This is a genomic window from Gordonia iterans, from assembly GCF_002993285.1.
GTDB classification, from domain to species: domain Bacteria; phylum Actinomycetota; class Actinomycetes; order Mycobacteriales; family Mycobacteriaceae; genus Gordonia; species Gordonia iterans.
The window spans coordinates 2,816,124-2,872,339 of sequence record NZ_CP027433.1 but is presented as its reverse complement, the minus strand read 5'-3'; the positions used below and the strand labels follow the sequence as shown (position 1 = coordinate 2,872,339).

Here is a 56,216-nt window from a genome sequence, read left to right as displayed (position 1 = left end):
CCTGCTCGCCGCCGTGGCGGCGACACCCGAACCCGACCGCGGGCAGAACCTGCTCTACCGCGCCGGGCTCACCGGGCCGGAGGCCGTAGCCGCGCTCCGGACGGCGTACCGCAATCTGGTGATGCGGCTCGCCGCACAGGACCTGGCGCCGACCGTCGAGGACGAGCCGGTCCTGTTCCTGCCCGAGGTGGGCGGTCATCTGTCCGATCTCGCCGACGCCGCGCTGACCGCGGCGCTGGCCGTCGCTGTCGCCGAGGTCCTCGGCGAGAAGCCGCTCGAGTGCCGCCTCGCGGTGATCGCGATGGGCAAATGCGGTGCGCGCGAACTGAACTACGTCTCCGACGTGGACGTGGTCTTCGTCGCCGAACCCGCCGACACCACCTCGGCCCGGATCGCGGGAGAGTTGATCCGCATCGGTTCGATGGCCTTCTTCGAGGTCGACGCCGCGTTGCGCCCCGAGGGCAAGCGGGGTGCGCTGACCCGCACTCTGGACTCGCACCTGGCCTACTACGAGCGCTGGGCCAAGACGTGGGAGTTCCAGGCGCTGCTCAAAGCGCGGCCGATGACCGGAGACATGGCGCTGGGCGCGGACTACGTCGCGGCCACGGGGCCGCTGGTCTGGACGGCGTGCGAGCGCGAGGACTTCGTGACCGACGTGCAGGCCATGCGCCGCCGGGTCGAGTCACTGGTCCCCGACGACCACAAGGACCGGAACGTCAAGCTCGGCCAGGGCGGCCTGCGTGACGTCGAGTTCGCCGTTCAGCTGATGCAGATGGTGCACGGCCGCATCGACGAGAGCCTGCGCGTGCCGTCGACGCTGGCGGCGATCGACGCGCTCACCAGGGGTGGTTACGTCGGCCGGACCGACGGCGCGAACTTTCAGGCGTCCTACGAGTTCCTGCGGGGCTTGGAGCACCGCCTCCAACTGCAGCGGCTCTCACGCACTCATCTGCTGCCGGATCCGGACGACGCGGCCGCCATGCGCTGGCTGGCTCGTGCGGCGCACGTGCGTCCCGAGCGCGGGAACGACGCCGCGACGGTGCTCCGCCGCGAACTGCGACGCCAGCGGTCTCGCGTCCGGCAGCTGCACGAGAAGCTCTTCTACCGACCGCTGCTGGAGGCGGTGACCCGTTTCGACGCCGATTCGCTGTACCTGCAGAACAAGTCGGCCGAACGGCAGCTCGCCGCGTTGGGTTACGCCAAGCCCGAGCGTGCGCTGGCGCACATCAAGGCGCTCGGCTCCACGCCGGGCCGCCGCGGACAGGTCCAAATGCTGATCCTGCCCAGTCTGTTGCAGCACATCAGCAACACCCCCGACCCCGATGCGGGGCTGCTCAACTACCGCAAACTGTGCGACGAGCTGACCGGAGCCGAGTGGTTCCTCCGGCTGCTGCGCGACGACGGCGTGGTGGCCGAGCATCTGATGCACGTGCTCGGCACCTCCGAGTACATCGCCGACCTGCTGATGCGTTCGCCCGACGTGATCCAGCTGTACTCGACCGGTGCGGCCGGGCCCAAACTGTGCGAGGTGAGTTCGAACGACGTGGTCAAGGGCCTGATCGCGTCCATGCGCCGGCATGCCGATCCGCGCAAGGCGATCGCCGTCGCCCGATCGCACCGTCGTGCGGAGCTGGCGCGGATCGCTTCGGCCGACCTGCTCGGGCTGATGGACGTCCAGGAGGTGTGCCGCGCGCTCTCCACAGTGTGGGCGGCGGTACTGGGCGCGGCGCTGGAGAAGGTGATGTCGTCGGTGCCGTACGAGGGCGACGGCCCCGCTCCCGCCCGCATGGCCGTGATCGGCATGGGCCGGCTCGGCGGCGGCGAGCTGGGTTACGGCTCGGACGCCGACGTGTTGTTCGTGTGCGATCCGGTGGAGGGCGTCGACGAGACCGTCGCCGTCCGGTGGGCGCAGGCCGTCGCCGACAACGTCCGCTCCCTGCTGGGCACGCCGAGCGCCGACCCGCCGCTCGAAGTGGACGTGGGTCTGCGGCCGGAGGGCAAGAACGGCCCCATCGTGCGGACCCTGGCGTCGTACCGGGCGTACTACCACCAGTGGGCCGAAGCCTGGGAGGTGCAGGCTCTGCTGCGTGCGCACGCCGTCGCCGGCGATCCGGGACTCGGTCTGGACTTTCTGCACATGATCGACGAGATCCGTTACCCGGCCGGTGGCGTCTCACCGGACGCGGTCCGGGAGATCCGGCGGATCAAGGCGCGGGTGGACGCCGAGCGCCTCCCGCGCGGCGCCGACCCGATGACCCACACCAAACTGGGTCGCGGCGGTCTGGCCGACGTCGAGTGGACGGTCCAGCTGATGCAGCTGCGCCACGCGCACGAGTATCCGGAACTGCATCGGACCTCGACCGTCGAGACGCTCGACGCGATCGGGGAGGCCGGCCTGTTACCCGAGGACGAGGTCGCCATGCTGAAGGACGCCTGGCTCACCGCGACGCGGGCGCGCAACGCGCTGGTGCTGGTGCGTGGGAAGCCCGTCGACCAGCTTCCCGGACCCGGCCGGGAGCTTCGCGCCATCGCCTATGCCGCCGGCTGGCCGCAGGACGAGGCCGCGGAGTTCCTGGAGCACTATCTGCGCGTCACCCGCCGGGCCAAGAGCGTGGTGACCGAGGTGTTTGGATGAGTGTGAACCGAGAATCGCTCGTGTCGCGACAACGCTCTCGCCCCCGGAGGCGGTCTGGCGAGCCGAGTCGATGACCATGTTCCGCGGGGCCCTCGCAGGACAGGGCGAAGCGACGGTTCTCGTCTTCGCCGGAGGCGCCCTCGGCGCACCGGCGCGCTACTTCGCGGAGGCGAATCTGCCCGGCGCCGAGGACGGATTCCCGGTGTCGACGTTCGTCGTCAACGTCGCCGGAGCGTTCGCGCTCGGACTCCTGCTCGAGTCTCTCGTCCTCGCCGGCCCCGACGCCGGCCTGCGCAAGCGCGCCCGGCTGTGCATCGGCACCGGCTTCCTCGGCGCCTTCACCACCTACAGCAGTTTCGCCGTCGAGATCGATCTGCTGAACCGGACCGACCGGCTCGGCATCGCGGCGGCGTACGCGGTGTCCAGCCTGGTGATGGGCCTGCTGGCGGTCGCGCTGGGGATCTGGCTGGCACACGCGGCACGCCGCGCGGCGAGGGACCCCCGATGACCGTGTGGGTGGTCGCCGGTGTCGGCCTGTTCGGCGGACTCGGGGCGCTGACTCGATTCGTGCAGGACACCCTGGTCAAAGCCCACGTCTCCTCGGGGTTCCCCTGGGGGACCGTCAGCATCAACGTCGTCGGCAGCTTTCTGCTCGGGCTGATCACCGGACTGGCGATGTTCGCCGGTGAGGCCGAGCAGTGGAAGATCGTGGTCGGATCCGGATTCTGCGCCGGCTACACGACGTTCAGCACCGCGATGTTCGAGGCCGTGTCCCTTGCCCGGGCGGGGCGATGGCGCGCAGCCCTGCTGGACGTCATCGGCACATTAGTCCTCGCGGTTCTCGCCGTCGGCCTCGGAATTTGGCTGGTCTCCGTGTGACGGTGCCTAGCCGCGTCCGTGTTCAGACGAGGGTGAAGGTCGAGCTGCACCGGGCGCGGACCAGCCGGTGGTCGTGCGAGACCAGCGCTGCTCCCACGCCCTCGTCGACCAGGCCATCGATCAGGCCGATGATCGCGCGGGTGGCGATCGGGTCGAGCATCGCCGTCGGTTCGTCGCACAGCAGGTAGCGAGGTTCCTGAACCAGCACCCGGGCCACGCACGCGCGCTGTAGTTGTCCTTCGCTCAACTGCGTGGGATACCGATCGAGCAGATCGGCCGACAGGCCCACGCGGTCGGCGAGGTGGGCGGGGTCGGGAGCTTCCCGGCGGGCGGCCCGGGCGGGCTCGGTGATGATCTCGCGCACCGTCCAGCGGGGATTGCAGGACTGACGCGGGGACTGCGCGAGCACGGCGATCGCCGCGGCGGGCGGAGTCGGGGCGCCGTCGTAGGTCACCGACCCCGAGGTGGCCGGATGGAGCCCGGCGAGCACCCGCAACAGGGTGGTCTTTCCGGTGCCGGAGGGGCCGACCAGTCCGGTCATCGCCCCGGGCAGCACCGTGACGTCGACGTCGCGCAGGACAGTTCGGCCGTCGAACGCGACGGTGACACCGGATGCGTGGATGCCCTCGGCCGTCATATGCCGTCCTCGCCGAAGAGGGCGTGGAGGTAGGCGGCGTCGTCGAGGTGCGCGGTGCCGGTGGCCGGGTGAATCGGCTCGGAGCGGTCCGGCCCGGCCGGCGCGCGCAGCGGATCCGCGCCGGGTGGCAGATCGAGCAGCCGGCCGCCGCGCATCACGGCGATCCGGGTGTCGATCCCGGCTCGGCGCAGCGACGCGAGGTCGTGGGTGATCGCCAGCACCGCGGCGCCGGCCCGGGCCGAATCGGCCAGGAGCTCCCAGATTCGGTGGGCGAGTTCGGGATCCAGTGCGGACGTCGGTTCGTCGGCGAGTAGCACCCGCGGCTCGCCGGCCACGGCGGCCGCGATCGCGGCGCGTTGTGCCATGCCACCGGACAGCTCGTGCGGATAGCAGGCGAGGGCGGCGCGGGAGAGCCCGACCAGGTCGCACAGTTCGCTCGGCGAACGCGGACCGCCGAGCACCGACACCACCTCGCCGAGTTGTGAGCCGAGGGTGCGGACCGGGGTGAACGACGTGGACGGCGACTGCGGCACCAGACCGACCACGTGTCCGCGGAGCCGGCCCCAGGCGGAGTCCTGATCGCCGACCGTCGCGCCGTCCACGGACACTCCGCCGGTCGCGACCGCCCCCGGCGGCAGCAGTCCGCAGAGTGCGGCGGCGACCATTGACTTGCCGCACCCGCTTTCCCCGACCAGCACGGTCACCTCGCCCGGAAACAGGTCGAGGGAGACCTCGTCGAGCACGCGGACCTGCGGGGAGCCGCGCTGAGCCGAGGTGGCGACGGTGACGGTGAGGTGATCGAGGCGGGCGGACGGAGCCGCCACAGTCACGGCCGGCCCGGTCACCAGACACGTCCCGCCGGCGGAGCGGTGACTCGGCGCAGCGCCGACACCGCGCGGGTGACCGCGAGGGCCGTGACGACCAGCGCGAGCCCGGGGACGACGAGCGTCCACCACGCACCGGTCAGCACGTCGCCGCGGGCGTCGCTGAGCAGGGTACCGAGACTGGCGCGGTCGGGCGAGAGTCCGACACCGAGGAACGAGAGCGTGGTCTCGTGCCAGATGGCGTGGGGAAGCAGGATGATCATCGCGACGAGCGCCTGGCCGGCCACCGCGGGAACCAGGTGGTGCCGGGCGATGAAGTAGCGTCCGGCGCCGGCGAGCCGGGCCGCTTCGACCCAGCCGGCCGAACGGGTGCCGAGGAGTTCGGCCCGGACGACGCGCGCGACGGCCGGCCAGTGGGTGAGTGCGATGGACGCGATGATCGCCAGAGGCGCACCCCGCCACATCGCGGCGATCACGATCCCGAGTACCAGGTGAGGGAGCGCGTTGACGCCGTCGACGACGCGCATGGTGACGGCGTCGAACCAGCCGCCGGCCGTCACCGCGGCGACGCCCACCGCGACGCCGATCAGGGTGGAGAGCAGGGCGCACACGACGGCGATGACCAGCGAGATGCGCAGTGCCTGTGCGGTGCGGACGGCCAGGTCGTACCCGGAGTGGTCCGTGCCCAGCAGGCCGCCGGAACCCGGGGGCAGGAGGGCGCGTGAGAAGTCTGGGACCTGCTCGGCGGCCACGATCGGCACGACGACGGCGAGCAGCGCGACGGCCAGGACGACCAGCAGACTCGGTGAGGTCGCAAGCGCGCGGAGACGGCGGCGACGCGAACCGCCGGTCGTGGTGCGGGGCGACGTGGTCGTCATGCGACCATCTCGATGCGCGGGTCCAGCCACACCGCGATCGCGTCCGAGAGGACCGAACCGATCAGCACGAGGGCGGCCGATCCCACTGCGAGGGCGGCCAGCAGGGGGAAGTCGAGCGCGACGGCGGAGTCGACGAGCGCTTGCGCCAGGCCGGGCCAGCCGAAGACGGCCTCGACGACCGCGGCGCCGGCGAGCAGTTCCGGCAGCCGGGTACCGATCAGGGCGAGCGTGGGCAGTGCCGACATCGGCGCGATGTGCCCGCGAAGCAGGGTCGGTCCGTCGACGCCGCGGGCGCGGGCGGCGAGCACCGCGTCGGACGAGGCGGCCTCGACCACTGCTGCACGCATGGTGAGCAGCAGCCAGGGAATCATCGCGAGGGTCAGGGCGGCGGTCGGCAGGATGCCGTGGACCAGGAGGCCGGCAGCGGTGTAGTCATGGCCGGGGGCCCGGGCCCCGGATGTCGGGAGCCAGCCCAGGCCGACGGCGAACACGATCACGAGCACGAGGGAGACGACGAACGGCGGGGTGGCGGCGAGGAAGGCGGCGAGCGTGGAGCAGGTCCGGTCGAGCCGCCCGCCGCGCCGCATGCCGATCACCGCCCCCAGCCCGATGGAGATGAGCGCCGCGAGGACCAGCGAGATCAGAGCCACTCCGAAGGTGAAGGGCATGCGCTCGATCAGGACCGTGCCGACCGGCTGCGATTGCGTCGACGACCAGCCCAGATCGCCGTGCACCAGGTCGACGCACCATTGCCACCATGCCTTCACCCAAGGCTGATCGGTCTGATAGGCGGCGGCCATCGCCTCCCGCTGGGCCGCCGTGGCGTTCTGGTAGCGACTTCCGAGATAGCCGGTCAGCGGATCGAACGGCGAGGCGGCGGCGACCGCGAAGATCGCGAACGACACCGCGATGATCGTCGGGATGCCGATCACCGCGCGGCGCACCAGCAGGCGGACGACCCGCCGGCTTCGGCGCGGCCTGCGTCGGCCGGCGGGCGGGTCGCCGGTCGGGCTGCCCGCTGACGCCGGACCGACGTTCCCCGGCGCGGTGCCGGTCGGATCGGCGGCCGACGGATCCGGGGACGACGGATCGGCGGACGGCAGCAGGGCCGCGGGACCGGTCGGCGGGATGACCGGCGGGGTGACCGGCGCGTTCATGATGGTGGCCGCCAGGACGGCAGATTCCACCACGGGCCCCACAGGACTCCGTGGGAATGGGGCTCCAGGATCGGCGCGTCGTGCGTCCAGCCGGCGGTTCGGGACGCGTAAGTGTGCTGCAGAAATGTCAGGAAGACCCCCGAGGGGTAGCGCGCATAGAGGGTCTGGATCTGTCGGTAGCGGGCATCGTTCTCCGCTCCCGGTGCGCTCTGCCGCGCGGCATCGAGGAGCGCGTCCATTCCGGGAGCGGTGAAGTCGCCGGGATTGGAGTACGGCGACCCGCCGGGGACCTGGGTGTGCAGGGTGTCGTAGACCTGGGAGTCGATGCTGTACGGGGTCTCGCCGCCGCCGAGCAGGACCGCGTCCTCGTCCAGGCGGGTGTCGATGTGGTCCCAGCTCGCGCCGCGCGGATCCACGTGGATGCCGACCCGCTTCATCGCGGCGGCGAAGGCCACGGCGAGATCACGGCGCACGGTGTCTTCGGCCGGATACAGCAGAGCGAAACGGGCTTGCCGGCCGTCCTTGACGCGGATGCCGTCGCCTCCCGGTCGCCAGCCGGCCTGGTCGAGGATCTGCGCGGCCTGTCTGGGATCGAACCGGAACTGGGCGGTGGGCTCGAACGCGGCGCCGTAGGCGTCGGAAATCGGGGTGCTCGCCGGGGAGCCGAAGCCGGCCAGGACCCCGGAGACCAGCGCGTCACGGTCCACTGCGACGTTCATCGCACGGCGGGCGGCCACGTCGGCGGTGAAGGGGTTGTTCTTGGGCAGACTGACTCCGCGCCAGTCGGCGGTGTGTACCGCGACGACGTCGACGCCCGGTGTGGCGCGCAGGCTCTCGGCGAGCCGGGGTGGAAGCGTGGCGCCGTCGACCTCGCCCGCCGACACCCGCTGGGCACGATTGTTGTCGTCCGGGGCGGCGGTGTACACCAGACGCCGGAGGGCGAGAGGGCCGCGCCAGTAATCGTCCCGGGCGACGAAGACCGCCTGATCCGGGCGCAGCGAGTCGAGGCGATACGGCCCCGTGCCGACCGGTGCGGCGTTGAGCGCCCAGTCGCCGGCGGGCGCGGCCTCCACCTTCTCCGACGGCACGATCCCGACCAGCAGGTACGGCGACGGATCGGCATCCGTGCTCAGCGTGACGATCACGGCGGACGGGCCGTCGGCGGCGACGTCGGTGATCGGGCCGATCTGCGTCGAGATGTCGGCAGCCACCGCGGGGTCGACCATTGCTCGGTAGGTCGCGACCACATCGGCGGCGTCGAACGCGGTGCCGTCGGAGAAGCGGATGCCCTCGCGCAGTGTCACCCGCCAGCGGCGCGGCGCGGTCCGGACCGGTCGCTCGGCCGCCAGTGCCGGGACCAGGCCCGGCAGCGTCGTGTCGTCGGGAGCCGACGGTTGCAGGAGACCCTCGTAGACGGGGGAGACGCCCAGCGCCCCGTACCCGAGCATCGGGTTGTACTGGCCGAAATCGCCGACGTCGGCGAGGACCAGCTGATCTCCGGCGTTCTCGGCCGAGCCGGCGCACGCGGCGAGGGCCAGAGGCACGGCGAGAGCGAGGGCGGCGGCGCGGCGGTGGACCGGCCGGGACTTCGACGTCGGCAACATGAGAAATAGGTTTGCGTAAACACATGTCAGTCACATGTCAGTCGCATGTCAACAGCGTGTCAGCGTGGGCAGATGTTGCGGATCGGTTCTTGACCGGCGAGAATCGCCACACGAAAGAGGAGGTCGCCATGGCCCACGACGGGCGGCCCGTGGCCGATGACGGCGCAACCGGGAGCGCCCAGCTCACGCAGGCCGAGGTCGCTCACTGGGCTTCGCGGTTCGCCCTGCTCGGTGACCCGACCCGGTTCGCGTTGCTGGTCGAGATGCACGCGGTCCCGGACTCCGCGGTGTCGGAGCTGGCCGCGCGCGTCGGCATCACCGAGAACGCCGCCTCGCAGGCGCTGCGCGTGCTGCGTGACGAGGGGTGGGCCGTGGCCGACAGATCCGGCCGCACTGTCCACTACCGGATCGTGCACGACGCCGTGGTGCACCGCATCCTGCACGACATCGTCGGCGTCGGGCACCTGCTGACGGGTCAGGGGCACTGACGCCCGCGACGGCATCGAGGGGCCCGCAGACCACTGCCGAGTACCCGAGGGTCCCAGGCGCAGGCCGGCCGTCCGCGTCCCGAACGACCGGCCCGGTCAGCCGTCAGGCAGGGATCACTCGCCGACCTTCGCGATCTTCAGCTCGAAGATCAGGGTGTCGTCGGCGAGGATCGCGGGCGGGTTGCCGCCCATCGGGCCGTAGCCGTCGGCGGGTGTCATCACGACTGCGACCGAGGAGCCGCCCTTCTGCCCGATCAACGCCTTCTGGAAGCCGGGAACGACACCGCTGACGGGGAAGTCGGTGGCCTGCCCGCGCTGGTAGGCGGAGTCGAAGACCTCGCCGCTGCGGCCGTTCACACCCTCGTAGCAGACGTACACGGTGTCGGTGGCGGCGACCTCGGGTCCGTCGCCCTCGACGAGGGTCTTCACTTCCGTGTCGGTGACGGTGAAGGGCTTGTCGACCTTGATGAACGGGCCGTGCTCCTTGGTCGCCGGGGCGATCTGGGCCTCTCCGGTAGCTCCCTTGACCGTCCACTCGGGCTTGGTGTCCGCCGGGGCCGGCGTCGTCGCGCAGGACAGGTCGCTCGGGTCGTAGACCGAGTAGGAGTCGCCGTCCGAGGAACAAGCGGTCAGAGCGAGGGCGGCGGCCGCCGGGAGCAGAAGCAGGGCTGTGCGTTTCATGGGACAGAACGTTACCGTCCGGCCGCGACGGGGCAGGAGCCGCCGGGCAGGAGCGAGCGCTCGCGTCCGAGCCAGCGGCCGACCGCGTTCAGGGCGCCGACGCCCTGTTCGAAGCTCATCTTCGGTGCGGCCACACCCATCGACACGGCGACGCGGGTGCGGTCGTCGAGGGTCAGGATCCCGATCTGGCGGACCAGCCAGCCGGCGCCCGGTTCGGCACCCCAGCCGCCCTTCACCGCGGCGTCGCCGGATGTCTTGCGCAGACCCCAGTTCTGCGCCGTCGCGACGTGCGACATCAGATCCAGCACGTGGGCGCTGCCGCTCAGACAGGGCAGGTGTGCGGTCCAGGCCGCCGAATCGGCGAGGGTCCACACGGTCTCTCCCAGGTGCGGCCACTGGGCGTCGTCTCCGGCCGGGCGTACGACGGTGTGGGGGTCGCCGCCCTCGCGCAGTACTCGGGTGACCGCTCTGACGGCCTCGTCCGGGGTGCCGAGCGACCGGGTCAGCAGCCGCGCGGACCGGTTGTCCGAGTCGATGATCGCCTTGGTCTCCGAACGGTTGGCCCCGTGTCGCCGTTCTGCCTCCAGGGCCAGGGGGATCTTGATCGTCGACCATGCATCCAGCACGCTCTGATCACCGAGCAGAACGGTCGCCCCGCCGCCCACCGGGGTGATCGCCACGCCGACCGGAAGCGCGAGGCCCAACTCGTCGAACGAGGTGTGCAGCTGCTCCTGCGGGCTGAGCGGGGTCCCGGCCACGACCGGCGGACCGACCTTTTCGTAGTGCCCGGCGTACACGGCCGCCGCGGCGATCACCGCGATCGCAGCCAACGCGATGCCCAGGCGGGCGCCGGGCCGGACGGCGCGCTGCGTCGGTCAGGCGGGGGCTGCGGGTCCGGCGCCCGGTGTCGTCCGGTCATCCCCCACCGTAGGCGCCGGCGCCGTGATCGAATGCACGACGCCCCCGGTGCGGAACCGGGGGCGTCGTATACGTCGACGAGCGATCAGCAGTCGTAGTAGAGCTGGAACTCGTAGGGGTGCGGGCGGATCTGGACCGGCTCGATCTCGTTCTCGCGCTTGTAGGAGATCCAGGTGTCGATCAGGTCCTCGGTGAAGACGCCGCCTGCAGTGAGGTAGTCGTGGTCCTCTTCCAGGCGGTCGATCACCGCGGCGAGCGAGGTCGGCGCCTGCGGAATGCCCTTGGCCTCCTCCGGCGGGAGCTCGTAGAGGTCCTTGTCCACCGGCTCGTGCGGCTCGATCTTGTTCTTGATGCCGTCCAGGCCGGCCATCATCATGGCCGCGAAAGCCAGGTACGGGTTGCCCGAGCTGTCCGGGCAACGGAACTCCAGGCGCTTGGCCTTCGGGTTGTTACCGGTGATCGGGATCCGCACGCAGGCCGAACGGTTGCGCTGGCTGTAGACCAGATTGATCGGGGCCTCATAGCCCGGCACCAGGCGCTTGTACGAGTTGATGGTCGGGTTGGTGAAGGCCAGCAGGCTCGGGGCGTGGTGCAGGATGCCGCCGATGTAGTAGCGGGCCAGGTCCGAGAGGCCGGCATAGCCCGACTCGTCGTGGAACAGCGGCTTGCCGTCCTTCCACAGCGACTGGTGCGCGTGCATTCCCGAGCCGTTGTCGCCGAAGAGCGGCTTCGGCATGAAGGTGACCGACTTGCCGTTCTGCCACGCGGTGTTCTTGATGATGTACTTGAACAGCAGCACGTCGTCGGCGGCGTGGAGCAGAGTGTTGAACTTGTAGTTGATCTCGGCCTGACCGCCGGTGCCCACCTCGTGGTGGCCGCGCTCGAGGGTGAAGCCGGCGTTGGTCAGGTTGGTCGACATCTCGTCGCGCAGGTCGACGTAGTGGTCGTACGGGGCGACGGGGAAGTAGCCGCCCTTGGGGCGGACCTTGTAGCCGAGGTTCGGGGTTCCGTCCGGGTTGGTGGCGGCCGAGGTGTTCCAGGCGCCGGAGACCGACTCGACCTCGTAGAAGGTGCCGTTCATCTCCGAGCCGTAGGCGACCGAGTCGAAGATGTAGAACTCGGCCTCGGCGCCGAAGAAGCAGGTGTCGGCGATGCCGGTGGAGGTCAGGTAGTCCTGCGCCTTGCGGGCGACGTTGCGCGGATCGCGGCTGTAGGCCTCGCGGGTGAACGGGTCGTGGACGAAGAAGTTGAGGTTCATCGTCTTGGCCTTGCGGAACGGGTCGATCCGTGCGGTGGCCGGGTCGGGGAGCAGCATCATGTCGGACTCGTCGATCGACTGGAAGCCGCGGACCGACGAACCGTCGAAGGCCAGCCCCTCGGTGAAGACGTCCTCGGTGAAGGCCGAAGCCGGGATCGAGAAATGCTGCATCGTGCCGGGGAGATCGCAGAACCGGATGTCGACGTACTCGACACCTTCGGTCTTGATGCCCTCGAGCAGTTCTTCGTTCGTGTTGTACACGGTCGCCGTTCTCCTAACTCGGGTGGGCCAGAACCTCTCTGGCCGCAACTCACACCCTGATTCTTATCGGAGTGAGGTGTGAATCGTTGCGTTTGACGGTAGGGAGGCGAGGTTGCCCGCCGGTCAACCAAGTGTTTCCCCCGTGTTACACAGCGGCCGCTGTGTGTGGATCTCGTGAATTCCCGGGCCCTCCGGCGTGCGGATTCGGCGGATTCGGGCCCGGGAGGCGGCGACACTAGTGTCCCGTGTCGGAAGTTTCTCGATGGTTGCCGGGAGTCCGATGGGCGGCCGGCAAGGCGGACGAGGGAGGGATACCGGCAGGTATCCTGTCCCGCCCCGGGTTTGATGGAGACATCGAAACCTGGAGGAACAGAGGAAGATGGCAGCACAGCGTAAGTACCCGTTGGAGTTGAGGGAGCGGGCCACTCGGTTGGCGGTGGAGGCTCGGCGGGATCCGGCATCGAAGGTCGGTGCGATTAAGCGGATTGCGGACCAGCTCGGGGTGCATCCCGAGGCGTTGCGGACGTGGGTGAAGCAGGCCGAGATCGACGGCGGTGTCGTGCCGGGTGTCACCTCGGCCGAGGCGGGCCGGATCGCGGAGTTGGAGCGGGAGAACCGTGAGTTGCGGCGGGCGAACACGATCTTGAAGCAGGCATCGGCTTTCTTCGCCGCGGAGCTGGACCGTCCGGCGAGGTAGCTGTTCCCACGGCGTTGAGGGTCGAGTTCGTGGACTCCGTTGCGGAGGAACACGGCGGCGTCCAGCCGGTCTTGGCTGCCTTGGAGGGCACGAGTGCCGAGATCGCGTCGTCGACCTACTACGCCTACAAGGCTCGGCCCGCTTCGCCGCGGTCGATCCGTGATGAGGAGTTGACCAAGATGATCAGGAAGGTGCACGAGGAGAACATGGAGGTCTACGGCGCGAGGAAGGTGTGGCACGAGATCAACCGGCAGATGCCGAGCCAGCCCGGCCAGTCGGCGGGGCCGGGCCGGGAGTCGGTGGCGCGGTGCACGGTCGAGCGGCTGATGCGGACCGCCGGGCTGCGGGGTGTGCTCCGCGACAAGCATCCCCGCACCACCAGGCCCGCGGCGGAGACCGGCCGGCCCGCTGACCTGGTCGACCGTGACTTCACCGCGTCGCGGCCCGACCGGTTGTGGGTAGCGGATCTGACATATGTGAGGACGATGTCGGGGTGGGTGTACGCGGCGTTCGTACTGGACGTCTACTCGCGGATGATCGTGGGCTGGCAGGTCTCGACGGGCCTCTACACCGACCTCGCCCTGGACGCGCTGCAGATGGGGATCTGGCGTCGCCAGCGCGACGGGCGGGACCTGACCGGACTGGTCCACCACTCCGACAGGGGCGCCCAGTACCGAGCGATCCGCTACACCCAGCGGCTCGCTGAGGCCGACGTGGTCGCCTCGGTGGGGTCCAAGGGCGACAGTTACGACTGCGAGGATCATGTATGCGTCACCACCTGGTGTCTGACCCCTGCTACGACCGGCCCTGCGGGTGTCTTCGCGTTGACCTGTCGACCCCGGATGGTGGCGTTCACCCAGGCTGCTGGCCGGGTGGGCAGTGACCTGATAGGAGCCTGACTCGACCAGGGTCTCATCGCAGTCCTGTCCGCCCACTCCGGCCAGCTGAGCCATGGACCCAGAATGCGAGAGAGGAATCCACAGTCCAATGTCCAGCATGCAGCTCCGCCGTGACGATGTCATCATCGGTGTCGATACCCACAAGGACAACCACGTAGCAGTCGCGATCGACGGTCTCGGCGGACGACTCGGTGATGTGGTCACTCCGGCCACGGTCGCCGGATTCGACGAGCTCGTCACCTTCTGCCTGGCGTTGGTCGGCCCGGCCGGAAGTCTGATCGGGTTCGGCGTTGAAGGCACCGGCTCCTACGGCGTCGGCCTGGCCCGCTACCTGCGCAACCACGGCCACCAGGTCCATGAGATCGCCCGTCCCGCGCGGGCCGCCGAACGTCGTCTCGCGGGGAAGAACGACACCCTCGACGCCGAGCACGCCGCTCGGCAGCTGCTGGCCGGCCACGGCTTATCGGCACCGAAGACCGCCGATGGTGCAGTGGAGACGATCAGGCTGGTCAAGATCGCCTACGACGGTGCCGTCCAAGCCCGAACCACCACCATGATCACACTCAAAGCGACCCTCGCGACGGGAAGCGAAGCGCTGCGCGCAAAGTTGGAGAAGCTCACTGACCACAAGCTGATCACCGCGTGCGCGGCACTGGAAGGCCCGACCCCATTGCCACCCGTTCGCCGTGGAGCACCAGCCGTAGTTGTCCCGAACGATCCAGAGGCCGCGATGCGACATGTGTTGTCCTCGATGGCGCAGCGTTGGCTTGCGCTGCATGAAGAGGCCAAGGCTCACGCCGCGTCGTTGAAGATACTCACCGTGGCCGCTGCACCCCGGCTCGTCGAGGCTGTCGGCGTCGGTTACGACACTGCGGCCCAGATGCTGATCACCGCCGGCGACAACGCCAACCGGATCAAGTCCGAGGCGGCGTTCGCCAAAATGTGCGGCGCCTGTCCGATCCCGGCCGGATCAGGCAAGACCAACAACCGCCACCGGCTGTATCGCGGTGGGAACCGCCAGGCCAACGCCGCGCTGTACCGGGTCGTCATCGTGCGGATGCGCTGGCATCAGCCCACCATCGACTACGTCGCACGTCGCACCGCCGAGGGCCTATCGAAACGGGAAATCATCCGCTGCCTCAAGCGCTACCTCGCACGTGAACTCTTCCGACTCCTGCCCACACCGGATACCACCGCCGAACCCCGTTCGTTGACGAACTCGAAATCGCGGCCTGATCGACTTGACAATCTATAGGAGCTTCAACGCGATGGCCGAGGCGCTGAACTCGCTGTACAAGGCCGAGCTGGTCCGCGGCCCCAGGCAGCGACGCAAGGGGATGTGGCACGGCATCGATGACCTCGAGATCGCCACCGCCGAGTGGGTCGACTGGTACAACCAGCGACGGCTCCACGGCGAGCTCGGACACGTCCCGCCCGCCGAGTACGAGGCCGCCTACTGGGCCAGCCTCGATCAAGCAGCCGACGACAAGAACGCCGCCTGACACGGCCACTGCAGGCCGATCACACGTCCAGGCCAACTCGGCTCTGGCAACCAAGGAAACCAACTAAATCAGTCTCCAAGAAACCCGGGGCTTGACATCCTGACCGAGGACAACGCCGCCAGACGTTCATCGGGCCCCGGCATACCGCGAAAGAACTTTCGACACGGGACACTAGGATGGACGGCATGGCTTCGAAGGACAGTTCCCGCCGTGCGAAGAAGACCGCGCCGTCGTCGTCGAGTTCGACGATGCGCGATGCCGCGGGTTCCTGGCTGACCGGCCCGTACATCGCCGCCGAAGACGTCGAGTACCGCGGCGCCGATCTCGGACTGCCGAAGGACGGTCCGGGCTCGATCGCCGGAGGCTGGGTGCGGGTCGTCGCGCTGCTGGTCGACTGGCTGATCGCGGCGGGCGTCGCGTTCGCGATCGTCGGGCCGCGGCAGGAGATCGTCAACGACGACGGCCACGTCTTCAGCGCTTTCGAAGTGACGGTGCAGGCGATGGCGTGGTGGCAGTTCGGCATCTGGTTCGTTCTGGGCATCTTCACGGTGGCGTTCTTCGGCTTCACCCCGGGCCAGTACCTCGCAGGCACGCGCGTGGCCCGCGCCGACCTGGGCGCCGAGCGCGGTGCGGCCGAGGCCGCCGGGACCCAGCCGCGGGCGGCCGTCGGGATCGTGCGCGCCTTCTTCCGCCAGCTGCTCATCCCGTTCGTGGTGCCCGCGCTGATCAACGACTACAACGGCCGCGCCATGCACGACCGGGTCACCGGCACCGCCGTGGTCCGCGCACGCTGACACGCCGGTTCAGCGCAGGGCCGCCAGCAGGCCGAAGAGGCCTTTGAGTCCGGCGATCCCGGGTTCCAGGGACACGTCGGGGTCGAAGGCGCGGCTGATGCCCAGCCCGATTCCGGTGCTCAGCAGCAGATCGGCCAGATCGCCGACGCCGGGCAGTCCGGGCGCCAGTTCGGCGGGATCGCCGAGGACGTCGGTGAGCAGAGCGGCGATGGCGGCGCTGAATTCGCGCCGGGCGTCCGCCGTCAGCGCGTGCACCGTGGGGTCGGTCCGCGCCAGCGCACTGAACTCCAGCTCCAGGGCGGTCCATTCGGCGTCGCCGACGGTCGCGCGGATCCAGTCGCCGAGCTTGTCCGCGATCTGATCGACGTCGTCGCTCGACGAGGTGATCGCGGCGATCTCGGCGAACTTCTCGCGCCGGATGTCGGTGAGGACAGCCTGGCACAGGGCCCGTTTGTCGGCGAAGTTCGAGTACACGGCGCCCTTGGAGTAGCCGGCGAGCTCGGCGACGGTGTCGAGCCTGGTCGCCGCGTATCCCTGCCGCAGGAACTCCGCGCGCGCGATTCGCCGCAGCTCGGATTGCGTCCGTTCGCGCTGTTGGGCGCGACTGAGGCGGATCGTCATGCCGACGATCCTACATTCTGAATACCGCAAGTATTGACATACCCGGGGTATCTGAACCAGACTCCGAGTGAGACCGGCGCCACATGCCCGGGCAGACTGCACCGCCGCAGGCGGCCGACGAAAGAGGACCTGAGACGTGGACTTCCTGGGAGCGTTGTCGCGCGGCATCACGTCGCGCATCGGATACCTGCGCGGCGTGCCGGCGATCGACCTCGACGGCGCTGTGGTGATCGTCACCGGGGGCGGCCGCGGCATCGGCGCCCGGACCGCGGAGGCCTTCGCGGCGGCGGGCGCGACGGTGTGGATCGGCGACCTCGACGCGGACGTCACGGCCGAGACCGCGGCGTCGATTCGCGGGGCGACGGCGCGCCGGCTCGACGTCACCGACCGGGCCTCCTGGACCGCGCTGATCGACGAGGTGATCGGCGCGCACGGTCGCGTGGACGTGCTGGTGAACAACAACGGAGTGATGCCGGTGGGGCCGTTCGCCGACGAGAGTGCGGCCACCACCGACCTGATGCTGGACGTGAACGTGCGCGGGGTGCTCAACGGCATGCACGCCGTGCTGCCGTCGATGGCGGCGGCCGGACGCGGGCACGTCGTCAACGTCTCGTCGATGGCCGGGATGATCCCGTTGCCGGGGATGGTCACCTACAACGCCAGCAAGTACGCGGCGCTCGGCGCTTCGCTCGCCGCGCGTCGCGAGTACGACGGAACCGGTGTCACGGTGTCGGCGATCATGCCGGCCGCCGTGCGGACCGAGCTCTCCTCCGGCGCCGATCTCTCCGTGCTGCCGACCGTCGACCCCGAGGACGTCGCCGAGCAGATCGTGCGCACCGTGACGACACGCGCTGCGAAGACCTCGTCGCCGTCGTGGGTCTTGCCGGCGTGGACGCTGGTGGAGGCCTTTGTGCCGGAGACGGTCGAACGAGCGGTTCGCGCGCTGATCGGTCACGACCAGGCGATGGCGCTCGATCCCGTCGGCCGCCGGAAGTACCTCGAGAGAATCGACCGGCAGGCGGGGGCGAGCGCGGTGTCGGGCACCGTGCCGACGGCCGGCGCCGCGCGCACCCCGGCCGAGAAGGCGGCACGATGACCAGGACCGCACTCGTCATCGGCTGCGGAGGCACACTCGGCGGCGCCTGGTCGGTCGCTGCGCTCCACGCGCTGGCCGAGCATCTCGACTGGGATCCGCGCGAGGCGGACATCCTGCAGGGCACCTCGGCCGGTGCCGAGCTGGCGACGATGCTCGGCGCGGGGTTCTCGGTGACGGAGCTGGTGGACATGCAACTCGGGCGGCCCGTCGACGAACGGCTGGCCGCGCACCTGGCCGCGACACCGGGGCCCCTTCCGCCGTTGCCACGGCTCGCACCGCCGCGGATGTCGGCACTGACCCGGCGCGGCGGCCACCGGGCACTGACCGGCATCGCCCCGCGCGGTCGAGGGGATGCCTCGTGGCTGGGGCAGCTGGCGGATGCGGTGGCCGACCCGACGACCGGCTGGCTGCCGCGATCCGGAGTCCGTCTGGTGGCCTATCGCCCGGAGGACGATCGGCGCATCGCCTTCACCGGGTCGGGCGAGGACGCGCCGTCGAATCCGGCCCTCGACTCGACGGCGTCGCTGAATCAGGCACTCCGGGCGTCGTGGGGCATCCCCGGATGGATGCCTCCGGTGACCGTCGGCGGACTCGACCACGTCGACGGGGGCGCCGCGTCGACCGCGTCGGTCGACCTGATCGGTCCCGGCGAGGCGGAGGTGGTTTACGTGATCGCGTCGATGGCCGGTCTCGACTTCACCCGCGGCCCGGGCCCCGGCGGACTCGCCGAGGCGGTGCTTCTGCGCCGGCCGATGTCGGCGCAGCTGCGCAGAGAGGTCGACCGGGTGCGAGCCCGCGGGACGCGCGTCGTCGTCGTGTCGCCGACCGCCGCCGAACTCGGCGCGCTCGGCCCCAACTTCATGAACCGCCGGAAGCGCGCCGCGGCCTTCGAGGGCTCACTCCGCAGTGCTCGCGCGACGGTGGCCGCAGCGCTGACCCTGGAGGAGGCGCGATGAGCGATCGCGAACCGCGCGTGGTGATCATCGGCGCAGGCGTGGCAGGCATCACCGCCGCGCATGTTCTGACCGAGGCGGGTTTCGCCGACGTCACGGTGCTGGAGAAGGGCGCCGACGTGGGCGGTGTCTGGTTCTGGAACCGCTACCCCGGCCTGACCTGCGACGTCCCGTCGCAGATCTACCAGTTCGGGTTCGCGCCGAAGCCCGACTGGTCCAGGGTGTGGGCCACCGGCGAGGAGATCCAGCGCTACCACCGGGACGTCGTCGAGCAACTCGGGCTGTCCGCACTGATCCGCTGCGGCGTCGAAGTGATCTCCGCCGAGTACGACGATGCGACGGGGGAGTGGACGCTGACCACCGCCGGCGATGAGCGGCTGACCGCCGACTTCGTCCTCTGCGCGACCGGGGTCCTGGAGAACCCCGCCTACCCCGACATCGACGGGCTCGACGAGTTCGCCGGTCGCGTCGTGCACACCGCACGCTGGGACCCCGAGCTGAAGATCGACGGCAAGCGCGTCGCCGTGGTCGGCACCGGATCGACCGGTGTTCAGGTGGTGTCTGCCCTGCAGCCGGTCGCGGCCTCGCTGATCCACTTCGTCCGGTCTCCACAGTGGGTGCTGTGGGCGCCGATGTCGCTGCCGCAGCTTCCGGGCACGGCGTCGGTTCTCGGGGCTCTGCCGAGGCTGCACAAGGACCTCTACCGCGGTCTGCTGTGGGGGTCGGGGATCTTCGCCGACGTCGTGCTGCGGCCGTCCTGGCGACGTTCGCTGGTTCAGCGGTACGCGCGGTTGTCGCTGCGGGCCCAGGTCCGCGATCCCGGGCTCCGAGCGCAGCTGACCCCGGACTACCAGCCGCTGTGCAAGCGTCAGGTGATCTCCGGGACCTACTACCGGGCACTGCAGCGGTCCAACGCGCAGTTGGTCACCGACGGCATCGACCGGGTCACCCCGACCGGGATCGTCACTGCTGACGGCACCGAACACGATGTCGACGTGATCGTGCTGGCGACCGGCTTCCGTGCGCACGACTACATGCGGCCGATGGCGATCAGCGGACGGGACGGGATCACCCTGGAGCAGGCGTGGTCCGACGGTCCGCGTGCCTACCGGATGACCGCGATCCCCGGGTTCCCCAACCTCTTCACGGTGCTCGGCCCGAACTCGCCCACCGGCTCCATCTCGCTGCAGTACTCCGCGGAGCTCACGAGCCGGTACATCGCACGGTGGCTGGGGAGGTGGTCGCGCGGCGAGATCGAGCGCATCGAGGTGACCGAGGAGGCCACGTCGTCGTTCTACGACGACGTCGCCGCCGCGTTGGGGCCGACCGTCTGGAACACCGGCTGCCATTCGTGGTACCTCACCGAGAGCGGACGCATCGACTTGTGGCCGTTCGACCGCGCGAGGATGGAACGCCTGCTCGCCGAGCCCGAGGTCGAGCACTTCCGGGTCGAGGCGCCGGAGCGATCCGTGGTCGTTCCGTGAGCGCCGGACCCGGCGTACCGTCGAAGACATGTGCCGAAACATCCGGGTCCTCCACAACTACGATCCGCCGGCCACCGACGACGAGGTGCGCGCCGCCGCGCTCCAGTACGTCCGGAAGGTCGCCGGGACCAGCAAGCCCTCGCAAGCCAACCGGGAGGTGTTCGACGCAGCGGTCGAGGAGATCGCCGCCGCGACACGGCAGCTGCTCGACCACCTGGTGACCAGCGCGCCGCCGAAAGACCGGGACGTGGAGGCGGCCAAGGCGAAGGCGCGGTCGGCGGCCCGGTTCCCCGCGACCGCGCGCTAGGCAGACCGCCCCGGCGGGGCAATAATGTCCCCATGACCAATCCCCCTGGACCACAGACCCCGCCGATCGACTGGCCCGACTACGACATCGGGTTCATCGACGCGATCAAGCGTGGTTTCACCAAGTACGCCACCTTCAGCGGGCGGGCGAGTCGCGCCGAGTTCTGGTGGTGGTTCCTCGGCATCTATCTGATCAACATCGTCCTGGGCATCATCGTGATGATCGCAGTGATCGGCTCGATCGCGGCTACCACCAACACGACCACCGACTCGTCCGGCAACACCACGGTGACCACCACGGGCGCCGGTGTGCCCTACTTCGCGATCGTGCTCATCATCGTGTTCGTGGTCTGGGCCCTGGCGACCATCGTCCCGAACATCGCCGTCGCCGTGCGCCGGCTGCACGATGCCGGCTACACCGGCTGGCTGTACCTGCTCACCCTGATTCCGTTCGGCGGCATCGTGGTCCTGGTTCTGTGCGCTTCCCAGACTTCGCCCAACGCCGAGCAGTACGGTCCGCCCTACACCCAGGGGGCGCCGATGCCCGGATACGGTGCGCCGCAGGGCTACAGCCAGACTCCTCCGCCGGGCTACGGCCAGCAGCCGCCGCAGGGTTACGGCCAGCGGCCACCGCAGGGTTACGGTCAGCAGCCGCCGCAGGGTTACGGCCAGCGGCCACCGCAGGGTTACGGTCAGCAGCCGCCGCAGGGTTACGGTCAGCAGCCGCCGCAGGGTTACGGCCAGTAGGCCGGCAAGAGAAACTCATCGACGATGCACTGAGCGCCCCGGTCACCGGACCGGGGCGCTCAGCGCATCCTCAGGCGCTCGTGACCGTGCAGGGACGACGGTGACGAGCACTGATTCTCAGGAAGCGCCTCCGCGGCGGCGCGCAGTGCGCGCCACGTTGCGCATCTTGGCGCCTTGCGGCATCGGGCCTTTGGGCATCGCGGGCCCGGCCGCGCCCTTGTTCTTCAGCGCGGCGAGGCGGCCGTCGAGGGCCTCCATGCGCTTGCGGTCGATGTTGCCGGGGAGCTTCTTGATGTGCTTCTCGAGCTTGGCCAGCGGGACCTCGCCGTCGTCGTTGCCGACGACGATCTGGTAGATCGGGGTGTCGCCGACCACGCGGGCCGCCTTCTTCTTCTCCTGCGCCATGAGCGGTCGCACGCGACCGGCCGAACCCTCGCCGACCAGGATGATCCCGGGCTTGCCGATCACCCGGTGCACGGCGTCGAGGTGACTGGTGCCGGTCACGGCCTGCTGTACGCGCCACTGTCCACGCATGTTGCCCAGCGCCCACCCGGCGGCCCCGGGCTGTCCCTCGGCCTTCTTGTAGACGCTCTTGGACACGCGGCGTCCGAAGAAGATGAACGCCAGCAGAATGCCCAGGATGACGCCGAGCACCAGCATGAACCAGCGTCCGCCGAACGCGAACTGGCCGATCAGGAAGAACACCACGCCGGTGCCGATCACGATCGCCAGCATCAGGGGGATCAGCGCCTTGTCTTCCTTGCGCTGCATGTTGAACGCCTGCCAGATCTGCTGGCGCTGCTGCTTGGAAGCGGCCTTCCGGGCGGCTTTCGCGGCCTTCTTGGCCTCTTTGCTCGCGGGGTCTGTGGGCTTTGCCATGGTTTCCAGTCTATCGGGGGATGCGCGGGCGTTTCGACACGGTCTCGGCTAGCGCCTCGCCCGGCTCAACGAGCGAGCGGCGACAGGCTCGACGAGCGAGCGGCGGGCGAGCGGCTGGCGAGCGGTGGGCGAGCGGCGAGCGAGCGGTGGGAGAGCGGTGGGCGAACGGCGGGCGAACGGCGACAGGCTCGACGAGCGAGCGGCGGGTGAGCGGCGACGGGTTCGGCGGGTGAGCGGCGACGGCCTGGAGTGCTCGGTCAGCGGGCGGCGGCGGCCATCCGGGCGATCACCGAGGACGCCTCCTGGGCGGTGCTGCCCTCGTTCGCCAGGTGTGCCATCGCCGGATCGAGTTCGCGGCCGTGCTTGGCCATCGCCTGGGCATACAGGCGGCCTGCGCGGTACGAGGAGCGGACCAGCGGGCCGCCGAGCACCCCGGCGAATCCGAGTTCGGTGGCGTACTCGGAATGCTCGACGAACTCTTCCGGCTTGACCCACCGCTCCACCGGATGGTGCCGCGGGGTCGGGCGCAGGTATTGGGTGATGGTGACGATGTCGCAGCCGGCGTCGTGCAGATCGCGCAGTGCCGATCGCACCTCCTCCGGGGTCTCGCCCATGCCCAGGATCAGGTTCGACTTGGTCACCAGTCCGAAGTCGCGGGCCTGGGTGAGCACGTCGAGCGACCGCTCGTACCGGAACGCCGGGCGGATGCGCTTGAAGATGCGGGGGACGGTCTCCAGGTTGTGTGCGAGCACCTCGGGCCGGGCGTCGAACACCTCGGCCAGCAGCTCCGGATTCGCATGGAAGTCCGGGATCAGGTTCTCCACGCCGGTGCCCGGGTTGTACTCGTGGATCTTGCGGACGGTCTCGGCGTACAGCCACGCGCCCTCGTCGGGCAGGTCGTCCCGCGCCACGCCGGTGATCGTCGAGTAGCGCAGACCCATCGCCCGGACCGATTCGGCGACGCGCCGCGGCTCGTCGGTGTCGAGCGCGGCGGGCTTGCCGGTATCGATCTGGCAGAAGTCACAGCGGCGGGTGCATTGCTCGCCGCCGATCAGGAAGGTGGCCTCACGGTCTTCCCAGCACTCGTAGATGTTGGGGCACCCGGCTTCCTCGCACACGGTGTGCAGGCCCTCGCTGCGAACCAGGCCTTTGAGTTCGGAGTACTCCGGGCCCATCGTCGCCTTGGTCTTGATCCACTTCGGCTTGCGCTCGATCGGGGTCTGCGCGTTGCGCACCTCCAGACGGAGGAGCTTGCGGCCTTCGGGATGCTGGGATGTCACTGTGTCGATCCTACGCTCGGGGGTGCGGATGCTTCCGGATGCATCAACGCTCGATCGGCGTCCAGACATTCCTGAACGTGCGCGGCGACCGGAGCGAGGGTGTCGGCGACGGACAGCGGTCTGCCGAGCTCGGCCGCCAGCGAGGTGACCCCTGCGTCGGCGATCCCGCACGGGACGATCGCGGAGAACACCGCCATGTCCGGGTCGACGTTCAGCGCGAAGCCGTGCAGCGTGACCCCGCGGGACACCCGGATGCCGATCTGACCGAGTTTGCGCTGCCCCGCGTCGTCGTCGACCCAGACACCGGACCGGCCCTCGACCCGGGTGGTCGCGAGCCCTTGATCGGCGCAGAAGGCGATGAGCGCCTCCTCGATGCGGCGGACGTAGTCGACCACGTCGAGCGGCTCGGCGAGCTTGACGATCGGGTAGCCGACGAGCTGACCCGGCCCGTGCCAGGTGATACGACCGCCGCGGTCGACGTCGATCACCCGCGCCCCGTTCACCGGACGGTCCGAGTCCTCAGTGCGCTTGCCGGCGGTGTAGATCGAGGGGTGCTCGAGCAGCAGCAGGACGTCGTGATCGAGTTCGCCGCTCGCACGCTCGGCGGCGAGGCGGTGCTGGAGGTCGTAGGCTTCCTCATAGTCGACGACGCCGAGGGGCCGGACCTCGACGGGACCGGTGGCGGCGCGGGCGGAACCGTTACGCACGGGCGTACTCCAGAGCTGCGGGGAGCGTCGGGTGGGCGAAGGTGAAGCCGCGCGACAGGAGCAGCTTCGGCTCGACGCGCGAGGACGCGAGGATCAGTTCTTCCACGAGCTCACCGCCGACGGCCTTGGCGACGCGGGCGGGAACCTTCACCAGGGATCGGCGATGCAGTGCCCGGGCCAGCTGATCGCTGAACTCGCTGTATCGAACCTGTTGCGGCGCAGAGAGGTTCACCGGGCCGGAGAGGGAATCGTCGTCCAGCACGTGGCGGATGGCCGCGATCTCGTCGGCCAGTGTGATCCACGAGAAGAACTGCCGGCCGTCGCCGATCGGCCCGCCGGCGCCGAGCTTGTACAGCGGACGCAGCCGACCGAGCAGGCCGCCTCGGCGAGACAGCACGGGCGCGGTGCGCAGATGCACCACGCGCGCGCCCACCGCGGGCAGCGCGGCCGCTTCCCAGTCGACGGTCAAATCCGCCAGGAACCCGTCGCCGGGTCCGGTCTCCTCGGTCGCGGCGTCGTCGCCGGTGTCGCCGTAGAAGCCGGTCGCGCTGGCACTGAGGAAGACCGGCACACCGGCCTCGTGGACCGCCTCGGCCAGTACCGCGGTCGGCACGATCCGCGAATCACGCAACTGCTGCTTGACCCAGCCGCTCCACCGGCGGTTGCCCAGACCCAGTCCGCCGAGTCCCACCACCGCGTCGACGCCGTCGAACGTGCCCGGCGGAATCCCGTAGCCCTCGGGATCCCACCGGACCTGATCGGGACCGGTGACGGTGCTGCGCACCAGGCGTACGACGTCGTGCCCGGAACGGGCGAGCGACTCGGCCAGGGCGGAACCGATCAGGCCGTGGCTGCCGGCGACGGCGATACGCATGGGGACGCTGCTACCCGCTCTCTGTGTCGTCGTCGATCAGAGGCCGAGGTCGGCCGCGAACTCGCCGGCCTCCAGGCGCTGACGCACCGTGGTCAGGAAGCGTCCGGCATCGGCGCCGTCGATCAGGCGGTGATCGTAGGTGAGCGGCAGGAAGGCCATCGACCGGGCGGCGATCGATTCGGTGCCGTCGGCCGCGGTCAGCACCACGGGGCGCTTGACGATGGCTCCGGTACCGAGCATGGCGGCCTGCGGCGGCACCAGGATCGGGGTGTCGAACAGGGCGCCCTCGCTGCCGATGTTGGTGATGGTGAACGTGCCGCCGGCCAGCTCGTCGGGCTTGAGGTCGCCGGAGCGGGCGCGGGCGGCGATGTCGGCGATCGCCCGGGCCAGTCCGGCCAGCGACAGATCCTCGGCGTTCTTGATCACCGGGGAGAGCAGGCCCTGCGGGGTGTCCACCGCGATGCCCAGGTGCACGTGCGGGTGATAGGTGATCTCCTTCTTCGCCTCGTCGATCGACGCGTTGACGTTCGGGTGCACCTTGAGCGCCTCGACCACGGCCTTGGCGAAGAACGGCAGGAAAGTCAGGTTGACGCCCTCGGTCGCCCGGAACGAGGCCTTCGCCTGCTGGCGGAGTTGCGCGACCCTGGTCAGGTCGGCCTCGTGCACCTGCGTGAGCTGGGCGCTGGAGGCCAGCGACTCGCGGGTCTTGGCTGCGGTGAGCTGGCGGATCCGGTTGATCTTCTGGGTGGTGCCGATCAGCGCGGTGAGTTCCGGGCTGGCGGCCGGGGCGGCCCGCTTCGCGGGCGCCGCGGACGCGGGAGCGGGGGAGGCCTGCGCAGGCGCAGCGGGCGCCTTCTTGGCCTCGGCCGCGGCCAGGACGTCCTGCTTGCGGATGCGTCCGCCCACCCCGGTGCCGGTGACGGTGGCCAGGTCGATGTCGTGCTCGGCGGCCAGCTTGCGGACCAGCGGAGTCACGTACGGGGTCGACTCCAGGTCAGTCGGCTCCTTGGCGGCCGGAGCAGCGGCGCGCGCGGGGGCCGCTTCCTTCTCCGGCTGGGGTGCCTCGCTCTTCGGTGCTTCGGTCTTCGGTGCTTCGGTCTTCGGAGCTTCGGTCTTCGGGGTCTCGGTCTTCGGGGTCTCGGCGGGCTCGGGCCGCGACGGCGCGGGAGCCGACGGGGCCGCAGCGCCGGGCTCGCCGATCACGGCGAGCTTGCCGCCGACGGCGACGACGTCGTCGGTGTCGGCGACGATCTCCAGCAGCACGCCCGCATACGGGGACGGGATCTCGGTGTCGACCTTGTCGGTGGAGACCTCCACCAGCGGCTCGTCGACGGCGACGGTGTCGCCGACGGCCTTGAGCCAGTTGGTGACGGTGCCCTCGGTGACCGACTCGCCCAGCTCGGGCATGGTCACGGCCTGCCCCTCGGCGGGCGCAGACGAAGAAGCGGCCGGGGCAGACGAGCCGGTTTCGGGAGCGGGCTCGGCCTCGGTTTCGGGTTCCGGCTCGGAAGCGGGTTCGGCCGCGGGTTCGGAAGCGGCGGCCGAGTCGTCGCCGGCGGCCTCACCGGCTTCGCCGATCAGCGCCAGCTGACCGCCGACCTCCACCACGTCGTCCTCCTGCGCGACGATCTTGATCAGCACGCCGCTCGCCGGCGCCGGGATCTCGGTGTCGACCTTGTCGGTGGAGACCTCCAGCAGGGGCTCGTCGGCGGTGACCGTGTCGCCCTCGCTCTTGAGCCACTGAGTGACCGTGCCCTCGGTGACGCTTTCACCCAGTGCGGGCATCTCGACGGAGAAGGCCATGCGTTTTGCTCCCTTGAATCAAGTCGTGAAATCGATCCGCGCCGAGGCCGCGCCTCGACTCGCCTGCGTCAAACCCTACCCCGTTGCGCGATGCTCTTCAGGGCGGTCCGTCGTACCCGCGGGTAGGCTTCAGCCGGCGTCGGCGACGTCCTCCAGCACGGCGATCAGCGTCCGGACCGGAACACCCGTGCCGCCCTTGGCGGTGTACCCCCACGGGCCGCCCGAGTTGAACGCCGGACCGGCGACGTCGATATGCGCCCAGCCGATCCCGTCGGCGACGAACTCACGCAGAAACATTGCGGCCGAGAGCATTCCGCCCCACCGGTGATTGGTGACGTTGGCCAGGTCGGCCACCCGCGAGTTGAGATCTGCCCGCAGTTCGGCGGGCATCGGCATGGCCCACCCGTTCTCGCCGGTCTCCTGCGAGAGGCGGGCGACGCGGTCGCGGAAATCGTCGGTGCCCAGGACACCCGGGGTGCGGGTGCCCAGGGCGACCATCTGCGCACCGGTCAGGGTGGCCGTGTCGATCAGGTAGTCCGGTTCGTCCTCGCAGGCGCGCACGATGGCATCGGCCAGGATCAACCGGCCCTCGGCGTCGGTGTTGAGCACCTCGACGGTGGTGCCGCCGTACTGGGTGAGCACGTCGCCCGGACGTTGCGCGGTGCCCGAGGGCATGTTCTCGGCCATCGGCACCGTCGCGGTGACGCCGACGCCGAGGCCGAGCTTCGCCGCGGCGACGACGGCCGCGATCACCGCGGCCGCGCCGCCCATGTCGGAGGTCATCTGCTCCATGCCGGACGCCGGTTTGATCGAGATCCCGCCGGTGTCGAAGGTGATGCCCTTGCCGACCAGGGCCACCGACTTCTCGGCGTTCGACGGCGAGTAGGCGATCCGAACCAGTCGCGGTGGACGGGAACTGCCTTGTCCGACACCGACGATGCCGCCATAGCCTGCGTCGGCCAGTGCCTGCTCGTCGAGAATCTCGACGGTCAGCCCGGCGGCGGCGGCGACTCGGCGGGCCCGGTCGGCGAACTCGCCGGGGAACAGGTGACTCGGCGGGGTGTTGACGAAGTCGCGGGCCAGCGCCACCGCATCGGCGACGACCAGGGCGTGGTCTAGTTCGGCCTTGGCCTGCTTGGACTTCTGCGGCACCAGCAGTCCGACCTGGGACGGCGGCTGCTTCTCCGGCCGCGATACATCCGAGCGGAACTCGTCGAAGCGGTACGCCCCGAGGTAGAAGCCCTCGGCGGCGGCGCCCAGACCGGCGGCCGACAGCGTCGAGACCACGGTGCCCGCACCGTCGAGGGAGCGGATCGCGTTGCCGGCTGCCTGCCGCACGGTTTCCGGCGACTCCGACTCCTCGGCAGTTCCCAGCCCGACGGCCGCCACCAGGCGGACCGGCAGGCCGTCGGGTGCGGGCACGGTAGCGACCTGTCCCTGCTTGCCGGTGGCCTGCACGGCGCGCAGCGCGGACGTCAGGGCCTCGGCGGCGGCGTCGTCGAGCAGATCCTCGGTCACCAGCAGGGTGGGCTCGTCGGTGTTCGGGTCGTCGCCGGACTCGTCGGACGTCTCCGGGGCGATCAGTCCGACGACGAGGACGTCGTCGTCCTTGGACAGGCCGGTCACCAGGTCGATTCGGGGGCCGCGTTGGCGGCTGATGATGTCGTTGCTGCTCACGCCTACCGACTGTAGAGCAACCGCACGGCCAGCCTGCGGCGGTGCGCGGCGCGATACGGTGAGCGCTATGACCGAACTGTTTGCCGGCCCGATCGCCGACCGTCACCGCGCCCTGGGCGCCACCTTCGCCGAGTTCGGAGGATGGGACATGCCCGTCTCCTACTCCGGCACGTCCGTCGAGCACCAGGCGGTGCGTGAGAAGGTCGGCCTGTTCGACGTGAGCCATCTCGGCAAGGCGCTGGTCGCCGGGCCCGGCGCGGCCGCCCTGGTCAATCGCACGCTCTCCAACGACCTGGCCAAGATCGTTCCGGGCAAGGCGCAGTACACGCTCTGCTGCAACGAGCGCGGCGGCGTGATCGACGACCTGATCGCCTACCTGGTCGGCGACGACGAGGTGTTTCTGGTGCCCAACGCGGCCAACACCGCCGCCGTCGTCGCCGCGCTCTCGGCCGCCGCCCCCGACGGCGTCACGGTGACCGACCAGCACCGCGAGTACGGCGTGTTCGCGGTCCAGGGACCCGAGGCGCCCGCGGTGCTGCATGCGCTCGGCCTGCCGTCCGAGATGGAGTACATGGCGTTCGCCGACGGCACCGTGGACGTGGACGGCGCGTCGTGTCCGGTGCGCGTGTGCCGCACCGGATACACCGGCGAACGCGGCTACGAGGTGCTGCCCCGTTGGGCCGACGCCGGCCCCGTCTGGGACGCGCTGCTGGGGGAGGTCACCGAGCGCGGCGGCCTGCCGGCCGGCCTCGGCGCCCGCGATACGCTGCGCACCGAGATGGGCTACGCGCTGCACGGGCACGAACTGAGCGAGGACATCACCCCGGTCCAGGCCCGGTCGGGCTGGGCCGTCGGCTGGAAGAAGCCGGAGTTCTTCGGGCGCGAGGCCCTGATCGCCGAGCGGGAGCAGGGTCCCGCACGCCGCCTCACCGGTCTCAAGGCCACCGGTCGCGGGGTCCTGCGCGCCGGCTGCACCGTCCACCTGTACCCGGGCGGCGAGGCGATCGGCGAATGCACCTCGGGCACCTTCTCGCCGACGCTCAAGACCGGCATCGCGCTGGCCTTCCTCGACACCCTCGCCGGGCTGAAAGCGGGCGACGAGGTGAGCGTCGACGTCCGCGGGCGGGCGGTGCCGTGCATCGTCGTCGATCCGCCGTTCGTCGAGAGTCACGTCTGAGCCGACCGGCTCGCCTGGCGGGGAGCCGGTCGGTGAACCCGGTCTGAAAACCGGTTGGACAGGCGGCGCTATCCTAGGCTGATGACCCTGGAGTTCGCGCTTACCGATCATCCCCACCCCGTCTCGGACGGGCGCCGCAACGAGATCCTGTCCGCGCCCGGCTTCGGTAACCACTTCACCGACCACATGGTGACGGTCGACTTCGACCGCGATCGCGGCTGGCACCGCGCGATGGTGACCCCGTACGGCCCGATCGCCCTCGATCCGGCGGCGATGGTCCTGCACTACGCGCAGGAGATCTTCGAGGGGCTCAAAGGCTACCGGCAGCCGGACGGTTCGATCGCGGCATTCCGGCCCGAGGCCAACGCCGAGCGCTTCAACAACTCCGCTCGCCGCTTGGCGATGCCGGAGTTCGACGTCGATGACTTCATCGGCGCGCTGCGCGCCCTGGTCGCCGTCGACCACGGCTGGGTGCCTGCGTCCGGCGGCGAGGAGTCGTTGTACCTGCGGCCGTTCATGTTCGCGACCGAGCCGAGTCTGGGGGTGCGTCCGGCGAACGAGTACCGATTCGTCGTCATCGCCTCGCCGGCCGGCGCCTACTTCTCCGGCGGTGTGAAGCCGGTCAGCGTCTACCTGTGCACCGAATACGTCCGCGCCTCGCCGGGCGGCACCGGCGCGGCCAAATTCGGCGGCAACTACGCCGCCTCGCTGCTCGCGCAAGCGCAGGCCGCCGAGCAGGGCTGCGACCAGGTCGTCTGGCTCGACGCGGTCGAGCGCCGCTACATCGAGGAGATGGGCGGCATGAACCTCTTCTTCGTCCTCGGCACGGGGTCGGACGCCGAGATCGTGACGCCGGAACTGTCCGGGTCGCTGCTGCCGGGAATCACCCGCGACTCGCTGCTGACCCTGGCCGCCGACGCCGGGTACCGCGTCAGCGAGCGGAAGATCTCCACCGAGGAACTGCGCAAGGGCGCGGCCTCAGGGGAGATCTCCGAGGTCTTCGCATGCGGCACTGCGGCGGTGATCACTCCGGTCGGCCGGGTCAAGAGCGACACCGACGACTACCTGATCGGCGACGGCGCCACCGGCGAAGTGACCCAGGCCCTGCGGGACACCCTCACCGGGCTGCAGCGCGGCACCTTCGCCGACATCCACGGGTGGATGACCACGCTCTACCCGTGAGCTCCGGCTGTCCGATGAGCTTCGCGGATCGGCCGCCGCTCAGAGGAGCAGGAGCACCAGGGCGAGCGTGGTGCTCAGCTCCAGGGTCGCGCCGAGGACGTCGCCGGACACTCCGCCGATGCGCCGCGCACAGTGGCGGGTGAACACGGTGGCGAACGCCGCGACCGCCGCCACCGCGACGACCGCACGGACGGCGGCGGACCCGGAGAACTCCGCTGCGGGGGGATCGAGCCATCCGGCGCCGCCGGCCGCTGCGGCCGCGAACAGCAGCCAGACGACGACCGACGTGCGCGCAGTGCCGGCGACCAGTGCGCCGAAGCCGTCGGGGTTCGCCGAGGGCAGGCCCCGACGGCAGGCGACCACCACCGCGATCCGTCCGAGGAACACGGCGAACGCGATCGCGAACCAGCGGTGATCGCCGGCGAGCGCGCCGATCGCCGCCGCCTGGAGGAGCAGTGCCAGCGCCAGCGTCGCGGCGCCGAACGGTCCGACGTCGCCCGAACGCATCACGGCGCGCACGCGCTCAGGGGCGCCGTAGCAGCCGAGGCCGTCGGCGGTGTCGGCGAGCCCGTCCAGATGCATGCCCCGGGAGATCAGCGCCAGGAACGCCACGCACAGAGCGCCGGTGACGAGATGCGGCAGCTCGGTGAAGCCGAACCCGAAAGAGATTGCCGCCGTGAGTGTTCCGATGATCAATCCGAGCACCGGTACGACGGCGATCACCCGGGTGCCGTCGCGCGCGTCGGGAGCCGACCGCGGTTGGGGGACGGGTACGACGGTCAGCCAGCTCGCGGCGAGGTGCAGCGCACCGGTGCGCGGACCGTCGCCGGACGTCATCGTTGCTCGTGTGAGACGCCGGCGCCGTCGAACGTCGCCATGTCCAGGAGGATGTCCACCGCATCGCTGACGACGGGCAGCGCCGTCGCCGCGCCGGACCCCTCGCCGAGGCGCATGGACAGTTCCAGGACCGGCTCCAGCCCGAGTTCGGCCAGCGCGAAGCCATGGGCCGGCTCGGTGGACCGATGCCCCGCGCACCACCAGGCGCTGGCGCCGGGGGCGAGCGCGTTGGCGACCAACGCGGCGGAGGTGACGACCATGCCGTCCAGGATCACCGGTGTGCGACGGACCGCCGCCTGGGCCAGGAAACCCGCCATCGCGGCGAAATCCGGGCCGCTGACGGCCGCCAGCAAGGAGAGCGGATCGTTGCGATGGCGGCGCCCGAAGCGCAGGCCGTCGCGGATCGCGGCGGTCTTGCGGATCCAGGCCGCGTCGTCGATCCCGGTGCCGCGACCGACCACCACCACCGGCTCCTTGCCGGTCAGCGCGCCGGTGAGCACCGCCGCCGGAGTGGTGTTGCCGATCCCCATGTCGCCGGCGATCAGCAGGTCGGCGCCGGAGTCGACCAGATCGTCGGCCACCTTGCGACCCGCGGCGAGCGCTCGGCGTGCCTCACCGAGCGTCATCGCTTCACCGCGGCGCAGATCGCCGGTGCCTCGTCGTACCTTGTAGCGCGCGATGTGCGGGTCTGTTTCGTCGGCGTTCACCGACAGGTCGAACACGGAGACGCTCGCTCCCGCACGCCGAGCGAGGACATTGATCGCGGCCCCGCCGTCCGCGATGTTGGCGACCATCTGGGCGGTCACTTCGGGTGGGAACGCCGAGACGCCGTCGGCGGCCACCCCGTGGTCGCCGGCGAACACGGCGATGTGCGGCGCGGTGATCCGGCGCGGCGGGCAGGCGCCCTGGCACGAGGCGATCCAGACGCCGAGGTCCTCCAGCCGGCCCAGCGAGCCCGGCGGCTTGGTCAGATTCAGCAGGCGGGCCCGGGTCTGCTCGGCCACGTCCTCGTCGGGCAGGTCGACGACGGGGAAGACCTCGGCGTCGGTGGGATCGACCGCGGCAGGGGACTCGGCTGGGTCTCGATACGGCTCGGCCAGGTCTCGATACGGCTCGGCTTGCGCCTCGCCTACTCGACCACCGGCTTCTTCGCCTACTCGACCACCGGCTTCTTCGCCTACTCGACCACCGGCTTCTTCGCCTACTCGACCACCGGCTTCTTCGCCTACTCGACCACCGGCTTCTTCGCCTACTCGACCACCGGCTTCCTCGCCTACTCGACCACCGGCTTCCTCGCCTACTCGACCAGCGGCTTCCTCGGTCTGCTGGGTGGGTTCGACGGCTTCCCGGGGGGAGGCCAGGGCGACCACGCGGCCGGCGACGATCAGTTCGGCGTCGTCGCAGGCGGCGGCGACGGCGAGGTTCGCCGCGCCGAGCACGTCGGCGAAACGCCGACCGCTCGCGCTGGTGGGCACCACCGACAGCCCCACCTCGGGGCTGACGATCACCAGTGCGCCGCGGAACTCGCCGACGGCGTCGGCCAGGTCGGCGATCTCGCCGGCCAGGTCGACCGCCGGATCGTCCCAGCCGCCGGCGGCGTCGAGCAGTCCGGTGACCCAGTTGCCCAGATCATCGATCAGCACCGCGGCGTCCGGGTGGGCCCTCAGCTGCGCCGCCAGGTCCAGGGTCTCGACCACGACGTACCGGTCGTCGCGCCGATCGCGGTGGGTCTGCACACGGCGCGCCCAACCGAGGTCGGCGGGGTCCGGCGGGGCGCCGGTCGCCAGGTAGCGCACGGCCGGACGGTCTGCGAGAAGCCGTTCGGCGCGCGCGGACTTGCCCGAACGGGTCCCGCCCAGGACCAGGGTGCGCATCGGCGGTTAGACCTCGTCGCCGACGCTGACGCGCGGCCGCGGAGCACGCATCATCCGCAGCTGCATTGCGCGCGTGAACGCGTACAGGCCCAGTTTGAAGCCGGTGTCGGTGCTCTCCGGGAAGCGCTCGCGGACCCGCTTGTTGACCATGCGGCCGAGGATCACCGAGTCGATCACCATGAAGACGACGAACAGCAGCATCACCAGATTGATGTACACCGCGAAGTTCGGAACCATCATCGCCACGATCAGCAGGACGGCGAACGGCATGAACAGCCCGGCGAAGTTCCGGCGCGAATCGACCAGGTCGCGGACATAGGCGCGAACCGGTCCGCGGTCGCGGGCGATCATGTACCGCTCGTCGCCGGACATCATCTTCTCGCGCTGCTCGGTGCGAGCCCTGGTCCGCTCGGCGCGCAGTTGCTTGCGCTCCTCCTTGGTCAGCGTGGCCTTCTGCGCCTTGCGCCGCGCCCGCGCCTCCGCGCGCGTGGTCGGCGGCGGCGCGACCGGCCCGGTGCGGCGTGCCTGCGCCTCGCGGCGCTTGGGAGTCGGGCGGCCCTTGCCCGGCGTCGTCGCGCCTGCGCCCTTCTTGGCGGGCGCACCGTCGTCGGTGCTCGCAGCGGACGACGCGGAGGTGTCGGCGGTGGTCTCGTCGGCGGTCGCGTCGCCGGCGTCGGCGCCGGATTTCCAGGGCAACTTCACCCCTCCAGGCTAGGACATCCCCGATCGCCGCCGCCCGTCGGCCGGGCGGAATAGAGTGCGACCCCATGACCGACGGGGAACTGGGCGCGGCCGGCACGGGCCGCAGTCGCGGGTGCCGCGTGGTAGTGATGCCGGACTCGTTCGGCGGCACGCTCGACGCGGCCGCTGCCGCCGCGGCCATCGGGGCCGGTTGGCAGACGGGTCGGCCGCACGACACGGTGGTGCTGGCTCCGCAGTCCGACGGGGGTCCCGGCTTCGTCGAGGTGCTGGCCGCGTCACTCGGCGGCGAGCACCGCAACCTGACCGTCGAGGGTCCGCTGGGCGACCCGGTAGGGGCGTCGTGGCTGCGTCGCGACGCCACCGCGTACGTGGAGGCGGCACAGGCCTGCGGGCTGCCCCTGCTGCCGGAACCGCCGGATCCGCACAGCGCCTGGTCGGCGAGCACCGCCGGGGTCGGCGAGCTGATCTCCGCGGCCGTCGCGGCCGGCTGCCGTCGGATCGTGGTCGGACTCGGCGGGTCGGCCACCACGGACGGGGGACGGGGAGCAGCCGCCCGGCTCGGCGGGCTCGCCGCGGCCCGGCGGCTGTTGCGCGACGTCGACCTCGTGGCGGCGACCGACGTCGACAATCCATTGCTCGGTCCCGGCGGGGCCGCGGCGGTGTTCGGGCCGCAGAAGGGTGCCGACGCCGCGACGGTCGCTCGCCTGGAAGAGCGTCTCGCCGGGTGGGCCGACCACCTCGAGGCCACCGCCGGGCACGATCTGCGTGACGAACCCGGGGCCGGCGCGGCCGGCGGCCTGGGCGCATTCTTGCTGGCGTGCGGCGGCCGTCGTACTTCCGGGGCGCAGTTGGTCGCCGCCGAGACCCACCGGCGTGACCAGATCGCCGCGGCCGATCTGGTGATCACCGGGGAGGGGCGACTCGACGCGCAGACGCTCTGCGGGAAGCTGGTCGCGGTGGTCGCGGAAGAGGCCGCTGCGGCGGCCGTGCCGGTCCTGGTGCTGGTCGGCCAGACGCTGCTCACCGCCGCCGATTCGGCTGCCGTCGGCGAGGTGCATTCGCTGGTGCACCACGCGGGCTCGCTCGCCGCGGCGATGACCGACGCGGGGCCGCAGCTGACCGGTCTCGCCGCGAGGCTGGCGGCCCGGTGGGCGGGCCCCGGCGGCGTCGCACTGGGGGAATAGATCCGGGCGAGGTACCGTTGAAGAGTCGACGCACGTAATGCATCGCGCGGCCGGAGATCTCGGTCGTGCGCGTGAATGACACGAGGGAGCACCCATGACCACCGTCCAGAATGAGACCGCACAGTCGGGTGTGGTTCTGACCGACTCGGCCGCCGCCAAGGCCAAGGCACTCCTCGATCAGGAGGGCCGCGACGACATGGCGCTGCGCATCGAGGTGCAGCCGGGTGGCTGCGCCGGCCTGCGCTACCAGCTCTACTTCGACGATCGCACCCTCGACGGCGACATCGTGACCGAGTTCGGCGGCGTCAAGCTGGCCGTCGACCGGATGAGCGCGCCGTACATGAAGGGTGCCACGATCGACTTCGTCGACTCGATCGAGAAGCAGGGCTTCACCATCGACAACCCGAACGCGACCGGCAGCTGCGCCTGCGGCGACTCGTTCAACTGACCTCGCACGACGACGACCGCTTCCCCTCCACAGGGGGAGGCGGTCGTCGTCGTTGTGGGGCGGTTTAGGCTGAGCGAATGTTCATTGCCGTATGCGGGTCGCTGGCGACCGATCATCTGATGAAGTTCCCCGGCAAGTTCTCCGAGCAACTGCTCGGCGACCAGCTGGAGCACCTCTCGCTGAGCTTCCTCACCGAGGACCTGATCGTGCGCCGCGGCGGCGTCGGCGGGAACATCGCGTTCGCGATCGGTGCGCTCGGCGGCGCGCCCCTGCTCATCGGCGCCGCCGGCGAAGACTTCGCTGAGTACCGCGAGTGGCTCACCGACCACGGCGTCGACTGCCGCGGCGTGCGGATCTCCCGGACTCAGCACACTGCCCGCTTCATGTGCACCACCGACACCGCGATGGCCCAGGTGGCGTTCTTTTACCCGGGCGCGATGTCCGAGGCCCGCGAGATCGACGTGACCGAGGTGTTCGACGAGACCGGGCGCCCCGACCTCGTGCTCATCGCGCCGGACGATCCCGACGCGATGGTCCGCCACACCGAACTGTGTCGCGACCACCGGATCCCGTTCGCCGCCGACCCGTCCCAGCAGCTCGCACGCCTGGACGGCGAGACCGCGCGCGGTCTGATCGACGGCGCCAAGTACCTGTTCACCAACGAGTACGAATGGGGTCTGCTGCGCAAGAAGACCGGGCTGTCCGAATCCGACGTCGCGGAGATGGTGGGCGTCCGGATCACCACCCGGGGTTCCGACGGCATCGACATCGTCCCGTCGGACGGCGACGCGATTCACGTGCCGGTGGTCCCGGTCCGGGAGGCGCAGGATCCGACGGGCGTCGGGGACGGCTTCCGAGCCGGCTTCCTCTCCGGACTGGCCCGCGGACTGCGCTTCGAGCGGGCCGCGCAGCTGGGCGCGATGATCGCCACCCTGGTGCTCGAGTGCGACTCGACGCAGGGCTGGACGTGCGACGACCGGGAAGCGATCGCCCGGATCCGGGACGCCTACGGCGAGGCGGCCGCAGCGGACATCCACGCCGTCCTCTGAGGGCTCCTCCGGCAGAAGTGCCTGCACGTCTTACCGGGACGTAGCCTCCGGCCCGCCGTGCTGTCGATGCAGGCGAGAGTGCGCGCCGGGGCCGGTCCGCCGTCACGGCGGGACAGCCGTGAGCGCTGGACCGGGGCCTACACCACCACCGGGTAGTCGCGCTCCTCGATCTTCGGGTCGATGGTGCCGTCGACGAAGATCCCGTACCAGATCATCAAGCACAGCACCGTCCAGATGCGGCGGCTGTTGTCCACCACGCCGGCGCGGTGCTCGTCGAGCATCTGCAGGACGAAGCGCTTGTCGAAGATCTCGTCGGTGTCGGAAGCGGTGATCACCGCGCGCGCCCACTCGTACATCTCGGTGCCGGCCAGCCAGTGCCGAAGGGGCACCGGGAAGCCCAGCTTCTTCCGGTGCAGCACGTGCGCCGGAACGATCTGCTCGAGCGCGCGGCGCAACGCGTACTTGGTGGTGCCGTGCGCCAGCTTCTGGTCGAAGGGGAGTCCCTCGGCGACGGCGAAGACCTCCTTGTCGAGGAACGGCACGCGCAGTTCCAACGAGTTGGCCATCGTCATCTTGTCGGCCTTGACCAGGATGTCGCCACGCAACCAGGTGAACAGGTCCAGGTGCTGCATGCGCGCGACCGGATCCATCCCGCGGCTCTCGGCGTAAATCGGCGCGGTCACGTCGGTGTGCATCCACTCGGGCCGGAACTCGCGCAGGACCCGGCGCAGGCGCTCGTCGTCGAAGCTTCGCGCATTCCCGTAGTAGCGCTCTTCGAGCGTCAGCGAGCCGCGGTGCAGCAGGCTCTTGCCGCGCTTGCCCTCAGGGATCTTCTCCGACACCCGGCCGGCCAAGCGGCGCAGGCCCGGGGTCAGCTTGTCGAAGGGCTTCAGCGAGAGCGGCTCGCGGTAGATCGTGTAGCCGCCGAACAGTTCGTCGGCGCCCTCGCCGGAGAGCACCACCTTCACGTGCTTGCGCGCCTCGGCGGCCACGAAGTACAGCGGGACCAGCGCGGGGTCGGCGACCGGATCGTCGAGGTACCAGATGATCTTCGGCAGTGCCTCGATGAACTCGGCGGGACTCACCACCTTCACGATGTGCCGGGCGCCGATCGCCTCGGCCGACTCGGCGGCCACATCGACCTCCGAGTAACCCTCGCGCTCGAAGCCGGTGGTGAAGGTGATCAGATCCGGGTTGTGCTGAATGGCCAGCGCAGCGATCGCGGTGGAATCGATTCCGCCGGAGAGGAACGAGCCGACGGTCACGTCGGCGCGCATGTGCTTGGCGACCGAGTCCCGCAACGCATCGGCGATCTCGTCGTAGCGCGCCTGGTCGTCGTCGCGCGCGAACGGGCGCACCTGGAAGCGCGGCGTGAAGTAGCGGGTCACCACAGGGTCCGTGCCCGGTGTCAGCCGCGCATAGGTGCCCGATTCGAGACGGCGGATGTTCGCGTGCAGCGACTCCGGCTCCGGCACGTACTGCAGGACGGTGTAATGCTCGATCGCCCGGGCGTCGAGCGTCGCGTCCAGCCCGAGCGCACCCAGCAGTTCCAGCAGGCTCTTCTTCTCGCTGCCGAACGCGGTGCCGCCCGGTCCGGTGGCCAGATACAGCGGTTTGATCCCGAACGGGTCGCGGGCGAGGAACAGCGACTCGGTCACCGTGTCCCAGATCGCGAACGCGAACATGCCGCGGAGCTTGGTGAGGACCGCCGGTCCCCAATGGTGGAATCCCACGACGATCGGCTCGCCGTCGCCGCCGGTGTGGAACTTCGCGCCGAAGGTCTCCTCCAGCTCGGCGCGCAGTTCGAGATAGTTGTAGATCTCACCGTTGAACGCGAGAGCGTAGCGATCGGGCTGCTCCGGCGGCCCCCACAGCAGAGGTTGCGGCGAATGCTCGATGTCGATGATCGACAGCCGGTTGAAGCCGAGCGCGAGGTCGTCGTCGTGCCAGGTAAGGGCATCGTCGGGACCGCGGTGGCGCATACAGTGCGAGGCCTCCGCGATCAGGTCGACGATCGACGACGCCGAGCCGTCCCTCGTGAGCATTCCGAGCAAACCGCACACGTTGGCGCCCTTTCGAGTCGATGGAGCCGGGCGAGAATCACCCCGCGAGACGTCGTTCCGTACGCCCCGCGCGACCACCTACTATGCCGCAGAGCACGGAGCGGGAGCGAACCCGGCGGGGTCGTCGGCACGCCGAACACGAGTCTTTGTCCAGTTCGGCGGACCCCGGGACACGGGGGACGGCCCCAATCGCGACCAGTTCGCCGCGTTGGTCTACGCTGCGTAGTACATGGTGCGAGAATGACCTAGACGCGAGTGCAGCTCGTCGTGGCCGTCTCGCGCAAGAACAGCTCCCTGTCAGCAGGAAGGCGTGAAATTGACTCACGGTGGACGTTCGTCGGCCCGGCGTAACTCGGGTGCGTCGCGCACGGTGAAGCGACTGGGCGCGCTGGGCGCGCTCGCGCTCGCCGCGCTGGTGACCTCCGGTTGCTCTCCGGAAGAGGCGGTGCGCTTCGGTTGGCCCAGCGGCATCACCCCGCCGGCCAAGGAGATGCTGCACCTGTGGCAGTGGGCGTGCATCGCGGCCCTGATCATGGGTGTCTTCGTCTGGGGCCTGATCTTCTGGACCATCACGTTCCACCGGCGCAAGGGCAACAAGGACGCCACGGCGACCGACCCCGCCGAGGAACTGCCGCGTCAGACCGGATACAACGTGCCGCTCGAGCTGGCCTACACGGCGGTGCCGTTCGTCATGATCGCGGTGCTCTTCTACTTCACCGTCATGGTGCAGACCAACGTCGAGCGCAAGGAGCCCAACCCGCCCGTCGTCGTCGACGTCACTGCGTTCCAGTGGAACTGGAAGTTCGGTTACAACACCGTGCGCCTGGCCGACGGCACCGAGCTGGTCACGCCGGCCGACGCCAAGAAGGGCAGCCCCTTCGATCTGCAGGATCCCGAGTACTACGAGCACGACGGCCACGAGGTGGAACTGCCCGGTCCCGCCGGCGGCAAGGACGCCGATGTCCGCGACTACCTGACCTTCGACAAGATTGAGACGCTCGGCACCTCCTCGGAGATCCCGATCCTCGTTCTGCCGACGGACACGCGTATCCAGTTCGACCTGGCGTCAGCCGACGTCGTCCACTCCTTCTGGGTTCCCGAATTCCTGTACAAGCGCGACGTGATGCCGTTCCCGAAGGAGAACCATCAGGATCCGAGCTTCCAAATCGAGAAGATCGAGCGCCCGGGTGCCTTCGTCGGCCGCTGCGCGGAGATGTGCGGCACCTACCACGCGATGATGAACTTCGAGGTCCGGGCAGTGTCGCCGGAGGTCTTCGAGGCCTACATCAAGTACCGGCTCGCGAACCCGGAGAAGAACAACGCCGAGGCGCTGTCCGCGGTCTGCCAGCAGCCGCAGTCGGTGGTCACGGTGCCGTTCGACACCCGTCGGGTCGCCACCACCGACACCCCGGAGTACCTGGGTGACGCGAACGACACGACCATCCCGAACTGCACGCTTCCCCAGTCCCAGGAGAACTGAGCCATGAAGATCGAAGCGCGAATCTTTGAAGCCATCGCGGTGTTCTTCCTCGTGATGGGCGTGATCTACACGGTGTCGACGCACTTCTACTACACCGGGATCGAGTGGGCGGGCGCGATGTGCCTGTACTTCTCCGCCGCACTCTCGATTCTGGCGGGCTCGTACTTCCGGTTCGTCGCTCGTCGCGTGGAGATCCGGCCGGAGGACTACGAGGAGGCCGAGATCGAAGACGGCGCCGGGGAACTCGGGTTCTTCAGCCCGCACAGCTGGTGGCCGATCATGGTCGCCATCGGCGCATCGCTGTTCGCGATCGGCTTCGCGACCGGGAACTTCTGGTTTGCCATCGGGGCCGCGGTGATGATCCTCGCTTCGGCTTCGGGCCTGGTCATGGAGTACTACGTCGGCCCCGAGAAGCACTGACTCCCGACCCACACCGTTCTAGCACAGCCAGCCCGCGTCCGGATTCTCCGGACGCGGGCTGGCTGCGCTTGCGACCGCACCGAAATGTGGGTGTCCGGCACCGTGATCTCGTCGTGGCACCGTCGGTCGGGGGTGCCACAACGAGTGGACGGTGCCGGGCACCCTGGCGTCGACCAGTACCGGCTCGCCCGCGTGACGATCGAGGGGCCGGCTCCTGGGCGTCGTTTGTCGACGGCGCTTGAAATCTGAACGGTATCGGCGCTCGAACTGTGCACACTCTGCCAACGATTGGAGTGTGATCACTGTGGACGACCGGGCGTTGATCCGCAGGCTCGCTGCTGACGGGGTGCCGAAGGCGCGGATCGCCGAGCAACTGCGTATCAGCCGTACGACGGTGGTCGAGGCGGCGGCCTCGTCGGGTCCGCCGAAGTACGAGCGGAAGTTGTCAGCGACGCGTGAATACTGACCCCCGGGCGACGGGGCAGGTTCCAGTCATCCTTGCAACACCGATGTCGATTCCGGGGTGCGCGGCACCCTCCCTTCAGGTGGACACGGTCCTGAGGGCGAAGCTCGCACTGTCAGCGGCCACGGAGGACACTCCGACGGCACCGAAACGTGGGTGCCCGGCACCGTGATTTCGTTGTGCACCCTCAGTCGAGGGTGCCAGAGCGAAACGTGGGTGCCCGGCACTCTCCTTTCTGCCGGCCGGCAGGACGGCGTCGTCGAAAGGTCGTGTCGGTGGATCCGCGGGTGGCGGGTCCTGGGCAGGCAGGGGAGGGGAGGGGCGCTGCCAGAGCACGTCGAAACGACGGAGGCCGCCTCGCGAGTGCGAGGCGGCCTCCATCGTGCCTGATCTGGCGTGGCTCAGTCTTCGTGAGCCTTGCCGCCGCGGGCCTGGAGCTCGAGGAGAGCGTCCTTCTCGACCTCGTGCTGATCGTGAGCGATCTTCACGTTCAGCTCCTGCTGGTCGGCGGGGTCCGGCGTCAATGCCGAACCGGTGCCGTGGTTGCCCGCGAAGCCGAGCTTGTTCATTCGCTTCGGCAGCGCCGCGCCCTCGTAGGGGAGCGGGATCGGGTGACCGTGGCTGTCGACCGGGCCGAGCGGCTGGTGGATCTCGATGTACTCGCCGATCGCTTCGCGCCGGATGATGCCCGACTCGATGCCGTGCGCCAACACGTCTCGGTCGCTGCGCTGAAGCGAGATGGCCCAGCGGTACGCGATGAAGTACACCAGCGGCGGGAGGACGATCAGTCCGATACGGCCCATCCACGTGGTCGCGTTCAGCGAGATGTGGAACTTGTACGCGATGACGTCGTTCATACAGCTGATCGTGAGGATGATGTAGAACGTCAGGGCCATCGCGCCGACCGCGGTGCGGACCGGAGCATCACGCGGGCGCTGCAGCAGGTTGTGCGGCTCCTTGTCGCCGGTCAGCGCCGATTCGATCCACGGATACGCGAACAGCAGGGTGAACACCACGCCGATCACGGCGACGACCCAGAAGATGGCCGGGATCGTGTAGTTGCCCAGGTAGAGCTCCCACGCAGGCATCAGGCGGGCGAAGCCGTCCGTCCACATCATGTAGATGTCCGGCTGGGAACCGGCCGAGACCTGCGCCGGGTTGTACGGGCCGATGTTCCAGACGGCGTTGATCTGGAATATGCCGGACATCAGGGCGATGGCACCGAAGGTGATCGCGAAGAAGGCACCGCCCTTGGCCGCGAAGACCGGGAGGATCCGGACGCCGACGACATTGTTCTCGGTGCGGCCCGGGCCGGGGAACTGCGTGTGCTTCTGGTACCAGACCAGGGCCAGGTGAGCACCGATCAGCGCCAGGATGATGGCCGGGAAGATCAGCACGTGCAGCACATACAGGCGCGGGATGATGATCATGCCGGGGAAGTCGCCGTCGAACAGGGCGAACTGCAGCCAGGTGCCGATCAGCGGAATGCCCAGCACGATACCGCTCATCGCGGCGCGAACGCCGGTGCCCGAGAGCAGGTCGTCCGGAAGCGAGTAGCCGAAGAAGCCCTCGAACATCGCCAGGAGCAGCAGGAAGCAGCCGATGACCCAGTTCGCCTCGCGCGGCTTGCGGAACGCACCGGTGAAGAAGATGCGCATCATGTGCACGATGATCGACGCGGCGAACAGCAGAGCCGCCCAGTGGTGGACCTGCCGGACGAACAGACCGCCGCGGACCTCGAAGGAGATGTCCAGCGTGGTCTCGTACGCGCGGCTCATGGTGACGCCGTTGAGGGGCTGGTAGGCGCCCTCGTAGGTCACGTGGGCCATCGACGGGTCGAAGAACATCGTCAGGTAGACGCCCGACAGCAACAGGATGATGAAGCTGTAGAGGGCGAGCTCACCGAGGAGGAACGACCAGTGGGTCGGGAAGACCTTGTTGATCTGGCGGCGCATGCCGGCTGCCATACGGTACCGGACGTCCGCTTCGTGCGCCTGCGTAGCAAGGCGGTCAGCGACGGTCATGACTTACGCTCCCAGAATGCCGGTCCGACGGGTTCGATGAAATCGCCGTTGGCGACCATGTACCCCTGATTGTTCACCGCGATCGGCAGCTGAGCGAGAGCACGCGCGGCCGGTCCGAAGACCGCCTTGCCGTACTCGAGCGCGTCGAACTGCGACTGGTGGCACGGGCAGAGAATGCGCTGCGTCTGCTGCTCGTACAGAGAGGTCGGGCAACCGAGGTGGCTGCAGACCTTGGTGTAGGCGTAGTAATCGCCGTAGTTGAAGCTCTCCTGACCCTGGCGTTTGATCACCTTGGCCGCGTCGGCCGGACGCAGTCGGATGAGCATGACCGGGTTGCGGACCGCACGCAGGCTCTTGAGGAGCTTGTGGCGCGACTCCTCGGTCTCGCCGTAGCCGTCGGAGACTCGCCACGGGAACACGGTCTCCATCGCGCCGGCGTCGAGATCCTCCGGACGGACCAGGGCGACCTGGTACGGATTGCCGGTGTCGCGCCGCAAGAAGACGGTCTCGTTGGGGGTCACGTCGTGGATCGGCGACCATCCGGTCTGCCACAGATCATCCTTGGGGTTGGCCCACGGGTTCTTGATGAACCCGCCGATCGCGGCGATGCCGCCGGCGAAGGCGAGCGACCCGAGTCCGAAGATCGCCGAACCGATGATCATCTTGCGGCGGGGGAGGGTGCTGGTCTCCAGCGAGTCGGCGAGCTCGGCGCCGATGGTCTTCTGGTCGACCTTCTCCGAGGGGCCGTCGTGCCGCTGCTGCACCGAGATCTCCTGCGGGATGAACCGCTTGGTGATCTGGATGACGCCGAAGCCGAAGAACAGGATCGCCAGACCGAACGTGACGCCCAGTGCCGGGGTGTAGAAGGTGTACGCCCAGTAGCCCGGCTCGTCGGGCATGACGAACTCCCAGTGGTTCCACACGAAGAGCGCGAACCCGGCCAAGGCCAGCAGACCCGAGAGGATGAACCAGACGGCGACGATGCGCTCGGAGCGCTTCTCGGCCTTGGTGCCCTCGACCGGGTAGCGGGGCTCCCGGTAGATGATGTCGACGTCGTCGAGGTTGGTGCCCAGCTTGACGAGCTCGTCGCGTGACATTGCGTCGAGCTGGTCGCCGGTCGGGGCGTCTTTACTCGTTGCGCTCAATTTCGTGATCCAATCCACATCGCACCGGCGATGATCGCCGTCACTCCGACAAACCACATGACAATGCCTTCAGAGACCGGTCCGAAGCCGCCCAGGGCGAGCCCGCCCGACGGGTTGGCCGAGTCGACGTACCGGACGAAGCCGATGATGTCCTTCTTCTCCTCAGCCGACAGCTGCCGATTGGAGAACTTCGGCATGTTCTGCGGTCCGGTGAGCATGGCCGTGTACAGCTGCTGCTCGTTGACACCGGACAGGGTGGGGGCGTACTTGCCGCTCGACAGGGCGCCGCCACGGCCGGTGAAGTTGTGGCACGACGCACAGTTGAGGCGGAAGAGTTCGCCGCCGCGGCCCAGGTTGTCGCCCTGCAGCGATTCCTGAGCGAGAACCGGGAGACCGGTTTCCGGGTTGCGCTTGATCTCGCCGTTGTCGTCGCGCTCGTACATCACGCGCGGCCCGCCGCCCATCGCCTGGATGTAGGCGCCGAGCTGATCGATCTGGACCTGCGTGAACTTCTCGGTCTTGCGGGCGGCCTGAGCCTCACCGCGGGCGGCCGGCATGCGGCCGGTGGAGACCTGGAAGTAGACGGATGCGTCGCCGACGCCCAGCAGGGTCGGGCCGCGATCGGGCACACCCTCGAGGTTCTGGCCGTGGCAGGTGACGCAGGAGGTCTCGTACAGCTGCTTGCCGGCCTCGACGAGCTGCGCGGCGTTGGCATCCGCGGTGGCGACCTGAGGCTTGGGCGTCAGCAGACCGGCCAGCAGCCCGGCGGCGATCAGGCCGAACATCAGGAAGGCGGTGGCTCCGGCACGACGGCGCAGCTTACGGCGCGACTTCGCGCGGCGCGCCTCGGACTTGCCGGAGCTGGGGACGCGCTCGGTCGAGGCGTCGTCGCCCAGCGGCTGTGACGAACTCGGTGGAGATGATCTCATCGGTGACTCTCTACTAAGCGATTGGACTGTTCGGCGTTCGAATGTTTCGGGTTGCCGCGGGCTACTGGACGAAGTAAATGACGACGAACAGGGCGATCCAGACGATGTCGACGAAGTGCCAGTAGTACGACACGACGATCGCGGCCGTCGCCTGGGCGGGCGTGAACTTCGAGAGCCGGGTGCGGATCAGGAGCAGGACGAAGGCGACGAGACCACCGATCACGTGCAGACCGTGGAAGCCGGTCGCCATGAAGAAGACCGAGCCGTACGACGACGAGGACAGGGTGACGCCCTCGCCGTAGAGCACGACGTATTCGTAGGCCTGGCCGCAGACGAAGAAGAGACCCATCAGCAGGGTGATGGTGTACCAACGGCGCAGTCCGAAGACGTCGCCTTTCTCGGCGGCGAAGACGCCGAGCTGGCACGTCACGGAACTGGCGATCAGCACGAGCGTCACCGGAATGGCGAGGGCCAAGTTCAGGTGAGCCGGCGGCTGAGGCCAGTCAGTCACGGTGTTGGCCCGTGCGACGAAGTACATCGCGAACAGGCCGGCGAAGAACATCAACTCGCTCGACAACCACACGATGGTGCCGACGCTGACCATGTTGGGTCGGTTCAGCGAATGCACACGCGAGGTGATGGCGGTTCCAGGGGTACCCACGGCGCTAGTCACATGGAAAGTATGACGGTTCGTAGTAAGTCATGCCCACCCGGGTCCCAAATTGGCTGAAATTTGTTCTGTCCCTGCAGGTGGAGAGTGGTTCTGCTGCCGCGGCACCGGCGTGTCTGCACGCGCGTGCGGGCGATCGGACGGGGGCGGGATCGGTACTCTCACGGTCGGAGCGGCCTGGGGCGGGGCGCGGTCGCGGGTGAGATGCGGTGACAGGCCCGATCGGTGATGCGGAAGAAGGAGCGCTGGCATGGCCCGATGGTGGCGGCGGCGGACGCGGGCGCCGCGGGATGCGGCAGCCGAACTGATCCGTGCGCGAGTGCTGGTGGAATGCCACGACGAGGCGGCCGCGGTCTCGTCGGTGCTGGCGAGCGCAGGGTACGGACGGAACGACGATGTGCTGCTCCGCCACCTCGTGTTCGTGCCCGACCGGCACGCCGCGGCCTTCGCCGCCCGGTTGCGTCCCGACGGCTATGTACCCGCCCCGCTGCTGGCGACGGACCCGTCGCCACCGGCCGGGCTGGTGCCGGTGGCTCTGGGCCGGGTGCAGGCCGTCGACGCCCAGTCGGTGTCGCGCGAGCGTGCGCTGGTCGGTTCGATGACCGCGCGGATGGGCGGCGTGGTGGGCGGCTGGGCCGTGTTGGAGGCTGCGGACGTGGAGCCGACCTCCGGATAGTCTGGCGGGGTGACGAATCCGAATGCCTCCTTTTCGTGGCCCGCGGTGCTGGGCAAGGTGACCGACGGTGTGGACCTGACCACCGACGAGGCCGCATGGGCGATGCGCGAGATCATGTCCGATTCGGCCACTGGCGCGCAGATCGCGGCCTTCGGCGTCGGTGTGAAGATGAAGGGCGCTGCGCCGTCAGAGCTCCGGGGCCTCGCCGATTCCATGCTCGCCTTCGCGAACCGCGTGGACACCGCGGTCGAAGCGGTCGACATCGTGGGCACCGGCGGCGACCGCTCGCACACGGTGAACATCTCCACCATGACGTCGATCGTCGTCGCCGCGGCCGGGGTGCCGGTGATCAAGCACGGGAACCGTGCGGCGTCGTCCAAGAGCGGCGGCGCCGACGTCCTGGAGGCCCTGGGAGTGGCGATCTCACTCGGACCCGAGGCGGTGGCCCGGTGTCTGGACGAGGTCGGCATCGGCTTCTGCTTCGCGCCGGTGTTCCATCCGGCCTTCCGCTTCACCGGCCCGCCCCGCAAGGAGATCGGCATACCGACCGTCTTCAACGTGCTGGGACCGCTGACCAATCCGGCCGCACCGCCGGCCGGCCTCATCGGTTGCGCCTTCGCCGACCTGGCGCCCGTGCTGGCTCAGACGTTCGCCGATCGGGGCAATCGTGCGCTCGTCGTCCGGGGCGACGACGGGCTCGATGAACTGACCACCACGTCGACGTCGACCGTCTGGCAGGTGTACGGCGGTCGGGTCCGGGAGCTCGCCGTGGATCCCGCCGATCTGGGCATCGGCCTGGTGGAGCTCGCTGCCCTGCAGGGCGGCGACGCGCTGGTGAACGCGCAAGTGGCGCGGGACCTCTTCGCCGGGTCGACTGGACCGGTGCGCGATGCGGTGACCCTCAACGCCGCGGCCGCCCTGGTGGCCTTCGAGCAGGACCGCCTGTACTCGCAGGACGAGTTCGTGGCGGCTCTGCGGGCCGCCATGAGACGGGTGGAGGAGGTGCTCGATTCGGGCGCCGCGGCAGCTCGGCTCGCCCAGTGGGCGCGCCTGAGCAGCGAACTGGCCGGCTGACCGGTCACTCTTCGCCGATCGAGAAACCGCCCTCCACCTCGGCGCTGGCGTAGCTCCGGAAGGCGATATGGGTGGCGCTGGTGCGCACGCCCGGAATCCGGTTGATCCGTCCGGTGACCACCTCGGCGATCTCCTCGTGATCGCGCACGCGCACCTTCGCGATCAGATCGACGTCTCCGGCGCACGAGTAGACCTCCGTGACGCCGGGGATGTCGGCTACGGCCTGTGCGGTCTCCGGGATCTGATGGACGTCGGCTCCGATGAGGACGATGGCGGTGATCATGCCCCGAGCCTAAACGAGCCGGTTCGGTTCGGCGCGAGCTCACGGGCCTGCCGCGCGGCGCGGCTGAACTCCCGCCGTCGCTGGGCCGAACCGACCGGGCACGACAACTCGCCGTCGACGGACACCAGGCGTGTGCCCGGCTCGTCGATCCAGCGTGCGATCAGGCCGACTTCCTCCGGCGGGGCACCGGACAGCGGTCCGTCCCCGGTGGCCGGAGCCGGCACGGTGCGGGCTCCGGCGACGACCGCCTCGACCACCGGCATCGGCGCCGCGCCCGGCGGAGCGCAGCCGGCGCCGGCGAGGCGGCCGAAGCGGACCACGGCGAACTCCCAGCCGCCGGCGGTGCCGGGCCGGGCGAGGACCAGCTCGGGGAGCCGGGCGATCGCCGCCAGGCGCTGGCAGCGAGCCAGCGCGTCGATGGTGGCGGCGAGCCGGTCGCGGGCGCGGGCCGCCGATTCGAAGCGACGTGATCGGGCGAGTTGCTCCAATCGGGCGGTGAGGCGGTCGAGCAACTCGTCGTCGAACCCGAGGACGAGGTCGTGTGCCGCCCGCACCCGCGGCAGATAGTCCGGGACCGTCTGCGGCCGGTCGCTGGCGGCCCGGCAGGCGCCCGGCATCGCGGCGACGAGTGGATCGGGGAGCGTGGCCGCACCGGCGGTGCCGATGCAGAAGTGATGGTCGGCGCTGGTGAGACCGGCCGTGCAGGTGCGCAACCCGGCCGCGCCGGCGATGACGTCGGCGATGTCGGCGGCCGCGCCGCGTTGAGCGATCGGGCCGACGGCGACCTCGCCCGGAGACCGGGAGACCTTGAGGCGCGGGAACCGCTCGGCGGTGAGCGTGATCCACCAGCCGCGCTGCGGGTTGCGGGAGCGGCGGTTGAACGACGGCTTGTGGGCGCCGAGCAGCGTGAGTTCGCGGACGCCGGCCTCCAGGCCGTGCGCGCATTCGATGTGATCCACGCGCTGCGTCAGCCCGACCATTTCTGCCATCCGTGGCCGGGGGTCTCCGGAGAAGTAGCTGCCGACGCGCCGCGCCAGGTCCACGGCGGTCCCTATGTAGAGGACCTCCTCTCCGGGGCCCCGGAACAGATACACGCCGGGCCGGTGAGGGAGGCCGGCGGCCAGCGCGCGCTTGGCGCGGATTGCCGGAGACACGCGCGGCAGGTAGCGGGTGAGGTCCCGGTAGGTGTGGACGCCCTGGTTGCCGACGCGTTCGAGGAGCCGGTGGAAGACGTCGACGGTGGCCCGGGCGTCGTCGAGTGCTCGGTGTGTCGGTTTCACCGACACGTCGAACAGGTCGGCCAGCGCGCTGAGTTTGACGGTGGGCGCCTCGTCGCGGCTGAGAATCCGGCGCGCCATCACCACGGTGCACAGTGTGGCGGGGAACGGCCACGGCAGGTGCTGGCGGGCCGCGGCGCGCTTGAGGAAGCCGATGTCGAATCGGGCGTTGTGGGCGACGAGGATCGTGCCGCGGGCGAACTCGAAGAACGCGGGCAGGACCTCCTCGATGGGCGGGGCGTCGTGCACCATCGCGCTCGTGATCCCGGTGAGCGAGACGATCTGCGGCGGGATCGCGCGGCCGGGATCGACGAGCGTGGCGAACTCGCCGACGACCTCGCCGCCGCGGATCTTGACCGCGCCGATCTCGGTGATCGCGTCGCGCTCGGCGCTGCCGCCGGTGGTCTCCAGATCGATGACGACCAGGGTGGTGTGCAGCAGCGAGGCGGTCGCGAACTCCTCGTCGTCGGGGAGGTCGGCGAAGCTCAATTGCGACATGCCGGCACGCTAGCGCGACCCTCGGACACCACGACGAGCATCGCCCGGCGCAGCGGCGGGCCGGTCTGACGACGTGGGTGCGCGGGTGCCCGGAACTGTCGGAGGCGCCGAATACTCTCCAGCCGGGGTCGAGCCTTGGGCCGGCTTCCGGCGTGTCGCGTGCCGGGCGAAATCGCACGTGACACTCGATTCATCAATGAATGAGAGGTAGATCACAGTGCGAATCGACTGCGCCACCTGCCCGGGGCGGGGAAGGGCCTGCGACGGATGTCTGATGCAGGTCTTCTTCGCCCCTGCGACCAGGGGCTTCGACCCCGGGGAAGACCCTGAGGGGGCGGTCCGTGATCTCCACGATGCGGTGGATGTGTTGGCCGCCACAGCGCTGATCTCGCCGACCGTCGCGAACGCGGCGAGACGCGACATCGATGCAGGTGGAGGCCCTGCGCGGAGCGCCGGACGGGGATTCTTGCGCGCGGTCGGCTGAGGCGTGCCGCGGACTCCTGTCGCCGGTTCGGTGGACATCTGCCGTCAAGGTTTCGTAATCTTTTCGAGACCTTCCCACATGGGGCTTCCACCAGGGAGTTCCGGGAGGGCACCGCCTAATCGCCAACCTGCACAAGGGGCGCGAACCGGGGACCCACTTCCTCCGGAGTGCGACAGGTGAGTCACCACTCGCCGTCGCCCGCCGGATCGGGGTGAATCGCGGGAGACCGCGTAGGGCCATCTCTTCCGGCCCGAATCCGACAGCTAACCCGGTCGGCGGTCAAGGGAGAAACTACAAGGAGAACTTTTTCCGTGGGTAAACACCGTATGGAACAGCCCCGTGCTGCCGTGAAGGCCGCCAAGACTGCCGTGATCGCCGGTTCGATCGCCGTCGGTTCCCTCGCGCTCGCCGCCGGCCCCGCCGATGCGGCGCCGATCTCGATCCCCGGTGTGGGCGACTTCGAGGTTCCGGGCGTCAACGAGAACCAGATTCCGCCGCAGTTCAAGCAGGGCAACAACAACGGCGGCCTGATCAACAGCCAGCCGGCCCGCGCCCAGAAGGCGCTGCGCGCCGCTGAGTCCAAGATCGGCTCCCCCTACTCGTACGGTGCCGCGGGCCCCAACGCCTTCGACTGCTCGGGTCTGGTCCACTGGGCCTACAAGCAGGCCGGCAAGACCATCCCGCGCGACAGCTACGGCCAGCTCGGCGGCGGCAAGCGGGTGGCCTCGCTCGCCGATGCCAAGCCCGGTGACGTCCTGATCTTCAACGGCGGAGGCCACGCCGGGATCTACGCCGGCAACGGCATCTTCGTGCACTCCTCGACCTACGGCGTGCCCGTCAAGCGCGACAAGGTCAAGGCTTGGCAGCTCACCGGCATCCGCCGGTACTGAGCCTGGTCAACGTTGTGAATGCTCCCAGAGCGAGCCGTGCGCCTTCGAACGCGCACGGCTCGCTCTGGCTCCGGTAGGGAACTTCTGAAGTGATGCGTACGACTGATTTCCTGCGCCGCGGCACGCGCCGAGCCGTGGCGACCGTCGCGGTGCTGGCCACCGCGGCGACTGTCGCGATCGCGCAGCCGGCGACGTCGAACGCCGACCCCGCGCGGAACCCCGACCAACTCCTGAAGCGCTACAAGCAGCTCTCGATTCAGGCCGAGAAGTCGGCCGAGGCGATGAACCATGCGCAGTCCGAGTACGACAAGCAGCGCAAGCTGGTCGTCCTGTCGCGCAAGAAGGCGTCGTCGGCCCAGAAGCAGCTCGACGACGCGACCAAGAAGATGGACGCGGCGCAGGTGAAGATCGATGCCCTCGCGCGCGCGAGCTATCGCGGTGCAAGGGTGAACCGGCTCTACGCCATGCTGGTGAGCGATTCGCCGCAGAACCTGCTCGACAACATGACCGACCTCGAGGTGATCTCCCGGCAGGCCACCGCGGATCTGCGCGCGGTCAAGAAGACGGCGAGCACCGCCGCGACCGCCAAGAAGAACGCGGAGAAGGCCGGCACCGACGCGGCGGCCGCGGTCAAGGACGCCCAGCGCAAGCGAGGCGACCTGCAGGCCAAGCAGGCCGAGCTGCAGCTCGAGGCGATCGGTGTGCGCGCCGTCTACCACTCGATGACCGGCCGTCAGTTGGCCGCCCTGCGCGGCCCGAAGTACGACTTCGATCCCCGGATCGTGCCCAAGGGCACGTCCCCGGCACTGATCGCCGTGCACGCAGCGCTGACGCGCATCGGCGACCCGTACGTGTGGGGCGCCACCGGGCCCGACGAGTTCGACTGCTCCGGCTTGATGGTGTGGGCCTACAAGCAGGCGGGCAAGACGATTCCGCGCACGAGCCAGGCGCAGATGGGCGGCGGCAGACCGGTCGACCGCAAGGATCTGAAGCCGGGCGACCTGATCATCCACTACGACGATGCGCACCACGTCAGCATGTACGTGGGCGACGGCTACGTGATTCACGCGTCCACCTTCGGGGTGCCGGTCGCGGTGGTCCCCGTCGACAAGGCCGGCCCGTTCAATACCGCACGACGGTACTGATTTGTCCGCAGCCTGCCGGTTGGTTCCGGCATCGCGTCTGATTCCGCCGTGTCGATCCGGTGTCGCCCGGGTGGTTTCGGCGGGTCTGGTCGGTCTGCTGGTCTTCGGCCTCGCTGCCTGTGGCGACGACGACGGCGCAGCGCCGTCGTCGTCGAGCACCGCGGTCTCCACGACGCCGATGAACGTCTACGAGCAGCAGCGCGCAGACGGCGTGAACGCGTTGCTCGACGACCTTGTGGCAGCGCTCACCGGCGGCGACAAAGCGCAGCTGGGGGCGTTGATCGATCCGCTCGCCACACCTGAGTTCCGCGACCGCTGGTACCGGACGCAAGCCGATCTGGGACCGACGCCGCCGAAGCGGACCGGTGAGGAGCCGTCCACGACGCACTCCACGGCTCGGTCGGCGCCGCGCTCGGAGCGCCCGCCGCGCAGTGCCCGCCCAGCGGAGCCGCGCGGGGCCAACCTGGTGCTGCGCACTTTCGACTACACGGTGGTCCAGTCGGACGCGCCGGACCGGCTGATCGGCGGAGCGCTGGGGGTGTCGTTGGGGGAGAACGGCAGTTCCGACAGCTGGGTGACTCCCGTGAAACTGAGGTACGCGCTCGGCGGAGTCTCCCGCCCCGGCGTCGACGAACCGGTGATCGAAGTGACCGAGGCGCTCGCCTTCGCTCGCTACGGCGACGAGTGGAAGCTTCTCGGCGACGGCTCGCTGGCGCCTGACCCCAGCATCGATCCGGGAGCACCCGCCCCGCCGCCGGAGTCGCCTCCGTGGGCGTTCGGCGGAGTGCAGGCCGCCGATGTGAAGACCGCAGGCGGGGCGTCGTCGATCCTGTCGTATCCGGGGACCGAAGCCACGGTCGCCGCGGTTCGGCGGGAACTGGGCCCGGCGGTCGCCGCGGTGAGCGACTTCTGGGGCGACGACTGGGCGCAGCGGGCCGTGCTGATGGTGACCGGCGATGCCGCGCAGTTCGCCGCGTTCACGCGGAGCGACCCGGACCGGATCGCCGCCGCGGCCGCCGCCACGGTGTACTCGCGGATCGATCGCGGATCGCGCACCGTCGTGGGGCAGCGGGTGGTGATGGCGCCGACGGCGGCTCAGCTCTCTCCGGCCGGAGTGGCGGTGGTGTTGCGTCACGAACTGACGCACGTGGCGACCCGGGTGGACACGGCCGAGGACGCCCCGATGTGGCTGACCGAAGGAGTGGCCGAGTATGTGGGACGTCGCGGCACCGACGCCGAGTTGACCGACGTGGCCCCAGAACTGGCCGCCGAGGTGGCCGGCGGCGACCTGCCCACCGGACTGCCCACCGACGAGGACTTCGCCGGGAGTGCCGATGCGGCTCGTCTCGCGTATCAGAGCTCCTGGAGTTTCGCCGAGTTCGTCGCCGACCGCTTCGGCGACGACAAGCTGCGCCGGATGTACCTGGCCGCCGCCCAGAGCGGCGCTGCGGCGCAGGTCGACACCGCGGTCGAGTCCGTTCTGGGCGCGGACACCGCCGAGCTTGTCCGCCAGTGGCAGACCTGGCTTCGGCGAGAAGTGCGCTGATGCGCCGCACGCTGCTGCTCACCAACGACTTCCCGCCGCGCCCCGGCGGAATCCAGTCGTATCTGGAGAACCTGATCGGGTACCTCCCCGCGGAGGAAGTGATCGTGTACGCGCCGCGCTGGAAGGGCTGCGAAGCGTACGACGCCGCCGCCCCCTACCGGATCGTGCGCCATCCGACGACACTCATGCTGCCGTCCTTGGCGGTAGCGCGCCGAGCGGCGAAGCTGGTGCGGGAGAACGATATTCACACTGTCTGGTTCGGCGCGGCGGCACCGCTGGCCGTTCTCGGGCCCGTGCTGCGGCAGGCGGGCGCACAACGCATCGTGGCGAGCACACACGGTCACGAGGTCGGTTGGTCCATGCTTCTCGGCGCGCGCCAGGTGCTTCGGGTGATCGGTGAGACCGCCGACGTCGTGACCTTCGTCAGCAAGTACACGCGCGGCAGGTTCGCCTCCGCGTTCGGCCGCTGGGGCGCCCTGGAGTATCTGCCCTGTGGGGTCGACGTCGACCGGTTCGCGCCGAACCCGGTCGCGCGCCAAGTGCTGCGCGACCGTTACGGGCTGGGCGACCGGCCCGTGGTCCTCTGTCTCTCCCGATTGGTCCCGCGCAAGGGCCAGGATGCACTGATTCGGGCATTGCCGCAGCTGATCGACGAGGTGCCCGACGTGCATCTGATGGTCGTCGGCGGCGGTCCGTATGGTGACCGGCTGAAGAGTCTCGCCGCGCGCACCGGCGTCTCCGACCGGGTGACGTTCACCGGATCCGTTCCGGCGGAGGAGCTTCCGGGCCACCACGCGATGGCCGACGTCTTCGCGATGCCCACCCGGACCCGCGGGGGCGGGCTCGACGTCGAGGGGCTCGGCATCGTCTTCCTGGAGGCGTCGGCGTCCGGGGTGCCCGTGGTCGCCGGTGATTCAGGGGGCGCTCCGGAGACGGTCCGCGAAGGTGAGACGGGCCTGGTGGTGGACGGCCGCGATGTCGGCGCGATCGCCGATGCCGTCGTCTCACTGCTGCGTGATCCGCAGCGGGCCAGGGAGATGGGCGAGGCCGGACGCCGGTGGACCGTGGAGAACTGGCAGTGGCGCCACCAGGCCGCGCGCCTGCAACAGCTGCTCTGACCGCTGCGACCCCCCGTTCACCGTGACCTGAGTTGCTACAGGCGGACCCTCTTCTGGGACAAGGGATTCGCGCAGCCCCACGGCAGCCGGAGGCGCTCATGCGCGCTGTCGAGCGTTAGTCGGGCTTCACGCCGGAAGTTCTCGCTCCTTGGGCGAGCTCCGTCAGCGGCTCTTTCCGGAGATCCGACGGGTGTGGCCGGGGATTTCGATTCGCAGCGCCCCCCGCAGCCCTCATCGAGGGGCAGGTGTTCGATCTCGATACGAGGATCGAGGGCGAGGACGAGCAAGAACGAAGATCCCCGGCCACACCCGGCCGAACACACGAAAGAAGAGAACTACTTCCGATAGATCTTCTCGATGGCGTGCGAGAACTTCTCGGCCACCACTTTGCGCTTCACCTTCAGCGTCGGGGTGAGCTCGCCGGTCTCCTCGGTGAAGTCCGTCTTGAGGATCCGGAACTTCTTGATGCCCTCGGCGTGCGACACGGTGGCGTTGGCCTCGTCGATCGCGGACTGGATCTCGGCGTGCAGGTCGGGGTCTTTGACGAGGAGCGGCATCGGCAGGTCGGCTGCCTTGTCGTTGCGGGCCAGCCAGTCGCCGATCGACTCCGGATCGAGGGTGATCAGGGCGCCGATGAACGGCTGCTGGTCGCCGACCACCATGGCCTGGGAGACGAGAGGGTGCGCCCGGATGATGTCTTCCAGGGGCGCGGGGGAGACGTTCTTGCCTCCCGCGGTGACGATGATCTCCTTCTTGCGGCCGGTGATCTTGAGGTAGCCGTCGTCGTCGAGCGTGCCGATGTCGCCGGTGTGGAACCAGCCGTCGGTGATCGCCTCGGCGGTGGCCTCCTCGTTGCGCCAGTAGCCGCCGAACACCACCGCACCGCTGAGCAGGACCTCACCGTCCTCGGCGATACGGACTGCGTTGCCGGGGATCGGCCGCCCGACGGTGCCCATCCGCACCTGTCCGGGGGTGTTGACGGTGATGGCCGCGGTGGTCTCCGTGAGACCGTAACCCTCGTACACCGGGATGCCGACGC

53 protein-coding genes, 1 pseudogene and 1 riboswitch (2 of these 55 cut by a window edge) are annotated in these 56,216 nt (G+C 69.6%); of the genes and pseudogenes, 28 read left to right on the top strand and 26 right to left on the bottom strand.

The genetic code is table 11. The features are described 5' to 3' along the window. From C6V83_RS13165 to crcB (C6V83_RS13155), 3 genes are all read left to right on the top strand, one after another. Positions 1-2,635, top strand: partial view of a bifunctional [glutamine synthetase] adenylyltransferase/[glutamine synthetase]-adenylyl-L-tyrosine phosphorylase gene (locus tag C6V83_RS13165; RefSeq protein ID WP_199832659.1) — the 3' portion only. Its footprint begins 359 nt before the window's first position; only the last 2,635 of its 2,994 coding nucleotides appear in the window; its start codon lies beyond the left edge, outside the window; the stop codon is at positions 2,633-2,635. Between the two features lie 70 nt (positions 2,636-2,705). Continuing rightward, a complete protein-coding gene (gene crcB, locus C6V83_RS13160; protein WP_105942774.1) occupies positions 2,706-3,143 on the top strand; it encodes a fluoride efflux transporter CrcB in 438 nt (145 codons plus the stop codon). After that, positions 3,140-3,514, top strand: a complete 375-nt coding sequence (crcB, locus tag C6V83_RS13155) for a fluoride efflux transporter CrcB (protein WP_105942773.1) — start codon at positions 3,140-3,142, stop codon at positions 3,512-3,514. The genes crcB (C6V83_RS13160) and crcB (C6V83_RS13155) overlap by 4 nt, the downstream gene beginning before the upstream one ends. Positions 3,515-3,536: 22 nt before the next feature. Here crcB (C6V83_RS13155) and C6V83_RS13150 read toward each other — a convergent pair whose 3' ends face one another. From C6V83_RS13150 to C6V83_RS13130, 5 genes are read right to left on the bottom strand one after another with little or no spacing between them, the layout of a single operon-like run. Next, a complete protein-coding gene (locus C6V83_RS13150; protein WP_105942772.1) occupies positions 3,537-4,151 on the bottom strand; it encodes an ABC transporter ATP-binding protein in 615 nt (204 codons plus the stop codon). Then, complete coding sequence (locus tag C6V83_RS13145) at positions 4,148-4,996, bottom strand: ATP-binding cassette domain-containing protein (RefSeq protein WP_234353726.1); 849 nt, start codon at positions 4,994-4,996, stop codon at positions 4,148-4,150. The genes C6V83_RS13150 and C6V83_RS13145 overlap by 4 nt, the downstream gene beginning before the upstream one ends. Beyond that, positions 4,993-5,853, bottom strand: a complete 861-nt coding sequence (locus C6V83_RS13140) for an ABC transporter permease (protein ID WP_105942771.1) — start codon at positions 5,851-5,853, stop codon at positions 4,993-4,995. Before C6V83_RS13140 ends, C6V83_RS13145 begins: the two co-directional genes overlap by 4 nt. After that, a complete protein-coding gene (locus C6V83_RS13135; RefSeq protein WP_407646166.1) occupies positions 5,850-7,052 on the bottom strand; it encodes an ABC transporter permease in 1,203 nt (400 codons plus the stop codon). The genes C6V83_RS13140 and C6V83_RS13135 overlap by 4 nt, the downstream gene beginning before the upstream one ends. Further along, positions 7,007-8,614 carry an ABC transporter substrate-binding protein gene (locus tag C6V83_RS13130; RefSeq protein WP_105942770.1) on the bottom strand — a complete coding sequence of 536 codons (1,608 nt, stop codon included), beginning with the start codon at positions 8,612-8,614 and terminating at the stop codon, positions 7,007-7,009. Before C6V83_RS13130 ends, C6V83_RS13135 begins: the two co-directional genes overlap by 46 nt. A gap of 128 nt (positions 8,615-8,742) precedes the next feature. Between C6V83_RS13130 and C6V83_RS13125 the strand changes: the two genes are divergently transcribed. Then, on the top strand, positions 8,743-9,102 hold the full coding sequence (locus tag C6V83_RS13125; protein ID WP_234353724.1) for an ArsR/SmtB family transcription factor: 360 nt from the start codon (positions 8,743-8,745) through the stop codon (positions 9,100-9,102). Positions 9,103-9,216: 114 nt separating this feature from the next. Here the strand turns inward: C6V83_RS13125 and C6V83_RS13120 are convergent, their stop codons facing one another. The 3 genes from C6V83_RS13120 to glnA all read right to left on the bottom strand — a co-directional run bounded on the left by C6V83_RS13120 (position 9,217) and on the right by glnA (position 12,220). Beyond that, positions 9,217-9,783, bottom strand: coding sequence for an FKBP-type peptidyl-prolyl cis-trans isomerase (locus tag C6V83_RS13120; RefSeq protein ID WP_105942769.1), 567 nt, complete (start codon positions 9,781-9,783; stop codon positions 9,217-9,219). An 11-nt stretch (positions 9,784-9,794) separates the two neighbouring features. Further along, positions 9,795-10,613 carry a serine hydrolase gene (locus C6V83_RS13115; RefSeq protein ID WP_105942768.1) on the bottom strand — a complete coding sequence of 273 codons (819 nt, stop codon included), beginning with the start codon at positions 10,611-10,613 and terminating at the stop codon, positions 9,795-9,797. 173 nt (positions 10,614-10,786) lie between these two features. After that, positions 10,787-12,220: a type I glutamate--ammonia ligase gene (gene glnA, locus C6V83_RS13110; RefSeq protein WP_105942767.1), complete on the bottom strand. Its 1,434-nt coding sequence runs from the start codon at positions 12,218-12,220 to the stop codon at positions 10,787-10,789. A gap of 379 nt (positions 12,221-12,599) precedes the next feature. Here glnA and C6V83_RS13105 point away from each other — a divergent pair, with 379 nt between their 5' ends. The 5 genes and pseudogenes from C6V83_RS13105 (at position 12,600) to C6V83_RS13085 (ending at position 16,112) form a co-directional block, all read left to right on the top strand. Further along, complete coding sequence (locus C6V83_RS13105) at positions 12,600-12,917, top strand: transposase (protein WP_105940842.1); 318 nt, start codon at positions 12,600-12,602, stop codon at positions 12,915-12,917. 14 nt (positions 12,918-12,931) lie between these two features. Beyond that, positions 12,932-13,816, top strand: coding sequence for an IS3 family transposase (locus C6V83_RS13100; RefSeq protein WP_267893955.1), 885 nt, complete (start codon positions 12,932-12,934; stop codon positions 13,814-13,816). Positions 13,817-13,904: 88 nt separating this feature from the next. After that, positions 13,905-15,071: an IS110 family RNA-guided transposase gene (locus C6V83_RS13095; protein ID WP_234353723.1), complete on the top strand. Its 1,167-nt coding sequence runs from the start codon at positions 13,905-13,907 to the stop codon at positions 15,069-15,071. Positions 15,072-15,078: 7 nt separating this feature from the next. Continuing rightward, a pseudogene (locus C6V83_RS13090) lies at positions 15,079-15,318 on the top strand (integrase core domain-containing protein); the annotation flags it as partial. Between the two features lie 248 nt (positions 15,319-15,566). Beyond that, a complete protein-coding gene (locus C6V83_RS13085) occupies positions 15,567-16,112 on the top strand; it encodes an RDD family protein (RefSeq protein WP_105943939.1) in 546 nt (181 codons plus the stop codon). Between the two features lie 9 nt (positions 16,113-16,121). Here C6V83_RS13085 and C6V83_RS13080 read toward each other — a convergent pair whose 3' ends face one another. Further along, positions 16,122-16,733 carry a TetR/AcrR family transcriptional regulator gene (locus C6V83_RS13080; protein WP_105942765.1) on the bottom strand — a complete coding sequence of 204 codons (612 nt, stop codon included), beginning with the start codon at positions 16,731-16,733 and terminating at the stop codon, positions 16,122-16,124. A 145-nt stretch (positions 16,734-16,878) separates the two neighbouring features. On the opposite strand from C6V83_RS13080, the gene C6V83_RS13075 reads away from it, so the two are divergent. From C6V83_RS13075 to C6V83_RS13055, 5 genes are read left to right on the top strand one after another with little or no spacing between them, the layout of a single operon-like run. After that, entirely contained in the window at positions 16,879-17,829 is a 951-nt protein-coding gene (locus C6V83_RS13075) for an SDR family oxidoreductase (protein WP_407646283.1), read from the top strand. Next, positions 17,826-18,785, top strand: coding sequence for a patatin-like phospholipase family protein (locus C6V83_RS13070; RefSeq protein WP_105942764.1), 960 nt, complete (start codon positions 17,826-17,828; stop codon positions 18,783-18,785). The genes C6V83_RS13075 and C6V83_RS13070 overlap by 4 nt, the downstream gene beginning before the upstream one ends. After that, positions 18,782-20,266, top strand: coding sequence for a flavin-containing monooxygenase (locus C6V83_RS13065; RefSeq protein WP_105942763.1), 1,485 nt, complete (start codon positions 18,782-18,784; stop codon positions 20,264-20,266). The genes C6V83_RS13070 and C6V83_RS13065 overlap by 4 nt, the downstream gene beginning before the upstream one ends. Positions 20,267-20,294: 28 nt before the next feature. Further along, a complete protein-coding gene (locus C6V83_RS13060) occupies positions 20,295-20,573 on the top strand; it encodes a DUF2277 domain-containing protein (protein WP_105942762.1) in 279 nt (92 codons plus the stop codon). A 32-nt stretch (positions 20,574-20,605) separates the two neighbouring features. Next, positions 20,606-21,319: a DUF805 domain-containing protein gene (locus tag C6V83_RS13055; protein ID WP_105942761.1), complete on the top strand. Its 714-nt coding sequence runs from the start codon at positions 20,606-20,608 to the stop codon at positions 21,317-21,319. A 117-nt stretch (positions 21,320-21,436) separates the two neighbouring features. Here C6V83_RS13055 and C6V83_RS13050 read toward each other — a convergent pair whose 3' ends face one another. The 6 genes from C6V83_RS13050 to C6V83_RS13025 form a co-directional block, all read right to left on the bottom strand. Continuing rightward, positions 21,437-22,198, bottom strand: coding sequence for a DUF4191 domain-containing protein (locus tag C6V83_RS13050; RefSeq protein WP_105942760.1), 762 nt, complete (start codon positions 22,196-22,198; stop codon positions 21,437-21,439). Positions 22,199-22,455: 257 nt separating this feature from the next. Beyond that, positions 22,456-23,478 carry a lipoyl synthase gene (gene lipA, locus C6V83_RS13045; RefSeq protein WP_234353722.1) on the bottom strand — a complete coding sequence of 341 codons (1,023 nt, stop codon included), beginning with the start codon at positions 23,476-23,478 and terminating at the stop codon, positions 22,456-22,458. Beyond that, a complete protein-coding gene (lipB, locus tag C6V83_RS13040; protein WP_105942759.1) occupies positions 23,475-24,185 on the bottom strand; it encodes a lipoyl(octanoyl) transferase LipB in 711 nt (236 codons plus the stop codon). Before lipB ends, lipA begins: the two co-directional genes overlap by 4 nt. Then, the gene (locus C6V83_RS13035; protein WP_105942758.1) at positions 24,178-25,059 is read right to left on the bottom strand and encodes a TIGR01777 family oxidoreductase; all 882 of its coding nucleotides are present in this window, start codon (positions 25,057-25,059) and stop codon (positions 24,178-24,180) included. The genes lipB and C6V83_RS13035 overlap by 8 nt, the downstream gene beginning before the upstream one ends. Positions 25,060-25,095: 36 nt before the next feature. After that, a complete protein-coding gene (gene sucB / locus C6V83_RS13030; protein WP_105942757.1) occupies positions 25,096-26,862 on the bottom strand; it encodes a 2-oxoglutarate dehydrogenase, E2 component, dihydrolipoamide succinyltransferase in 1,767 nt (588 codons plus the stop codon). Between the two features lie 129 nt (positions 26,863-26,991). Then, positions 26,992-28,539 carry a leucyl aminopeptidase gene (locus tag C6V83_RS13025; RefSeq protein WP_105942756.1) on the bottom strand — a complete coding sequence of 516 codons (1,548 nt, stop codon included), beginning with the start codon at positions 28,537-28,539 and terminating at the stop codon, positions 26,992-26,994. Between the two features lie 67 nt (positions 28,540-28,606). Here C6V83_RS13025 and gcvT point away from each other — a divergent pair, with 67 nt between their 5' ends. Continuing rightward, positions 28,607-29,716: a glycine cleavage system aminomethyltransferase GcvT gene (gcvT, locus tag C6V83_RS13020; RefSeq protein WP_105942755.1), complete on the top strand. Its 1,110-nt coding sequence runs from the start codon at positions 28,607-28,609 to the stop codon at positions 29,714-29,716. 81 nt (positions 29,717-29,797) lie between these two features. After that, on the top strand, positions 29,798-30,898 hold the full coding sequence (locus C6V83_RS13015; protein WP_105942754.1) for a branched-chain amino acid aminotransferase: 1,101 nt from the start codon (positions 29,798-29,800) through the stop codon (positions 30,896-30,898). A gap of 39 nt (positions 30,899-30,937) precedes the next feature. Here C6V83_RS13015 and C6V83_RS13010 read toward each other — a convergent pair whose 3' ends face one another. From C6V83_RS13010 to C6V83_RS13000, 3 genes are read right to left on the bottom strand one after another with little or no spacing between them, the layout of a single operon-like run. Then, the gene (locus C6V83_RS13010) at positions 30,938-31,735 is read right to left on the bottom strand and encodes an adenosylcobinamide-GDP ribazoletransferase (RefSeq protein WP_105942753.1); all 798 of its coding nucleotides are present in this window, start codon (positions 31,733-31,735) and stop codon (positions 30,938-30,940) included. Further along, positions 31,732-33,609 carry a nicotinate-nucleotide--dimethylbenzimidazole phosphoribosyltransferase gene (gene cobT / locus C6V83_RS13005; protein ID WP_105942752.1) on the bottom strand — a complete coding sequence of 626 codons (1,878 nt, stop codon included), beginning with the start codon at positions 33,607-33,609 and terminating at the stop codon, positions 31,732-31,734. Before cobT ends, C6V83_RS13010 begins: the two co-directional genes overlap by 4 nt. Positions 33,610-33,615: 6 nt before the next feature. Next, the gene (locus C6V83_RS13000) at positions 33,616-34,311 is read right to left on the bottom strand and encodes a DUF3043 domain-containing protein (RefSeq protein ID WP_105942751.1); all 696 of its coding nucleotides are present in this window, start codon (positions 34,309-34,311) and stop codon (positions 33,616-33,618) included. Between the two features lie 65 nt (positions 34,312-34,376). Here C6V83_RS13000 and C6V83_RS12995 point away from each other — a divergent pair, with 65 nt between their 5' ends. From C6V83_RS12995 to C6V83_RS12985, 3 genes are all read left to right on the top strand, one after another. After that, positions 34,377-35,495 carry a glycerate kinase family protein gene (locus tag C6V83_RS12995; RefSeq protein ID WP_105942750.1) on the top strand — a complete coding sequence of 373 codons (1,119 nt, stop codon included), beginning with the start codon at positions 34,377-34,379 and terminating at the stop codon, positions 35,493-35,495. Between the two features lie 94 nt (positions 35,496-35,589). Beyond that, positions 35,590-35,943 (top strand): HesB/IscA family protein, encoded by a 354-nt coding sequence (locus C6V83_RS12990; RefSeq protein WP_105942749.1) that lies wholly within the window; start codon positions 35,590-35,592, stop codon positions 35,941-35,943. A 77-nt stretch (positions 35,944-36,020) separates the two neighbouring features. Then, positions 36,021-36,992, top strand: a complete 972-nt coding sequence (locus C6V83_RS12985) for a carbohydrate kinase family protein (protein WP_105942748.1) — start codon at positions 36,021-36,023, stop codon at positions 36,990-36,992. A 137-nt stretch (positions 36,993-37,129) separates the two neighbouring features. On the opposite strand, the gene asnB is transcribed toward C6V83_RS12985, so the two are convergent. Continuing rightward, positions 37,130-39,055 carry an asparagine synthase (glutamine-hydrolyzing) gene (gene asnB, locus C6V83_RS12980; RefSeq protein ID WP_105942747.1) on the bottom strand — a complete coding sequence of 642 codons (1,926 nt, stop codon included), beginning with the start codon at positions 39,053-39,055 and terminating at the stop codon, positions 37,130-37,132. 310 nt (positions 39,056-39,365) lie between these two features. Here asnB and ctaC point away from each other — a divergent pair, with 310 nt between their 5' ends. The 3 genes from ctaC to C6V83_RS18375 all read left to right on the top strand — a co-directional run bounded on the left by ctaC (position 39,366) and on the right by C6V83_RS18375 (position 41,421). After that, complete coding sequence (gene ctaC, locus C6V83_RS12975; RefSeq protein ID WP_105942746.1) at positions 39,366-40,535, top strand: aa3-type cytochrome oxidase subunit II; 1,170 nt, start codon at positions 39,366-39,368, stop codon at positions 40,533-40,535. Positions 40,536-40,538: 3 nt separating this feature from the next. Continuing rightward, a complete protein-coding gene (locus C6V83_RS12970; RefSeq protein WP_105942745.1) occupies positions 40,539-40,955 on the top strand; it encodes a cytochrome c oxidase subunit 4 in 417 nt (138 codons plus the stop codon). A 295-nt stretch (positions 40,956-41,250) separates the two neighbouring features. Continuing rightward, positions 41,251-41,421 (top strand): helix-turn-helix domain-containing protein, encoded by a 171-nt coding sequence (locus tag C6V83_RS18375; protein ID WP_159067515.1) that lies wholly within the window; start codon positions 41,251-41,253, stop codon positions 41,419-41,421. 398 nt (positions 41,422-41,819) lie between these two features. On the opposite strand, the gene qcrB is transcribed toward C6V83_RS18375, so the two are convergent. From qcrB to ctaE, 4 genes are all read right to left on the bottom strand, one after another. Then, positions 41,820-43,442: a cytochrome bc1 complex cytochrome b subunit gene (qcrB, locus tag C6V83_RS12965; RefSeq protein ID WP_105942744.1), complete on the bottom strand. Its 1,623-nt coding sequence runs from the start codon at positions 43,440-43,442 to the stop codon at positions 41,820-41,822. Further along, on the bottom strand, positions 43,439-44,587 hold the full coding sequence (gene qcrA, locus C6V83_RS12960) for a cytochrome bc1 complex Rieske iron-sulfur subunit (protein ID WP_105942743.1): 1,149 nt from the start codon (positions 44,585-44,587) through the stop codon (positions 43,439-43,441). The genes qcrB and qcrA overlap by 4 nt, the downstream gene beginning before the upstream one ends. Further along, positions 44,584-45,516 carry a cytochrome bc1 complex diheme cytochrome c subunit gene (qcrC, locus tag C6V83_RS12955; protein WP_105942742.1) on the bottom strand — a complete coding sequence of 311 codons (933 nt, stop codon included), beginning with the start codon at positions 45,514-45,516 and terminating at the stop codon, positions 44,584-44,586. Before qcrC ends, qcrA begins: the two co-directional genes overlap by 4 nt. Positions 45,517-45,577: 61 nt before the next feature. Next, positions 45,578-46,189: an aa3-type cytochrome oxidase subunit III gene (gene ctaE, locus C6V83_RS12950; RefSeq protein WP_105942741.1), complete on the bottom strand. Its 612-nt coding sequence runs from the start codon at positions 46,187-46,189 to the stop codon at positions 45,578-45,580. Positions 46,190-46,436: 247 nt separating this feature from the next. On the opposite strand from ctaE, the gene C6V83_RS12945 reads away from it, so the two are divergent. Beyond that, positions 46,437-46,862, top strand: a complete 426-nt coding sequence (locus tag C6V83_RS12945; protein WP_105942740.1) for a hypothetical protein — start codon at positions 46,437-46,439, stop codon at positions 46,860-46,862. Between the two features lie 9 nt (positions 46,863-46,871). Next, positions 46,872-47,936 carry an anthranilate phosphoribosyltransferase gene (gene trpD, locus C6V83_RS12940; protein WP_105942739.1) on the top strand — a complete coding sequence of 355 codons (1,065 nt, stop codon included), beginning with the start codon at positions 46,872-46,874 and terminating at the stop codon, positions 47,934-47,936. A 4-nt stretch (positions 47,937-47,940) separates the two neighbouring features. Here trpD and C6V83_RS12935 read toward each other — a convergent pair whose 3' ends face one another. Together C6V83_RS12935 and C6V83_RS12930 are read right to left on the bottom strand one after the other, a co-directional pair. Next, entirely contained in the window at positions 47,941-48,219 is a 279-nt protein-coding gene (locus C6V83_RS12935; RefSeq protein ID WP_105942738.1) for an Lrp/AsnC family transcriptional regulator, read from the bottom strand. Next, a complete protein-coding gene (locus tag C6V83_RS12930; RefSeq protein WP_105942737.1) occupies positions 48,216-49,994 on the bottom strand; it encodes a DEDD exonuclease domain-containing protein in 1,779 nt (592 codons plus the stop codon). Before C6V83_RS12930 ends, C6V83_RS12935 begins: the two co-directional genes overlap by 4 nt. A gap of 594 nt (positions 49,995-50,588) precedes the next feature. Then, positions 50,589-50,771: riboswitch (cyclic di-AMP (ydaO/yuaA leader) on the top strand. 18 nt (positions 50,772-50,789) lie between these two features. Between C6V83_RS12930 and C6V83_RS12920 the strand changes: the two genes are divergently transcribed. From C6V83_RS12920 to C6V83_RS12905, 4 genes are all read left to right on the top strand, one after another. Then, positions 50,790-51,368: a C40 family peptidase gene (locus C6V83_RS12920; protein WP_105942735.1), complete on the top strand. Its 579-nt coding sequence runs from the start codon at positions 50,790-50,792 to the stop codon at positions 51,366-51,368. Between the two features lie 92 nt (positions 51,369-51,460). Beyond that, entirely contained in the window at positions 51,461-52,513 is a 1,053-nt protein-coding gene (locus tag C6V83_RS12915) for a C40 family peptidase (RefSeq protein ID WP_105942734.1), read from the top strand. A 70-nt stretch (positions 52,514-52,583) separates the two neighbouring features. Continuing rightward, the gene (locus C6V83_RS12910; protein ID WP_105942733.1) at positions 52,584-54,059 is read left to right on the top strand and encodes a peptidase MA family metallohydrolase; all 1,476 of its coding nucleotides are present in this window, start codon (positions 52,584-52,586) and stop codon (positions 54,057-54,059) included. Continuing rightward, positions 54,059-55,177 carry a glycosyltransferase family 4 protein gene (locus C6V83_RS12905; RefSeq protein WP_105942732.1) on the top strand — a complete coding sequence of 373 codons (1,119 nt, stop codon included), beginning with the start codon at positions 54,059-54,061 and terminating at the stop codon, positions 55,175-55,177. The genes C6V83_RS12910 and C6V83_RS12905 overlap by 1 nt, the downstream gene beginning before the upstream one ends. Before the next feature lie 335 nt (positions 55,178-55,512). On the opposite strand, the gene C6V83_RS12900 is transcribed toward C6V83_RS12905, so the two are convergent. Further along, positions 55,513-56,216 carry the 3' portion of an AMP-dependent synthetase/ligase gene (locus tag C6V83_RS12900; protein WP_105942731.1) on the bottom strand. It continues 1,105 nt past the right edge of the window, so 704 of the gene's 1,809 nt are visible here — the last part of the coding sequence; its start codon lies beyond the right edge, outside the window; its stop codon occupies positions 55,513-55,515.

Coding starts and splice junctions, on each gene's coding strand:
- C6V83_RS13065 (WP_105942763.1), top strand. CDS start 18,782: ATGAGCGATCGCGAACCGCGCGTGGTGATCATCGGCGCAGGCGTGGCA.
- cobT (WP_105942752.1), bottom strand. CDS start 33,609: ATGCGCACCCTGGTCCTGGGCGGGACCCGTTCGGGCAAGTCCGCGCGC.
- C6V83_RS13095 (WP_234353723.1), top strand. CDS start 13,905: ATGTCCAGCATGCAGCTCCGCCGTGACGATGTCATCATCGGTGTCGAT.
- C6V83_RS13060 (WP_105942762.1), top strand. CDS start 20,295: ATGTGCCGAAACATCCGGGTCCTCCACAACTACGATCCGCCGGCCACC.
- C6V83_RS13055 (WP_105942761.1), top strand. CDS start 20,606: ATGACCAATCCCCCTGGACCACAGACCCCGCCGATCGACTGGCCCGAC.
- qcrB (WP_105942744.1), bottom strand. CDS start 43,442: ATGACCGTCGCTGACCGCCTTGCTACGCAGGCGCACGAAGCGGACGTC.
- qcrC (WP_105942742.1), bottom strand. CDS start 45,516: ATGAGATCATCTCCACCGAGTTCGTCACAGCCGCTGGGCGACGACGCC.
- C6V83_RS13085 (WP_105943939.1), top strand. CDS start 15,567: ATGCGCGATGCCGCGGGTTCCTGGCTGACCGGCCCGTACATCGCCGCC.
- C6V83_RS13080 (WP_105942765.1), bottom strand. CDS start 16,733: ATGACGATCCGCCTCAGTCGCGCCCAACAGCGCGAACGGACGCAATCC.
- C6V83_RS12995 (WP_105942750.1), top strand. CDS start 34,377: ATGACCGACGGGGAACTGGGCGCGGCCGGCACGGGCCGCAGTCGCGGG.
- C6V83_RS12990 (WP_105942749.1), top strand. CDS start 35,590: ATGACCACCGTCCAGAATGAGACCGCACAGTCGGGTGTGGTTCTGACC.
- sucB (WP_105942757.1), bottom strand. CDS start 26,862: ATGGCCTTCTCCGTCGAGATGCCCGCACTGGGTGAAAGCGTCACCGAG.
- C6V83_RS13050 (WP_105942760.1), bottom strand. CDS start 22,198: ATGGCAAAGCCCACAGACCCCGCGAGCAAAGAGGCCAAGAAGGCCGCG.
- C6V83_RS13125 (WP_234353724.1), top strand. CDS start 8,743: ATGGCCCACGACGGGCGGCCCGTGGCCGATGACGGCGCAACCGGGAGC.
- C6V83_RS13015 (WP_105942754.1), top strand. CDS start 29,798: ATGACCCTGGAGTTCGCGCTTACCGATCATCCCCACCCCGTCTCGGAC.
- gcvT (WP_105942755.1), top strand. CDS start 28,607: ATGACCGAACTGTTTGCCGGCCCGATCGCCGACCGTCACCGCGCCCTG.
- C6V83_RS12915 (WP_105942734.1), top strand. CDS start 51,461: ATGCGTACGACTGATTTCCTGCGCCGCGGCACGCGCCGAGCCGTGGCG.
- C6V83_RS12945 (WP_105942740.1), top strand. CDS start 46,437: ATGGCCCGATGGTGGCGGCGGCGGACGCGGGCGCCGCGGGATGCGGCA.
- C6V83_RS13010 (WP_105942753.1), bottom strand. CDS start 31,735: ATGACGTCCGGCGACGGTCCGCGCACCGGTGCGCTGCACCTCGCCGCG.
- C6V83_RS13035 (WP_105942758.1), bottom strand. CDS start 25,059: ATGCGTATCGCCGTCGCCGGCAGCCACGGCCTGATCGGTTCCGCCCTG.
- crcB (WP_105942774.1), top strand. CDS start 2,706: ATGACCATGTTCCGCGGGGCCCTCGCAGGACAGGGCGAAGCGACGGTT.
- C6V83_RS12985 (WP_105942748.1), top strand. CDS start 36,021: ATGTTCATTGCCGTATGCGGGTCGCTGGCGACCGATCATCTGATGAAG.
- C6V83_RS13105 (WP_105940842.1), top strand. CDS start 12,600: ATGGCAGCACAGCGTAAGTACCCGTTGGAGTTGAGGGAGCGGGCCACT.
- crcB (WP_105942773.1), top strand. CDS start 3,140: ATGACCGTGTGGGTGGTCGCCGGTGTCGGCCTGTTCGGCGGACTCGGG.
- C6V83_RS13070 (WP_105942764.1), top strand. CDS start 17,826: ATGACCAGGACCGCACTCGTCATCGGCTGCGGAGGCACACTCGGCGGC.
- C6V83_RS12905 (WP_105942732.1), top strand. CDS start 54,059: ATGCGCCGCACGCTGCTGCTCACCAACGACTTCCCGCCGCGCCCCGGC.
- C6V83_RS13140 (WP_105942771.1), bottom strand. CDS start 5,853: ATGACGACCACGTCGCCCCGCACCACGACCGGCGGTTCGCGTCGCCGC.
- C6V83_RS13120 (WP_105942769.1), bottom strand. CDS start 9,783: ATGAAACGCACAGCCCTGCTTCTGCTCCCGGCGGCCGCCGCCCTCGCT.
- C6V83_RS13130 (WP_105942770.1), bottom strand. CDS start 8,614: ATGTTGCCGACGTCGAAGTCCCGGCCGGTCCACCGCCGCGCCGCCGCC.
- C6V83_RS13150 (WP_105942772.1), bottom strand. CDS start 4,151: ATGACGGCCGAGGGCATCCACGCATCCGGTGTCACCGTCGCGTTCGAC.
- C6V83_RS12970 (WP_105942745.1), top strand. CDS start 40,539: ATGAAGATCGAAGCGCGAATCTTTGAAGCCATCGCGGTGTTCTTCCTC.
- C6V83_RS12935 (WP_105942738.1), bottom strand. CDS start 48,219: ATGATCACCGCCATCGTCCTCATCGGAGCCGACGTCCATCAGATCCCG.
- C6V83_RS12930 (WP_105942737.1), bottom strand. CDS start 49,994: ATGTCGCAATTGAGCTTCGCCGACCTCCCCGACGACGAGGAGTTCGCG.